The following is a 56507-nucleotide window of genomic DNA, read 5'->3' on the forward strand; positions in this document are numbered from 1 at the left end:
GGCAAGGAACGCGTCGAGTCAGGAAACCACCCTATCTGTAATTGAGGTAGATGTGTCGTCCGCCAGCAAAGGCACACCTGGATATAAAGTTCTGAATGACCCACCACCCAGCAGCCAAATCAAACTAAGTAATGGCACAGAATTTAAGACAAACTCAAACGGCTTCGTAGAAGAGCTTACGTTCAATCCTATTTTAGAGAAGGGCACACGTGATGCACGCCAAACGGCAGTTGGTAAGGAAGGGTTGCCAACAGATGTTGGAGGACACATCCAAGCTTGCCAGTATGGCGGAACCTGTGATCGCTTTAATCTTTTCCCGCAGGATAAGAATTTCAATAACTCAGCATACAAACGATGGGAAAACGGAATAAAGGGCGCATTGAATCGCGGCGAGCAGGTGGGTCCCGTGACAGTACGCTTCTCAAGGACCGACTCTACATCTGTACGCCCAAACTCACTAACAATTGATTACTCTATCAATGGCGAGAAAATTCGCAAAACATTCAAAAACGAGGCAGGTCAATGAGTATTGATAAACAGGTAGAAATTTTGAACTTGCTCTCCCAAATTATGCATAACTCCGCGCTTGGACAGTATGAAGAAGTACGATGTGAGTTTGAGCACGAAATTTATGACGATGGATGGTCGGTGTCGTCCAAGTACTCAATCGTTAGAGATGGCTCACTCCTGAGTGAATTATTGAGCGACCCTGAAGACAGGGCTTCCGAACTAGTGCACGAACTGCATATTCTTATGAAGTCTCACACGGGAGGGAATTGGAAAAAGTTTTTACTTTCCATTGACTCTTGCGGCAAAGCGAGTACTAGCTTTAAATATTAAAATCTGTAACGTTTTTCAAAAATTCTCCGATCAGGTCAGCACAACTTAAGCTGCCTGCGCTGACCTGATCGGATTTTCCCTCAAGCAATACTGATCAGTTAGGCCGGATAGGAGCGGCTTCAATCGCGAAGCGACCGCACGCTCACAACAGATGCAGTGAGTTTCCTGGCGCTTTCGCGAGCAAGCTCGCTCCAACAAGAGCCGAAGAGCTCTTAACTAACCAGTATTGCCCCTAAAGCCAATACTGATCTTTTAGACCAGAGCAATCTGATTTGGCGTCGCTTTTGCTTTTCAAACACAAAACTTACAGATACCGCTGAATGAGACTTCGGTGCAGGCCGAGGGAGGTGTCATGGAAGGGGGTAAGCCGGCAGGGAAGCCGGCTTAGGCGCACTGGGCCAGGGACGGCCCATTGCGCCGACCCCCTGGAATGGCGCCGGAAGGAGGGAAGTCTGCCCGCAGGGCAGACCCAAGCCAGGAGCAATGGCTTTTGGTTACTTTTGGTCGAAACCAAAAGTAACCCGCCGTAAAGGCGGAAAGGTGACTCAAGGGCACTGATGCTGCGGCGGGTATACCCGGTCCAGATAGCCTTCCATTCGCGAGCAAGCTCCAATGGTCTAACTGACCAGTATTGGCTTTAGCCGCGAAAGCGCCAGGAAACTCACTGCATTTGCTGCGAACAGGCGGTCGCTTCGCGGCTGAAGCCGCCTACCCGGCCTAACTGACCAGTATTGCGGCTAACGCCGCTCCCACCGGCCACATGGCTCAGCCGAACAGCCTTTCCAGGCAGGCGATGCGTTTGTGGCGGGAGCGGCGCGCCTCCAGCGCCTGCTCCAGGGTCACCTTGACGAAGCGCGCCTGCTGGTTGGGCTGCATCTGCCCGACCAGGTCGAGGTCGGCGCTGATCACCGTGCCGATCATCGCGTAGCCGCCACCGGACACCGCGTCGCGGTGCAGGATGATCGGTTCCAGCCCGGCCGGTACCTGGATCGAGCCGATGGGGTAGCAGCTGTCGACGATGTTCGACGGATCGGAACCGGCGCCGAACGGTTGCTCGCGCGGCTCGAAGCCCAGCGCGTTGGCGCCCCTGAAGCGATAGCCGATACGGTCGGCCTCGGAACCCACGGTCCAGGGGTCGGCAAAGAAGTCGCGCGCTGCCTCGGGCGTCAGGCGGTGGTAGTAAAGCCCCGGTACCACGCGCAGGGTCACTTCGCCGCCCAGGCTCTGGCGCAAAGCCATGGGCAGGCTGTTGCCCGCCCGGCCCCGGCCAGGGTCTTCACCCAGCGGCAGGCGATCGCCAGCGGCCAGGCGCCGGCCCTCGAAGCCACCCAGCGAACCGAGGGTATAGGTCGAGCGGCTGCCGAGCATCGGCGGTACAGCAATGCCGCCGGCCACGGCCAGATAGGCGCGGGCGCCGGCACGCGGGAAATCGAAGCTCAACACCTGGCCGGCCTTGACCGCGAAGGCGGTGTCCGGGTGCATGTCCTGACCGTCGAGCCGCGGGGTCATCTGCGCGCCGCACACCGCGACCAGCGCGTCGCGCTCGAACTGCAGCTCCGGGCCGAGCAGGGTGCACTCCAGGGCGGCGCAGTTGGCCGGGTTGCCGACCAGTTGGTTGGCGGCACGCAAGGCGTACTGGTCCAGTGCACCGGAGGGCGGAATGCCGAGGTGGTAGTAGCCTTCGCGGCCCAGGTCCTGCACCGAGGTGGCCAGGCCGGGTTTGAGTACCTTGATCATGGCTGTTGCTCCAGCAACGAGGTCGGGTAGCCGGCCGGGTCGGCCAGGAAGGCGTCCAGGGAGAATTCCACCGGACGGATGCGCAGGTCGAAGCGTCCCGCCTCGACCTCGGCCAGCGCCTGATCGTAGGCCGCACGGTCGATGGGCTTGAACTGCACGATGTCGCCGGGGCGGAAGAACACCATGTGCTCCTTGAGGTAGGCGAGCTTCTGTTCGGGGTCGTAGATGGGCGCCGGGGTTACGCCGAACATCTGGTAGCCGCCAGCGCCGCGCACCGAATAAATGCAGCCGAAGCAGCCACCATGGCCCAGGGTCTGCCTGGGCGTGTCGGTACGCGGGCGCAGGTACTTGGGCACTTGCAGCTGGCGTTCGCGTTCGACCATCTGGAACATGAACGGCAGCCCGGCGACGAAGCCGACCATCGACACGAACCACGGCGCGCCGCTGTGCGCGTCGATGAAGGCCTGTACGTCGGCCAGGCCGTTGATACGGGCGGCGTACTCCAGGTCGGTGGAGTCCGGGTCCTGGTGACGGTCGCGAAAGCGCATCAGCGTCTCGTGGGTCCAGGGGTCGTTATAGAGCACCGGAATCTCGATGATCCGCGTCTGCAGGGTACGCTGCGCCACGGCGCCGGCCTCGGCGCCTTTCACAGCTTCGAGCAGCGCCTGCGGGGCGATGCGGTCCGGGTCGAAACGGATCTGGAACGAGGCGTTGGCCAGGCACACGTCCAGCACGCCGTCGAGTTCCAGGCGCTCCACGGCGCGGGTGATCGCCATGCCCTTGAAGAAGGCTTGCAGCGACATGCTTTCGCTGACTTCGGCGAACAGATGCTCGTCGGCACCGAAGCTGTAGCGGATCGGTTGGTGCGTGCTCATGGGCGTGGGTCCTTGTGGCGTCCAGGGGCGCCGTACGAGGCGGTGATGATGGGGGAGGCGGCCATCTCTGTTCCTCTTCGAAGGCGGATGTAAAGGCAGGCAAGGACTGCATCCGGTCCCGGCATCGAGTGTGCCGGGTGCCGGCCGGTTTCAGTGCGGCGTGCGCACCTGGATGCCGGCGTCGTCGAGGATCTGGCGGATCGCCTCGGCAAGGTCCAGGGCCCCTGGTGTATCGCTGTGCAGGCAGATCGAGTCGAAGGTCACCGCCAGGTCTTCGCCTTCGACGGTACGCACCAGGCCTTCCTGGCAGGCCCGCAGTACCCGCGCGGCGACCACCGATGGGTCATAGGCACGCACGTTGCGGGTGAAGACGATGGAACCGCTGAGGTCGTATTCGCGGTCGGCGTAGAACTCGCGCACCACCGGCTGACCGAGTTCCTCGGCAACGTGGCAGATCACTGAGTCGGGCAGGCAGTACAGCAACAATTGCGGGGCCAGCTGGCGCAGGGTCTGCACCAGCAGGCGCGCCGCCTCTTCGTCGCGGGCCAGGTGCATGAACAGCGCGCCATGGGGTTTGATGTGCTGCAGCTCGACGCCCTGCACACGCGCCATTTCGCGCAGGGCCCCAAGCTGATAGATGATGTCGTCGACCAGCTCCTGGGCCGGTGCGTTGATGTGCCGGCGGCCGAAGCCGACCAGGTCGCGGAAACCAGGGTGGGCACCGATGCCGACGCCCAGGGCCTTGGCCCGTTCCACGGTGCGGCGCATGGTACCGGGGTCTCCCGCATGGAACCCGGTGGCGATGTTCGCCGAGCTGATCAGCGCCATCAGCTCATGATCGACGCCATCGCCGATGGTCCAGGGGCCGAAGCTTTCGCCCATGTCCGAATTGAAATCCACTTCCTTCATGAGCCTGCTCCTGCTGCTTGTGAGTGCACGCCCAGCACGTTAGATTCCGCGTTGCCCCCTTGGGAAGATTTATTAATCGAGGGGTTGTCATCTAAAAAACAGAAGGGGTGGTGCCATGTCACTGACCTTGCGCCAGGTGCGCTACTTCGTGGCCACGGCAGAAATAGGCCAGATTTCCCAGGCTGCCCTGCATTTGAATATTTCGCAGTCGGCGGTGACTACGGCGATCAAGGAGCTGGAGGGCCTGCTCGGCGTGCAATTGTTCCAGCGCTCGGCACAAGGCATGAGCCTGACCGACGCCGGTCGGCATTTTCTCAACCGCGCCTACGTGATCCTGCGCAGTGTCGACGACGCACTCAACAGCCCGTTGCCGGCGGCACGGGCCGCCGGGACCCTGCGCCTGGCGGCCAGCTACACGGTGATCGGTTACTTCCTGCCGCATCATCTGCAGCGCCTGGCGCAATGGCACCCGCAGATCGATATCCATGTCTTCGAGCAGGAGCGCGAAGCCATCGAGCGCGGCTTGCTGGAGGGGCACTTCGACATGGCCGTGGTGCTGACCGCCAACCTGACCCACCCGGATATCGTCTCCGAAACGCTGTTCAACTCCGAGCGTCGCCTGTGGCTGCCGGCCCATCACCGCTTGTATGAGCGCCCGGCCGTCAGCCTGGCCGATATTGCTGCAGAACCCTACATCCTGCTGACGGTCGATGAGGCCGCGCAAACGGCCATGCGCTACTGGAACCAGGCCGGGCAACAGCCCAACGTGCGGGTGCGTACCAGTTCGGTGGAGGCGGTGCGCAGCATGGTCGCCAACGGCAGTGGCGTGGCAATTCTCTCTGACCTGGTGCACCGCCCCTGGTCACTGGAGGGCAAGCGCATCGAAACCATGACCGTCAGCGACGGTGTGCCACCGATGAGTGTCGGGCTGGCCTGGCACCGCGAGCGCGAGCCCAGCCCGGCGATGCAGGCCCTGCGTCATTACTTCCGCGACGTGCTGCAGTCGGCGGCGTCGGTCGGGCCGCGCCGCTGATCGTAACGAACTCAGCGCTGGCCGCCGTCCGGGCGGGTGCCGGGACGCGGCTGTTCGCCCTGGCGGTTGAGGTCCTTGTTGCGCTCGCCGACTTTGCCGGCCTGGTCCGGCTTGTGCTCGAGGTCGCCGCGCTGCGACTGGTCCTGCCGGGGTTGCTGCTGCTTGCTCATGATCGTTCTCCGCAAAGGCTTGCACCTGACTTTGGGCAGCAGGGCAGGGGCAAGATTCCCGCGAATCTACTCGCCGCCGTTGCCGCTCGGCGCGCCGAACATGGCGGTCCAGTAGATGCCCGCATCGCTCTTCGGGTCGGCGGCGTAGGCGGCGCCCAGTTCACGGTAGGCCGGCGACATCAGCGTCGCGCAGTGCCCGGGGCTGGCCAGCCAGCCATCGACCACCTTGCGCGCGTTGTCCTGCCCGGCGGCGATGTTCTCGCCGATCTGCTGGGCCAGGTAGCCGGCCAGTTCGGCGCGGTCGCCCGGGGTGTCGCCATTGCGCCCCTTGTGATCGAAGAAATTGTTGTTGGCCATCGCCCGGCTGTGACTTTCGGCGGCGCCGGCCAGGCTGGTGTTCCAGGTCAGCGGCTGGGCGGCTTCGAACGACTGCGTGCCACACTGGCGGGCCTGGCCACGCGCGGTGTTGATGAAGCTCAGCAGTGCCTGGCCTTCGCTTTGCCAGTCGCGCAGACGCGAGGTCAGCAGCGGGCGGGCCAGGACGATGCGCCAGTCGCGGTTCTCGCGGCTGATGCCGATGTCGACGAACTGCGGGTCGAGCACCACCTGGCAGAAGCTCTCCTGAATGGCCTGCATCGCGGCGGCGGCATCCCGGGGCCCGGACAAGGTGATGGCCTGTACGGTGACCATCGGGTAGGACGCGCGGGTCATGGCCTGCTGCAGGTCGGTGGTGTTGCTCACTGGCATCAGCAGACGCGGATCGCTGGCCAGCGGCGGCAGCTCGGCCGAGGCCTGCCCGCCGCACGGCTGGGCCTGGCTGCGGTAGCTGTTGATCGACTCCAGTAGGCGGGTTTCTTCACTGGCCATGGCCAGCGCGCTGAACGACAGGCCCAGGTACAACGCCGCAAGCGGCACTACTTTGGATATCAAGCGCATGACTGTCTCCATTCAGCGGAATGCACATGATGCGCGATTTGCGTGGTCGCGGCGACCACTACACGACGGCTCCGGCCGGCCCGGGCCGCTGTGCATGGCAAGAGGATGCTGTCTGTCGCCGCCGCGCTTCGCGTTATCATCGTGGCCTCTGACAACGGATGACGCCATGCAACTCCCGGACCTCAATCTTTTGATCGCCCTCGACGCCTTGCTCGACGAAGGCAGCGTGGTCGGCGCCGCGCGGCGCATGCACCTGAGCCCGGCAGCCATGAGCCGCACGCTGAGCCGTATTCGCGAGGCGCTGGGCGACCCCGTCCTGGTGCGCGCCGGCCGCAATCTGGTGCCTACACCGCGGGCGCTGGCGGTGCAGGCCCAGGTGCGCGAGCTGGTCGAGCAGGCGGCGCAGGTGTTCCAGGCCCGCGATACGGTGGACATGAGCACCCTGGAGCGCTGCTTCAACATACGCTCCAACGACGTGTTCTTCGGCTCGTTCGGTGCCCGGCTGATGGATGCCCTGCGCGAAGGCGCGCCCGGTTGCACGCTGCGCTTCGTGCCCGAGGGCGTGGATGACGACGATGCCTTGCGCGAAGGACGCATCGACCTGTACATCGCCTCGCGGCGCAACTTCGGCCCGGAGACCAAGGTGCAGAAGCTGTTCACTTCGCGCTTCTGTGGGCTGGCGCGTGAGGATCATCCGATCTTTGCCGGACCCATCACGCCTGAGCGGCTGGCGGCCTATGACCATGTCAGCGTGTCGCGCGCGGCCCGATCGACACGGCCCTCGGCGCCCTGGGCCTGCAACGGCGGGTAGCGCTGATCACCCCGCACTTTCATTCGGCGATCTTTGGCGTGGCCGACTCCGACCTGCTGCTGCCCTTGCCAGAGCCGGTGATCTGGGGCTTGCAGGCTATGGGCTTGCGCATGCGCGCCTTCGACCTGCCGCTGGAACTGGAACCGGTGGAGGTGATACAGGCCTGGCACCCGCGCTTCGACAACGACCCGGCGCATCGCTGGCTGCGCCAGACCCTCAAGCGCATCTGCTCGCAGCACCAGCGCACCGCCTAGACGGCGAGGGGGTCGCGGGTAGGCGCAGCTTCAGCCGCGCAAGGCTCACCAGGGCTTTCCCGGCTGAAGCCGGTCCTACCGGTTGAACTCTTTACCGGCTAGGCGCGGCTTCAGCGAGGCTTAGGCGGCTGTTGCCCATGGCCTGAGCCAAAGCCCCAGGGCCATCAGCAGGCCCGATCCGTAGAGCGTGCTCAGGCCCAGTTGCCAGGGCACCGATTGCAGCGGGTGCAGCAGCAACGCTGCCAGGGCCATGGCCAGTGCCGCCAGCGGCCAGTGGCTGCGCCACGGCGCGACCTGGAGTAACCCCTGGCGGCGCAGCAGCAGCACGCCGGTCAGCAGTGCGCCACCCAGCGCCGCCAGAGCGATGCCGTTGACTCCCAGCCACCACGGCAACACCGCGAGCAGCACGGCATTGCCCAGGCTACCCAGCAGCTCGCAGTGAAGAGGCAGGCGCGTATCGCCATCGGCATAGGCATAGCGGGCCAGCAAGGCGTTCCAGGCATTGAACAGCAAGGGCGTGGCGAACCACGCCAGCAGGGCTGGCAACGGTCCCTGGTGGGTCTGTTGCGGCAGCAGCAGGACCACCAGCGCTCCGGCGGCGCCGATCAGCCCGGCCACTGCCGGCAGGGTCAGCAGGGTGGCGCTGGCCAGCCCGCGACGCAGCAGCGCCAGACGCGCCTGGCCGGCGCTGCCGCTCATCAGGCCCAGCAACACCTGGTTGAGGCTCATCAGCGCGATCAGCGGCAGGTTGATCAGCTTGCGCGCCAGGTTGATCCAGGTCACCGCGCCTTCACCCAGCAGCGAGGCGATCATGCGTTCCAGCAGCGCCAGGCCCTGGCTGGCCAGGTTGCTGCCCAGCAGCGGGCCGATACGCTGCAGCAGTTCCCTGACGGCACCCGCTTCGGTGTCCCGGCGCCACGGTCGCCAGCCCAGGCGATACAGGCTGGGCAGCAACACCGCCGGCATCAACAGGCTGCCCAGCAGGCAGGCCCCGGCGAGCATGTCCGGCGTGGCGGCCTGGCGCATCAGCGCCAGGTACAGCACCGGCGGCAGATTGAACAGCAGCGAACCCAGACCGGCGAGCACGAAGCGTGCATGGGCCTGCAATGGCACGCAGAGCAGTGCGTGCAGGACGAAGCCGGGTGCACACCAGGCCAGCCAGTGCAGGCTGCCGGCTGCCTGGGCGTAGCCTGCGGCGTCCAGGCCAGGGCCGACCAGGCGCACCCAGACGCTGGCGCCCAGCGCCAGCAGCAGGCTGAGCAGTAGCGCACCGAACAGCAGGCGTGGAGTCAGCGCCGCCAGCCAGCGGCGTCGCTGCAGGTCGTCGCGCTGCTGATAGAGCGGCAGGGCGGCGGCACTTAGCAGGCCGCCGGCCAGCGACATGCGCAACGCCTCGGGCAGGAACATCGACACCAGAAAGGCATCGCTCTGCGCCCCGGCGCCCCAGGCGGCGACCAGCAGCCATTCGCGGGCAAAGCCTGCTGCCAGGCCGGTGAGGGTGGCCAGGGTCAGCCACAACGTCGAACCGAGCATGGGCTGGGGTCAGTGGAACAAGGTGAACAGGCCCTTGCCGCCCACCTTGTAGTTCAGGTTGCGCGCGCGCTCGCCTTTGACCTCGGCATTCGGGCCGCTGACGATGCTGTAGGGCGCCACCGGCTTGGACACCACGCTGCCGCCACCGACCACGGCGCCTTCGCCGATGTCGGCGCCGAACGACAGCAGTGCCCGGCTGCAGATCCAGGCGTAGTCACCGATGAACACCGGCCCGCCCACCGCCCAGAACTCCGGGGCCTGCAGGTCGTGGCCGCCGGCGATGATCAGCACATGCGAGGCGATGGTCACGTGGTCACCGATGATCAGGCCGCCGCGGGCATCGAGTTGGCAGTGCCAGCCCACCGTGGTGTCGTCACCGATGCGCAGGCTGTCGACGCCCAGCACCTCGGTATTGCGCCACACCGTAGAGCCCTTGCCGATCTTCGCGCCGCCCAGGCGCAGCCAGGCCAGGCGCAGGTGGTGGCTGGGAATCTTGCAGATCAGCATGTTGTACAGCTGCTCCCAGACCCGCAGCATGCGGTCGCGCAGGGTTGGCCAGTTGATGCCGTAGAGCGGGATCAGCGCACCGCGGATCTCGCTGGCCAGCAGGCGGTAGAAGCGCCGCGCCAGTGGATGCTCGATGCGTGGCTCGATGTTCAGATAGCTGATGAACGACAGCGTCTTGTCCTTGATACGGGTTTCGAAGCACACATCGTTGGCCAGCATCCATTCATAGGCCTGCTCCAGCTCCTCCAGGCTGACGCCCATTTTCTCGGCGTATTCGGGCAGGGCCTGTCGCAGGTTGTGCGAGTGCATCAGGCGATGTTTCATGGCTGTTTTTCCTGTGCGGGTCTGGCAATGCCGGACTTGAATGACTGAATGGCCTGGATGTGCAGGCGCCGGTTCTCATGCAGGCTGATGCCGACGAACAGCCAGAACAGCGCGGTCAGAACCGGGGTGAAGCTGAAGTAGTGGTCGAACAGGCCGCTGAACAGCGCGGTCAGCACGCCACAGGTGCTGCCCAGGGCGATGGCGTTTTCGGCGGTGAGCACGATGCTGCCCTTGGGCGGGCGTACCTGTTTCCACCAGCTCAGGGTCACCGCGATGAACAGCAGCATGCCCGGCAGGCCCATCTTGTAGACGAAGTTCAGCCACAGGTTGGAGATGCCGAATTCGGTGTAGTTGGGCACCGGTGGGTCGACCTTGAAGCCGATACCGAACGGAAAGCTGGCCACTGCCTCGGGAAAGTGACTGTATTCCAGGAAGCGGATCGCGGTACTGACGTCGTCATCGGAGAACAGGCTCATGATCCGCTCCTGCAGGGGCGGATAGAGCAGCAGCAGGCCCACCCCGGCGAAGGCGCCGGCCAGCAGCAGGCGACCCAGATGCGGTATGCGCCGCCGGGCCATCCACAGCATGATCGCCATCAGGCTGAGCAGCGCGCCGCGCGAGCCGGTCAGCAGCAGGCCGACGGTGCCCAGGCCGGCGACCGCCAGTGCTAGGCTGCGCGGCCCGCCGCTGCGGGTCATGCCGAAGCAGAATGCCAGTGGCAGGATCATCGCCAGGGCGCCGCCAGCCACGTTGGGGTGCATCCAGGGTGAACCCATGCGGTCGGCCAGGGCCAGCAGGCTGCTGTTGAGCACGTCCACGCCGCTGTAGCCGAGCACGCCGAGGATCGGGATCATCGCCGTGGCCGAGCGCTCGACGAGGAACACCGGGATCGACAGCAGCAACAGGCCCAGGGTGCCGAGCATGATGGCGGTGACCGCCTGTTCCAGGGTCTTGCGCTCGTTCAGCAGACGCGGCACCAGAAACAGGATTGACAGGTTGAACAGCCAGCGCACCCAGTTGATCGGCCCGTTGCCTTCGGCCACCACCGAGACCTGCCCCACGATGAACGGAAAGGCGCTGAACAGCATCAAGGCCAGCAGCAGGCGCTCGGTGCGCATCATCGGTGGGCGTTTCGGCTGGTCGAAGAACATCGCCTGGAACAGGTAGCTGGCCCAGGTCAGCATGATCATCGCCTCGGACACCGTGGTCCGCACGCCGATCTGGATGGTCGAGTAAGGAATGAAGGTGCCCAGCACGCAGAACAGCAGCAAGCCCAGCACCGGGCGACGTACCACGGTGACGATCGACGCCATGCCTGCCAGTACCAGCAGGACCATCGACACCGGTGTCAGCCAGATCAACAGGCCGAACAGCAGGGCACAGAACAGTCCGATGGGCAGGACGAAAGGCATCAGCGCAGCTCCTCCAGAGCGGCGTGCACGCGTCGTTCGAACTCGGGGCGGTCATAGCGCAGCGACCATTCCCGCAAGTGTTGCGGGTCTTCGGCGCTGGCCGTGGACAGCACACCCATCAGGCGGATCAGCGCGTCGCCATCGTAGGGCGAGAAGCGCGGGCTGTCCGGTGGGGTGATTTCGTCCAGCGAGCTGCCAGTGGCCACGGCCACCGGCGTGCCGACGCGCAGGGCTTCGATCACCGGCAGGCCGAAGCCCTCGGCGCGCGAGGGCTGCCACAGGCGCTCGGCCTGGCGATACACCGCATGCAGTTCGGGGTCGCTCAGGCCACGCCGCACATGCAGGCCATCGAGCTGGCGCTGGTTAGGGTGCAGCACCTCGTCACCGCCGACCAGTACCAGGGCAGGGATGTGCGGGTAGCGTCGGCGTGCGGTCTGCCAGGCGTCGACGAACCAGACCATGTTCTTGCGCGGTTCGCGGGTGCCTACGCACAACCAGTAGCGCTCCGGCAGGGCCAGAGCACTGATGTCGGCCGGCTCGCCGGCAAAGCTGTCGACCCGGACCGGCACCACGCGCAGCTTCGGCGCCACCCAGGGAAACACCCGAGTCGTTTCGTCGGCACTGTACTGCGAAGGCAGCCAGACCCGGTCGGCGACCTTCAGCGAATGCTCGATGGACAACCGGTCGGTGTAGCGGTACAGGCGTGCCTTCAGGCGCGAGCCGTGGTGGTTTTCCTGGGTCAGCTGGAACAGGTCATGCAGCTGCAGCACGTACTTGAGCCCTGCGGGCTTGCGCCCCAGCGGCAGGCCCATGTTGATGTTGGCGACGTACAGTTCGATACCGGCATCGCGCAGCGCACCGGGCAGGAACAGTCCTTCGAACTTCAGGCGCTCGGGCAGGCGGTGCACCGAGGCCAGCGGTGCCGACCAGCGCGGAGCATGAATGCGCCGACGTATCGGATGGCCTTCGGGGGCGACGCCGAACAGCTGCAGGCTGGCGCCGGGAAAGCTGCGCAGCGCATCTTCCAGGGCGAAATTCTGGCGGCCAATGCCGGTGAACGGATAACCGACGGCGGCACGGTAGTCGAGTCCTATGCGCATGGGCGCGCTCCTGGGGTGGGGGGCGTGAGGCGGATGTAGGTGGCTTCCAGCTGCGCGGCCGAAACCGCCCAGTCGTGACGCGTGCGGGCATAGGCGCGAGCGGCTTCGCCGAGCTCGGCCAGGCGCAGCGGGGCGTCGATGTGGTCGGTGATCAGCCTGGCCAGCTCGGCGGCGTCTTCACTGCCCAGATAATGAACCTCGTGCTCTACGGCCAGGCCGGAAACGCCCTGCGCGGTGGTCACCACCGGCAGGCCGGCGGCCATGGCTTCGAGAATCTTCAGTTTCGAGCCGCCGCCCTGGCGCAGCGGGGCGAAGAACATCGTCGAGCGTCGCTGCAGGGCGCGCAGGTCGGGCACGTAGCCGAGCCACTCGATGCGCGGGTCGGGCCAGCGTTCGCGCCAGGATTCGGGCATGGCGTAGCCGGCGATGGTCAGGCGCACCTGCGGCTTTGCGGCCCAGACCTTGGGCATGATTTCGTCCAGCGCCCAGACCACGGCATCGACGTTGGGGGCGTACTCATAGTTGCCGATGAACAGCAACTGCTGGCCTTCGCGGTCTGGCTGCACGCTGGCGTAGTAGTCGCAATCGACGCTATTGACCACGATCGACACCGGCTTGCCACTCAGGCGCGAGAGGGCCTTGGCGTCGCTTTCGGTGACCGAGATCAGCTCACCGGCCTGACGAAACACCCGGGCCTCCCAGCGCCGATAGCGCCAGCGGTCGTACAGGGTGAAGGGCGCGAGCAAGGCGGGCAGCTTGTCGTAGCTGGCAGCGCCGAGTGCCGATTCGACGTTGTGCTCGGTGAGGATGAACGGTTTGTCGCTGGTGGCCAGGGCGCGTTCGAACGGCTGAAAGGCGTAGGTGTGCTGGATCTGGATGATGTCCCAGTGTTCCTTGAGCAGCTCGGCGAAGGTGCGCTCCAGCTCCGGGGCGTAGCCATTCACGCTGGCCAGCATCGGCGCCGGTGCGAAGGCCACGGCCAGCAGGGTGCGCAGGCTGCGCAGCGGCCGCCGGGGCAGGACGATCAGGCGCTCCAGCCAGGGCTCCAGGGCCTGGCGGCCCTTTTCATCGAGTTCGGTCTTGGACTGCACCAGCAGGGTGATGCGATGACCGCGCGCGGCCAGGTTACGCAAAAGGTGGTATTCGCGGGTCTTGCCGCCACTGGTGGTGGGCCAGGGCAGATAGGGGAGGGTCCAGAGAATGCGCATGCTCAGGGCTTCCATTCCAGAATCTGCAGGGTCGGCTTGAGCGCCAGGGTCACGCCCGCGGCGTTGGACAGGGTCGAGCGCGTGCCGTCCAGCGGGTCATGCAGCACCGCGTCGCTGATGCGTGGAAAGGTCAGCGAGCGGCCTGCCGCGCTCCAGAACATCAGCAGGTTGCTGCCGTCCGGGCGCTTCCACGACACCGCGTACAGGTCCCCGGGCACGCTGCTCACCGCAGGCGGCTCGCTCGGCAGCAGGCGCGGGCCGGTGATGTTCAGGAAATTCTGCAGGGCCAGGTACACCGGCTTGGCGTTGCCCTTCAGGTCCACCAGCCCGTAGCCCTGGTCCCTGGGGGTGGCGCGCTCGTCCAGGTCGTTGAGGTTGAACAGGAAGATGCGTTGATAGTCCATGGTGCTCATCAGGGCCAGGCGCCGCAGGGTGTAGTCGGCCTGCCCGCGCTGGCCGATGATTTCCTGCATTTCCTTGGGCCCGGCATAGCTCGACCAGCCCCATTCGGTGGCCCATACCTGCCTGACCCCGGCGTCGTGGAGCATCTTGTTCATGGCATTGCCGCGTACCAGGAAGTCGCGGTCGGCTGGCGAGTCGCCTTCCGGGTATTCGGAGTAAGGATGGTAGGCAGCGACGATGTCCTGCTGGCCGAGGCCGCTGTCGACCAGGGTCTGCAGCATATAGCCAGGCTTGTCATGCAACTGGCTGTAATAGGCCATGCCGGCGGTGGCCACCGGCTTGCCGGGCACGGCCGCACGGATGGCGTCGGTAGTGACCTTGAGCAGCCGTCCGTAGCCTTGCGGGTCGGCCTCGGGTCGCCAGACGATGTTGGGTTCGTTCCACACCTGCCAGGTGTTCACCTGAGGGTAGCGTTTGGCCAGGTCGGCCATGCGCGCCGCGAACTGCTCGAAGTCCTTGGGCGGGTATTGGTCGCGCCCCTCGTCATTGGCCGCAGCGCTGCTGGCAAAAGGCGCCGAACCGACCAGATAGGCCAGTACCTGGTAGCCGCGACGGTTCATTTCCGCCATCGCCGCGTCCACGGGCTCGAGCTTCAGCTTGTCCTTTTCCGGTTCGATGAGCGGCCAGTGCAGGGTCAGTCGTATCCACGACAGGCCCAGTTGGTCGAGGGCATCCATCTGCCGCTGGTAGACCTCGGGGCTGAAGTAGGCAAACTGTGCGTTGACTCCGAGAAAGTCCTTCCATACCACCTCGTGCGTGCCCTTGAGCACGGTCTCGGCGGCGGCCGGCGTGGCGCTGGCCAGCCCCAGGGTCAGCCAGGCGGCGCCCAGCCATGCGCTGTAACGGTGGTTTTTCATCGCATCACCTCGTCTGGCAAGCCTGGGTGAACATATCGCGGAAACGTTCTGCGGTACGGCTCCACTGTCTGGCCTGGCCCAACTGCGCGGCACAGGCTGCCCACTGTTCGGCCTGTTGCGGCTCGCTGCAGATACGTGCCAGGGTCTGGGTCAACGCCGCGACGTCACCCTGTGGGTAGAGCGTGCCGTTGCCGTGGGAGACTTCCTCGGCAAACGAGCGGGCGTCGGAGGTGATCACCCCGCGCCCGCAGGCCACCGCCCAGGACAGCGCGCCGCTGGTGCCGCGCAGCTGGCCGAGAATCTTCAGCTTGCTCGACTCACGGTAGGGCAGGACCATCACGTGGTGTGCCTGGATGACCTGGGCGATCCGGTCGGCGGGCAGGTCGAGCTGCCAGTCGATCAGGTCGGTCAGGCCCAACTGGCGCATGCGCTGGCGCAGTTCATCGAGGTAGCTGCCCTTGGCGCCGAAGGCCATTTCCGGTTCGCTGCCGCCGGCCAGGGTCAGGCGTACCCGCGAACGCAGTTGCGGATGACTGACGAACAGCGCCGCCAGGGCGTCGAGCAGGTCTTCGATGCCCTTGCCCCGGTAGATGAACCCGAAATACAGCAGGCGCAACGGTTGTAGCGGCGGCAGCGGCGCTGGCGGGATTTCCAGGTTGCCATGGTTGATCACCACCATCTGCTCCTCGCGCAGGCCCATGCGCTGGCGCAGGCTCTGGCTGCCGGCCCGGGTCAGGGTCACCAGGCACGTCATGCCACGTGCCAGTTGGCGCTCCTCGCGCAGGCACAGTGGGTCGGCCAGCACCGTCGCGGCTTCCGGTGCAGGCGAGGGTAGACGGCTGGCCAGCGAGAGCGGCCAGGGCAGTTTCTCCAGGCGCCAGACCAGCCGCTCGGGATCGTGCACTGTGGCGGTCAGCGGCAGTTGCGGACACCGCTCGCGCAGGGCCTGCAGGGCTCGAAACTCGGCAAGCCGCCCGCCACCCAGCTCGGCATGCACCAGGTCGATGCCGCTCCAGTCGTGGCTGGCCACCCGCTGCCGGGCCAGCGCCGGGTCGTTGCCGACGCCCTGTAGCGGCGTGAGCACCTCTACATCCAGCGCCTGCAGGGCATTGCGCAGATGCCCGGCGTAGTCGGCGATGCCGTTCTGCTCCGGCGGCAGCGGGGCAATCAGGACGATACGCATCAGCCGTGTCTCCGGATGCGCTTGAAGAACTTCAGCACTTTTTCAGGCACTTCGAAGCGGCGGCGGTTGATGATGATGCCGTCGACATGCTTGAAGGCGGTGGTCAGGGTGGTGAGGGCATCCTCGAACATCGGTACGGTGGTCTGTTCGGCGCGCACCACCAGCACGATCAGGTCGGCTTCGCGCAGCAGCACGAAAGCCTTGTCGTTGGCATATAAACCTGAGGCGTCGATCATGGCGATTTCGCCAGGCAGCGCCGGGCCGGGGCCCTCGGTGCGCACGGTGTGGCCATGCTCGCGGAGCATGTCGGCCAGCCGTTCGATCACGAAGGTCACGCCCTCACCCTTGTGCGCCGAGGTGAAGCCCAGCGCCAGGCCTTCCTGTGCCACCTGTTCCAGCGGCAGGATGCCGTAGAGTCGGTGCAGATTGGAGGTAAAGGCTGCTTGCCGCTCCTGGGCGTGCTCCAGGTCGGGAAGGCTGGTCCATACCGGTACGCCGAAACGGCTTTCGATCTTGTCGCCGTCATGGATGCGCTGGTCCAGCAGGTAGAAGAAGTACAGTGCCAGCAGACCCACCAGCAGGCTCAATGGCACGGCCAGGATGATCATGAGCACGCTTTTCGGAAAGACCCGGCTGGGGTTGAAGGTGGCTTCTTCGATCAACGCGATGTTGCTGATCTGGCTGTTGTCCAGCTCACGGTCGATACGCGCCTTCTCCAGGCTGTCGGTGTACAGCGCATAGCTCTTCTCGGCGGCATCCAGTTCGTTTTGCAGGCGCGACAACTCGGGCTCCAGGCTCAAGGCCAGTTGCCGGTCGCGTTCCAGTTGCGCCAGCTGTGCGTCCTGTTCGGCCAGTTGCGTCTGCAAGCGGGCGAAGCTGGCCTGCTGGTCGGCATACACGTTCTGCATGCGGTTGTAGATCGGGTTGGGGGTAATGCTTTCAGAACGCTGGATGGTCGCGTCCTGCTCCTTGAGCAGGCGCTTGAGGTTGTCGATTTCTTCGCTGATCGCACGCACCGGCGGCGCACTGTCCTTGAACGAACGACGCATTTCCTGGCGCTCGACTTCCTTGCCGTTGATGCGGTTCTGCAGGTCCTGGCGGTTGGGGTTCAAGGCCAGTTCCCGACCTGCCGACACTGTCTTGGGCTGGGTGGCCAACTGTTTCTTGAGGGTTTCCAGGCCCGCCTTGGTCGAGGCGATGGCGCGTACGGTATTGTTGCGCTCGGTCCGCAGGTCGTTGAGGCCCTGCGAGGTATCGGCCAGGCGCTGGGCGATGCTCACCGCGCCCAACTGGTTGAGGTAGGCCTGGATCTGCTTCTTGTAGGACAGGATGTTGCCTGCGGTTTCCTTCACCTCGTTATCGAAGAAGGTGTACAGGCTGATGCGTCCCAGGGTCTTGGTACGCTGCAGTTGGTATTCCTCGATCCAGTGGCGCAGCACGTCCTGGGCCACCGCCGGGTCGTCCCAGGTGAAGGTCAGCTCCATCACAGAAGAACCCGGGTCGTGCCGGACCTTGAAGCCTTTTTCCAGGTTTTCGGCCAGGCGATCGACCTGCGAACGGCGTTCTACCAGGCCAATGATCTCCAGAAAGCGGTGCCCGGTGTCGAGCACTGCATACACCGAGCTCTTGAGCAGGTTCTTCACCGTGTTGATGAAGCCGCCCTCCTGCTGGGCTTCGGACATTTTCGCCAGGTAGCGTTCGGCGACCGTGCGGGTGATCGGCCGGCCGGTAAGCATGCGCTCTTCATCCAGCAGTGGGTCGCGCAGGGCGCTGGGCACCACGATGGCCTGGCGGTTGGACAGTTCGATCGGCACGGTGCTGCTGTCACGACCGGGCTTGACCAGCAGCAGGGCGGTGGACTCGTAGCGGTTGGGCAACAGGAACGCGCCGAGGACGACGATGACGAAGGTCACCATCACCGTGACCTGCACTTCGCGCTTGAAGATGAAGAACAGGCGCAGCAGGTCGCGAAAGGAACGGATGTTGATCATGTCTGATTCCCTGACGGTTAGTTGTTGTTGCGCAACTCGTAGTTCAAGCCCAGGCCGATCGACTTCGCGAAGGGGATCAGCTGGTTGAAGTACAGGTTGACACCGTCGACCTTGTTACCGACCGAGGATTTGGGAACGAAGACCACATCGCCGCGCTGCAGCCACACCGGGCCGCGCGGAGCTTCGGCGGAGGCCCACAGGAACTTGCTGTAGTCGAACAGGTAGGTCTTGTACAGACCGTTGTCTTCCAGGCGCAGCAGGGCAACCTGGCGTGCATCGGCATCCGGGGCTACGCCGCCAGCGCCGACGATGGCCTGGTCCAGGGTGGTGGCCACGCTCACCGGCAGTGACGCCGAATTGCGCACCGCACCACCGACGAACACGGTGTTGCCCGGTGCCTGGGAGATGTTGATGGTCAGGGCGGTCTCGCGGTACACGTCCTCCAGGCGGGTCTGCAACTGTCGGGTCAGCTCCGGCACGGTCAGGCCGGCGGCCTGCACAGTGCCAATGTACGGATACGAGAAGGTCCCGTCGTTGAGCACCTGGAACAGCGTCAGCTCGTAGATCGAGTTGGCCGTAAACGCTGAGATGCTCGGTGATTCGCCGGTATTGCGTACGATGCGCAAGGTGTCGCCCGCGCGGATCTTTTGCGCCGGCAGCGGTTTGCCTTCCAGCTGCCGCCCGGCGGAGCGAGCGGCGTCGACCACTGCCTGGTCGTCAGGAAGGCCGACACGGGCGGGGGTGTTACACGCGCCCAGCAGCAAGACACCGGCTACCAGCAGCATGCTCTTGATGAGCCCTGAACTTCTCTGTTGCATGAGTACAGCTCCCTGACGGGGAAAAACGATCATGCCGGCCTGAAGGGCCGATTCCATTTCTGCAACCCGGCTCCCGTGCCATGTGGCGCGGGAGCCGCTATCCAACCGCCAGGGTCAGGCCTTGCTGGCCTGGGCCGGCACTCGTCCGTAAATATCGGTGAAGCGCACGATGTCGTCCTCACCCAGGTACTCGCCGCTCTGTACCTCGATCATCACCAGGTCGATGACCCCCGGGTTGACCAGGCGGTGGGTATGCCCAGGCTTGATGAAGGTCGACTCGTTGGTGTCGAGCATGAACTCACGGTCACCGTTGGTGACCTGCGCCATACCGCTGACCACGATCCAGTGTTCGCTGCGGTGGTGGTGCATCTGCAACGACAGCGAAGCCTGGGGATGCACGACGATGCGCTTGATCTTGAAGCGCTTGCCTTCCTCCAGCACCGTGTAGGTGCCCCATGGGCGGGTCACGGTACGGTGCAGCCGGTAGGCTTCGTGGTCCTGGCGCTTGAGCTCCTGGGCGATCAGCTTGACCTCCTGGCTGCGCTCGCCGTCGGCGACCAGCAGGGCGTCGGGGGTGTCGATGATGATCAGGTTGTCCAGGCCCACCGCACCGACCAGACGCTTGGGCGAGTCGATGTAGCAGTTGTGCACATCGTGCAGCACGGTCTGGCCGTTGCACTGGTTGCCGTTGCTGTCGGCGGGCGTCAGCTCGCGCAGGGCCTGCCACGAGCCGATATCGCTCCAGCCCAGCTGGCAGGGCACGACGGCGACCTTGGCCGAGCGCTCCATGAGGGCATAGTCGATGGAGATGTCTGGCACCTGGGCGAACAGTTCGTTGTCCATTTCCACCTGCAGTTCGTTGTTGCCCTCCTTGCTGGTGCTCTTGTCCAGGCAAGCGCTGACCGCTTCCAGCACATCCGGAGCGTGCGCCTGCAGCTCGGCCAGTACCACATCGGCGCGCAGGCAGAACATGCCGGCATTCCACAGGTGCAGGCCGCCATCCACATAGGTCTGGGCGGTGGCCGCATCGGGTTTTTCGACGAAGCGCGCCACCTGGTAACCGTCGCCGTTCAACGCCTGGCCCTTCTCGATGTAGCCAAAACCGGTTTCAGCCTTGTGCGGCAGGATGCCGAAGGTCACCAGCCAGCCCTGTTCGGCGAGCTGGCGGGCGCTGGCGACTGCGTTCTTGAACGCTTCTGTGTCGACGATCAGGTGATCGGCCGGAAGGATCAGCAGCTGGGTGTCGGCGCCATACAGCCGCGATACATGCAGGGCTGCAGCGGCAATCGCCGGCGCCGTGTTGCGCCCCATCGGTTCGAGGATGAAATCCAGCTTCGTACGATTCTTGTTCAGGGTGCGGTAGTCATCCACCGTGCGGAAGTACACTTCGCGGTTGGTGACCGTGAGCAGGCGACCTACGCCAGGCAGGCCGTTGGCGCGGTTGAAGGTCTTCTGGAGCAGGCTTTCACCGTCGGGAAGGCGCATGAACGGCTTGGGCATGGCTTCGCGAGAGACTGGCCAGAGTCGGGTGCCTGAACCACCGGCGACGATGCAGGGGATGAGGGTGCTCATCAATAGACCTCTCGGTTGAGTAGCACTGCCGGAACAGTGCGGATGAGGATGTAGAGATCGAACCAGACGGACCAGTTTTCTATGTATTCGAGATCGAGTTCGACGCGCTTCTCGATTTTTTCCACGGTGTCTGTCTCACCCCGGTAGCCCTTGATCTGCGCCAGCCCGGTGATACCTGGCTTGACGCGATGGCGTGAGGTGTACTCCTTTACCGCTTGTTCGAAGAGAATGCCGGCCGCTTTGGTCGCCGTGGCATGCGGGCGCGGGCCCACCATCGACATGGTGCCGGCCGCCACGTTGAACAACTGTGGCAGCTCGTCCAGGCTGGTCTTGCGGATGAAGCGCCCGACCCGCGTGACCCTGGCGTCGTGGCGGGTGGTCTGTTTTTCCGCCGTGGCATCGGCCTGGTGCTGGTGCATGGAGCGGAACTTGAACACTTCGATGAGGCGATTGTTGTAGCCGTAGCGCTTCTGTCGGAACAGCACCGGCCCCTTGGAGTCGAGTTTGATGGCCAGGGCGATCAGCAGCATCAGGGGCGACAGGGCCAGGATCGCCAGTGACGACAGGACGATGTCTTCGGCGCGCTTGATGAACGGCGACCAGCCGTTGAGCGGTACGTCCGAGGCGTTGAACATCGGCAGTTTGGCGACTTCGGTGATGCGGTTATGGGTGTGCCGGAAGGCGATCATGTCTGGCACCAGCAGCACTGTGACCGGCAGGCGGCGCAATTCGCGGATGATGTAATCCATGCGATTTTCCGCCGTCCAGGGCAGGGCGACCAGCACTTGGGTGATCTTGTCCTCGCGGATCAGTCGCTCCAGGTCGCCGGTGTTGCCCAGCAGCGGCAGGTTGGCGACCGTCTTGGGCATGCGGCCAATCCGGTCGTCGATGAAACCGATCACCCCGGAGCGGATATCCTGATGCTCGACCAGATACTCGGCCAGGCGCAGACCGTTCTCGGTGGCACCGAGAATCACCGCCGTCTGCAGGAACACGCCCTTTTTCATCTGGCGCTTGAACATCAGCAGCATCGCAAGGCGCAGCACACACAGCAGACCCAGGGTGGCGAAGAACCAGATCAGTAGCTGTTCCGGTGTGAAGAATCTCAGGACGCCCATGAAGTACTGCAGCATCATCAGCAGGCCGAAGGCGGCGATCCAGGCGAAGAGGATCATGCGCAGGCGCAGGGCATTGCTGAACAGGGCTTCCGAGTACACACCCAGGGCCTGGAAGATCAATACGCTGAGCCCGCCGTAGACCAGCAGGATACCCACCTGACTTTTGTCGACGGCATCGTTGCCAGTCATGGGTTCGAATGCCAGCCACAACAATCCGGGCAGGATACAAGCCAGGCCATGAGCCAGGCGGATGCCCAGCAGGAAATACTCGACCAGACTGGTACGGGTCAGGGAAAGGCTGTCAACGGGCTGCAACCGCATGCTGTTCACTCACTGCTTCAGATCCATGTTTCACGTGTCGCTCCATGCTCGCCTGGCGACTCTGCCTTTACGGGTCAGAAAAATACCGTTGTGTTTTTCTATCGCCGTGGTGCCGATTCGTTGACGCTGCGTGGGATTTTTGACGTCTTGTTGTCGCAGCACTCTGCGCATTCGTCTTATCGGCGTATCGAGTGAGTCCTTGATTCTATTCAGAAACAGTCATGACAAGATTTTTTGTCAGTAAAGCGCATGCCACAGCAAAGCGGGAGTGTCGTGGCCAGCTTTTTTCACGGCGTAGAGCGCTCCAGCTGCTCGTAATGGCCGTTTGCCCAGTGTTTACGGGCTTTACCTCCCATGACCTTCAACGAAAAAAATCTGCAGGCAGCGAGTGATTTCCTTTCTGTCGGGGTCATAGCCTGAACCGGGCCACCTGCGACAAGGGATGGCGGGCGAATGACGATAGGGGAGTGTCATGGCAAAACGCAGGGCGATTCTGATTCTTCACGGCAAGCAGTCGCTCAACGAGCAGGTGCGCGAAGCGGTGCAGCGCAAACGCGACCAGGGTTGGGAACTGGATGTGCGTCTGACCTGGGAGGCGGGCGACGCACAGCGGCTGGTGGGCGAGGCGCTGGCCGCCGGACATCGGCAGATCGTCGCCGGTGGCGGTGATGGAACCTTGCGCGACATCGCCGAGGCCCTGGCGTTGAGCGAGTACGGGGCCGAGCCGCCGAGCCTGGCTATTCTGCCGCTGGGCACGGCCAATGACTTTGCCCGGGCCGCCGGTGTGCCTCTGGAGGTCGACGACGCGCTGGACCTGCTCGATGTGCCACCGCGTGCGGTGGATCTCGGCGCTGCCGATGGCCGCTTGTTCCTGAACATGGCCACGGGCGGATTTGGTAGCCAGGTGACCGCCAACACGTCGGAAGACCTCAAGAAAGTCCTGGGTGGTGCGGCGTATCTGTTTACCGGTCTGTCGCGTTTCAGTGAGCTGCACTCGGCGTATGGGGAATTGAGCGGGCCGGATTTCCACTGGAGCGGTGAGCTGCTGGCGTTGGGCATCGGCAACGGTCGACAGGCCGGTGGTGGGCATGTTTTGTGTCCTGGCGCGCTGGCCGATGACGGCTTGCTGGACGTCAGTATCCTGCCTGCGCCCCAAGAACTGGTGGGAACCTTGAAGGGACTGCTGGCCGGCGGGCTGGGCATCGAGAACATGTTCATACGTGCCCGCCTGCCTTGGGTCGAGCTGAAGTCTGCACAGGGGCTGGATATCAACCTCGATGGCGAACCGCTGTCTTGTCAGCAGTTGCGCTTCGAGGCCAGGCCGGCGGCGCTGCGCGTGCACCTGCCGGCCAGTTCGCCGTTGCTGGGTGGCAGCGAAACGCCCTGGCTCAGTCGTCCAGACTGATGATCCGCTCGCGCACGCAGTACAGCACCAGCCCGGCGATGTCGTAGATCTGCAGGCGTTTCATGATCTGCGCACGGTGGGTTTCCACGGTCTTGATCGACAGGTCCAGGCCGTTGGCGATTTCCCGGGTCGACTTGCCGCGCACGATCAGGCGCAGGATTTCCAACTGGCGGGCGGTCAGGTTGTGTTGCCGCTGCGTCGTCACGTTGGCGGGTAGAGTGCCGCCCAGGGCTTGGTTGATCACCGTGTGGGCGATGGCCGGGCTGATGTAGCGCTCACCATGAAGCAGGGCGCGCAGGGCCTGTTCCAGCTCGATGATCGAAGTGTCCTTGAGCAGGTAACCGTGCGCACCGCCCTTCAGGGCACGCATGATCAGCTCCGGGTCGGTGTGCATCGACAGGATCAGCACCTTGCTTTGCGGGCGCATCAGCAGCAGCTGGCGCAGGGCATCCAGGCCGTTGGTGTGCTTCATGGAGATGTCCAGCAGGATGATGTCCGGCTGCAGTTGCAGGGCAAGTTCGCTAAGGGCGGCGCCATCGTCGGCTTCGCCGATCACGCTGAAGCCTGGTATGTCATTGATCATGGCGCGAATGCCGGCGCGGATCAGTGAGTGGTCATCGATCAGAAGTAATGTGCAGGTCATGTTCAGGTCTTGTCAGAGCAGGCACGTTTCTGGCTGCGTGGCGGCCAGGGCAGCAGCACGCTGATGCGCGTGCCACGCCCCGGTGTCGTTTCCAGGTTCCAGGTGCCGCCTTGCAGGGTGGCGCGTTCGTGCATGCCGGCCAGGCCGCGCAGGCCCAGGTCAACGGGGTTGCCGGGCAGCTCGAAGCCTTTGCCATCATCGTGGATTTCCAGGCTCAGTCCCTCTGCCAGGCGCTTGAGACGCACCACCAGGTTGCTGGCCTGGGCGTGGCGCAACATGTTGGTCACGGCTTCCTGGGCGATGCGGAATGCGGCCATGGCCATGTCATTGGGGAGACCGTTGAGCGACTGGTTGCACTCCAGGGTCCAGCGCACCGGGTTATCGGCGAGATTGCGCACCAGATGCATGCGCAGGCTGGCTTCCAGGCCAAGACTGTGCAGCTGTCGTGGATTGAGAATGGCCGACAGGTCACGGACCTTGTCGAGGGTTTCTTCCAGGGTTTCTCCCAGTCGTCGACAGGGTTCGTGGCAGTCGACCGGTAGGCGGCGTTGCAGGTGGTCGAACTGCAGGCGCGCGGCGGTGAGCATCTGGCCGATGTCGTCATGCAGCTCGCGGCTCAGGCGTTGGCGTTCGCTTTCCTGAACCTGCAGCATGCATTCGGCCAGTTCCCGAGGTGCCAGGCGGATCACGCGTCGGCTCCGTTCGTGAATCAGCCAGACGCTGCCGATGCTCAGCAGGTTGACGGCCACGAAAGCCCATGCCGCTGCCTGGGCGCTGATGAACAACGCCAGGTTGCAAAGGATCGAGACAAGACAGATTGCACCGAAAAAACGGCCTGTGTTGTCGTTCGACGACTGGAGTGCAAGGCTGCGCAGTGATGCGGTGGATGGGTTCATCGACGTGCCATGGCTGATCATCAGGTGACTTCGACGGGTCGGTCGTCTATGGCCGGCACGCTCGTCGGTTCAATGCGCTGCTCATGAATTTCTACGGTCGCCAATCTTACCTGACGCCTTGCCTAAAGGAAGGTCACCCTGGGCGTTGGCCCGGCAGACCGGGCCACAGGCCGGGTATGGCCGGTGCCGCCCAGCGCATTCCGACCGGCGAGGGAATCAGGGGTCGGTGGCGTGCTGGCTGATCGCTGGAGCCAGGCGCTCGAGCAGCTCCTGCTGTTCGCCGTCATCCATCGGCAGCTCGCCGGTGCCTGGGTCGATCAGCTCCAGTTGCCAGGCCAGCAGGGCGAGACAGGACCTGATGATCGAGCGAGCCTCGCCACCCAGGCAGCCGCCGTGTGCGGCGTCGAGGCAGCCATGCAGTTGTTCGGCAAGCGCTGCCATGGCCGGGGCCGACGCTTGTCGAGCGTGGTTTCCCAGACGCTGCAGGCTGTTCTGCAGGCCCAAGACGGCGTCTTCGTCGTCGCCGATCATTTCCAGGTGGGCGAGGCATTCCTCGCAACGGTTCAGCAGGGTCTGGGACTCGAACATGAACGAGTCGTATTGCAGTGGCCAGTCTTGACTGTTCAGCATCCTTGATCTCCGTGCCTCATGGTTTGCGCAGGCAGAGTGCTCTCGGCGAATGCCAGACAGTTAATGTCGATTTCATGGGGAAGTCTGTAGGGCGCTTCCGAATATTTTCGGTAAGACGTGATTGCTCTGACGGCAATGCCGTTCAGTAGCCCACAAAGCTTGGAAACTCGACAGGAGGTCGGAGATAGACGGTCCGCCCTGGCGACATCTTGCCACCCGTGCGTGAACGAAGGCCGCATGGCCTGGAAGAGATTCAACCGCCTGACTCCATTCATGAAACGCGAATGGTGTCACAATAATAGCTATTGAATAGTGCGAATATCAGGTTCGCCCTGATACGGGCTCAGGGCTACCCCTAATACCGGTTTTGCCGATACCTGCTGAGGAGCGCGGTCCGTGCGCGTCATATCTCGCCTGAACAGTTGGAAAGATGTTTTCAGTAAAGCATGATGTTAGTGTGATATCAACGGCGGCGGACGTGCACGCGGATTAAGGTCCTGCCCTTTGCGGCCGATATAACAATAGGCAGACATCTCGTCATCACGCTTCAGGAGTTCTACTTAAATGGCCGGCATTCTCGACACAGTTGATCAGCGTACCCAGTTGGTGGGCGAGAACCGCCTGGAAATCCTCATGTTCCGCCTGGCCGGTCGTCAGTTGTTCGCGATCAACGTGTTCAAGGTTCAGGAAGTCCTGCAACTGCCCAAGCTGACGCTCATGCCGCAGCGGCACTCGTTCGTGTGTGGTGTGGTCAACCTGCGGGGCCAGACCCTGCCGGTGATCGACCTGTCCCAGGCCATCGGCATGCGCCCACTGGTGCCGGGGCCGAACAGCACCATCATCGTCACCGAGTACAACCGTTCGGTGCAGGCGTTCCTGGTGGGCGGTGTGGACCGCATCATCAACATGAACTGGGATGCCATCATGCCGCCGCCGACCAGCGCCGGTCGCCAGCATTATCTGACCGCGATCAGCAAGGTCGATGACCAGTTGGTGGAAATCATCGACGTCGAGAAGGTGCTTGCCGAGATCGTGCCTTACAACGCGCGGGTTTCCACGGAAAAGCTCAAGGATCCGATACTGGAGCATGCCAAGGGCCTGGAAATCCTGCTGGTCGACGACTCCAAGGTGGCGCTCAGTCAGCTGCGCGATACCCTGTCGCAGCTTGGGATCAAGCTGCACACCGCCAGCGACGGCCTCAAGGGCCTGAACATGCTCAAGGCTTGGGCCGACACCGGCGTGGACATGAACGAGAAGTTGCTGATGGTCTTCACCGACGCGGAAATGCCCGAGATGGATGGCTACCGCCTGACCACCGAGATTCGCAACGATCCGCGCCTGAAGGGCCTCTACGTGGTGCTGCATACGTCGTTGTCGGGCAGCTTCAACGAGTCGATGGTAAAGAAGGTCGGTTGCGACAATTTCCTCTCCAAGTTCCAGCCCGACAAGCTTGTGGATGTCGTCCGCGAGCGCCTGCAGATGGTGTTCGGCTGAGTCCTGTGTAAGCTGTGGCCTGACTTTCTGTGGCACTCAAGGAAAACAGGCCATGTTGCAGCTCAGCGCGCTTTACCGTTACCCACTCAAATCCTGCAAGCCGGAAGTGCTGCAAAGCGCCTCGCTCGATGCGCTGGGGCTGTCCGGCGACCGCCGCTGGATGCTGGTGGATGCAACCACCGGCCGCTTCCTCACTCAACGTGCGCTGCCGCACATGTCACAGCTTTCCGTGCTGTGGAACGCCAGCGGCGGTGTCACGCTGGCCGCTCCGGGTTTCCAGCCCCTCGACGTGGCCCTGCCCGAAGACCTGCCTGCCAACCTGCGCGGCGTGACCGTATGGCGCGACACCCTGATGGTGCCGGATGCCGGCGACGCAGCAGCGGAGTGGGCGAGTGCCTTCATCGGTAAACCGACCCGTGTGGTGCATGTACCCGAGGCGCGGGCGCGCTGGTTGCCCGACGGCTACGGCACGGTGCAGGACAAGGTCGGTTTCGCCGATGGCTTTCCGCTGTTGCTGATTGGCCAGGGCTCGCTGGACGATCTTTCTGCGCGTATCGGCCGGCCTCAGGAGATGCTGCGTTTTCGCCCCAATCTGGTGGTCAGCGGCGCTGAGCCCTACGCCGAAGACGGCTGGAAGCGCCTTCGCATCGGCAGTGTGGAACTGCGCGTGCTCAAGGCCTGTTCGCGCTGCATCCTCACCACCATCGATCCAGCCACCGGCCAGCGCAGTGCCGACCGCGAGCCGCTCAATACGCTCAAGGGCTACCGCCTGAAAGACAACGAAATCCTGTTTGGCCAGAACCTGGTCAATGATGGGGAAGGGCGACTGGAAGTCGGGATGCCGGTCGAAGTGCTCGAGTAGCAGGTCCGGGCCAGCCGGGCGGGTGCGCAATGCGTCCGCCCGGATGAAACTCAGAGGTCGTCGAAGAAGCGCTCGTGCCAATCCACCAGCGGCTGGGGATTGTTGAGCTTCTGGCCGTAGATCACCGCGTAGGACAGCACGTTCTGCACGTATTGGCGGGTTTCGTCGAACGGAATGCTCTCGACCCAGACATCGAAGCCCAGGTGGTTGGCGCCCTTGAGCCATTGGCGCACGCGGCCGGCGCCAGCGTTGTAGGCCGCCGAGGCCAGGACGCGGTTGCCGTTGAACTGGCCGTGGACCTGGCTGAGGTAGGCCGCACCGAGCTGGATGTTGGTTTCCGGGTTGAATACCTGCTGTGGCGAGGCCAGTGGAATGCTGAACTTGCGCGCGGTTTCCTTGGCGGTCGCCGGCATCAGCTGCATCAGGCCACTGGCGCCCACGCCAGAGCGGGCGTCATCCATGAAGGCGCTTTCCTGCCGGGTAATGGCGAATACCCAACTCGAATGCAGGCCGCGGACCTTGGCTTCACGGACCAGGGTGTCGCGATAGGCCATGGGGAACCGGATGTCCAGGTCGTCCCAGTACTGTGCCTGGCTGATGGTACGGATTGCCGGGAAGTACCATTTCATGTCGTAGGCCAGCTTGGCCTGGGCGACCATCTCGTCGCGGTTGAAGTGACGGCTGACGTGATACCACTCGCGGCGGCCGTCGACGATTTCGCCACGGGCGTGGAATTCCAGGGCGCGGCGGATGCCCGGCGTGTTGCGTACCTTGTTGATGACCGCCTGGCTCAGCACCAGCGGCTTGTTGTTGAGTTGGTAGGGGCTCTGGGTACGGTCGGCGGCCAGGAAGCCGTAGAAGTCGCGCTCCTTGGCCACGTCCTTGTACAGGCTGGGGATCAGCGGGTTGCCCGGCTGCGCCAGTTCCAGGGCGCGTGCTTCCCAGTAGCGCCAGCGGTTGGTCTTGGCCAGGTCCGGTGGCAGGCGGCGCGCCAGGTCGTAGGCCTCCTGCCAGCGGCCCAGGCGCAGCAGCAGGCGCATGCGCCATTCACTGACCGTGTCGTCGCGCAGCTGCGGGTCATAGCGGGTCATGATTTCCAGCGCGCGGTCGTCGTAGCGACGTGCGAGGGTCAAGCCGATTTCCTTGGCGATCTCGACCTTTTCTTCATTGGAAAAGTGCAGGGTCGCGGCGTAGCCGTCGAGCATCGACAGCGCCTTTTGCGGATCCTGGCGGGCCAGACGCCGCAGGCCCAGGCCGACCACATCTGACATCGCTTCGTCGACCGGGCGGAATTGCGCCGGGTTGTTGAGCATTTCCGGCTTCTGAGCCACCTGTAGCAGCAGTTTGCCTTGGGGCGCCATGGAGTTGAGGCTGTTGACCAGGCTGGTGGCCAGGCTGTAGTTGCGCGCCTGGGCGGCCAGCTTGGCGCGCTGCCAGCGCTTCTGCTCGGTGAGCTGCCCGGCGGCGGCCCACTGGGCGAAAAAGGCGTCGCAGGAGTCGGGCAGGCTCTTGCTGGTCATCCACAGTTTTTCGGCGCTGGCGTAGGCTTCGGCACGCTGGCCGTTGTTGATCTGGTACTGGCCGTACAGGCAGTCCAGTTCGGTGAAGTTCATCTTCGGATCGTAGTAGCGGACGAAGGTCGCCCAGTCGCCGCGTTCGGCCAGCCAGCGCAGCCAGCGCAGCTTCATCCAGTTGGCCTGGGGCAGGTCGCCGTGCTCGGCGAGAAATTTCTCGATCTCGACGTTGCTGGCGCTCTTGAGGCGGGCGGTCAGTTCGTCGTATTCGAGGTAGGGCTGCAGGGGATAGTCGGCCAGTGCCGCGCTGTTGCGCAGGTACGGACCGGTATCCCCCTTGGCCAGGGCGCTCTTGGCTTCGTCGTAGAGTTTGCGCTGTTGGGTGATGTCCACCGCCTGGACCTGCGTGGCGGCGGTGACGGAGAGGAGCAGGCAGGATACAAGGCTGAGCAAACGACCGCGCATGAGACTTCCGGGCTGTTGAGTCGTGAAAATGCCGTTAGCTTAGCCTTTTGCCACCTTGGGTTGAAAGCGTTGCGGCGCTCTGCGACTCACCTGGAAATAATTGATCCCCGCCTGCCAGACCGTTTCACCGCCATGCCGGACAGCGCCGCCTCATCTCGGGTAGAATGCGCGCCCGGTTTTTGGAGAAGCTCATGACCCTGCTCAAATTCAGCGATGTGTCCCTCGCCTTCGGCGCCATGCCGTTGCTGGACAAGGTGTCCTGGCAGATCGCCCGCGGCGAACGCGTCTGCATCATCGGCCGTAACGGCACAGGCAAGTCCAGCATGTTGAAGCTCGTCAGGGGCGTGCAGAAGCCCGACGACGGCAGCATCTGGCGTGCGCCGGGGCTGAAGATCGGCGAACTGCCGCAAGAGTTGCCGCTGGCCGACGAACGCACGGTGTTCGATGTCGTGGCCGAGGGCCTGGACGGTGTCGGATCGCTGCTCGCCGAATATCACCACCTGGCGCAGAACTGCGTCACCGAGGACGACCTCACCCAACTGATGAATGTCCAGCAAGCGCTGGAAGCCCGTGATGGCTGGCGCCTGCAGCAGGTGGTGGAGAGCACCCTGAGCCGCCTGCAACTGCCGGCCGACAAGACCCTGGCCGAGCTGTCCGGTGGCTGGCGCCGCCGCGTGCTGCTGGCCCAGGCGCTGGTCTGCGAGCCTGACCTGCTGCTGCTCGACGAGCCGACCAACCACCTGGACATCGGCGCCATCGCCTGGCTTGAAGAAGCGCTCAAGGATTTCCAGGGCGCGGTGCTGTTCATCACCCACGACCGGGCATTCCTGCAGAGCCTGGCGACGCGCATTCTGGAACTGGATCGCGGCGGCCTGATCGACTGGAACGGCGACTACGCCAGCTTCCTGGTGCACAAGGAAGCCATGCTGGCCGCCGAAGAAACCGCCAACGCACTGTTCGACAAGCGCCTGGCCCAGGAAGAGGTGTGGATTCGCCAGGGCATCAAGGCCCGCCGGACCCGTAACGAAGGCCGGGTGCGGGCGCTCAAGGCGTTGCGCGTGGAGCGCAGCGAGCGCCGCGAGCGCACCGGCAAGGCGAACATCCAGATCGAAGCGGCCGACAAGTCCGGCAAGCAGGTCATCGTCCTGGAAAACGTGAGTTTCGCCCACCCTGGTGGCCCGCAGCTGGTCAAGGATTTCTCCATGGTCCTGCAGCGCGAGGACCGCATTGGCCTGCTGGGCGCCAACGGCACCGGCAAGACCACCCTGCTCAAGCTGATGCTGGGCGACCTGGAGCCCACCGAGGGCAAGGTGCAGACCGGTACGCGCCTGGAAGTGGCCTATTTCGACCAGCTGCGTCATCAGCTGGATGTAGAAAAGACCGTCATCGACAATATTTCCGAGGGCCGGGATTTCATCGAGATCGATGGTCAGAACCGCCACGTGTTGAGCTACCTGGGCGATTTCCTGTTCAGCCCGCAGCGTGCCCGGACACCGGTCAAGGCGCTGTCTGGCGGCGAGCGGGCACGTCTGTTGCTGGCCAAGTTGTTCAGTAAGCCGGCCAACCTGCTGGTGCTCGACGAGCCAACCAACGACCTGGACGTGGAAACCCTCGAGCTGCTCGAAGAGGTGCTGTCGAACTACAAGGGTACGGTGCTGATGGTCAGCCACGACCGGGCCTTCCTGGACAACGTGGTGACCAGCACCCTGGTGTTCGAGGGCGAGGGCCGGGTTCGCGAATACGTCGGTGGCTATCAGGACTGGCTGCGTCAGGGCGGCTCGCCCCGCCTGCTTGGTGTTACCGACAGTAAATCGGGTAAGGCCGAGCTCAATAGCGCGGTGGTGGAAAAGCCGGCGCAGGCACCTGCGCCGGCGCCTGCCGCAGCATCGGCGAAGAAAAAGCTCAGTTACAAGGAACAACGTGAGCTGGAAGCCTTGCCTGGGCAGATCGAAGAGGCAGAGACCCGCCTGGCGGCGCTGAGCGAGGAAATTGCCCAGCCAGCCTTCTACCAGCGACCCTCCACGGAGGTCACGGCGGTGCTGGCGCAGGTCGAGAAAATGCAGGCCGAGCTGGACGCGCTGCTGGAGCGCTGGGCGGAACTGGACGACTGATGGGCAAGCCCGCAGCGGCAAGTGTCGCTGCGGGCTTGTGAGTTACTCAGGTTTCTTCAGGCGTACCGCCAGCACGTCGCAGGGGGCGCCGTGCAGGACGTCGTTGGCGGTGGAGCCGAGCAGCAGCGCCAGGCCATGGCGGCCATGGCTGCCGACCACGATCAGGTCGCATTGCTTGTCCTTGGCCAGCTGGTGAATCTCCTGGCGCGGCTGACCGTAGACCAAGTGGCTTTCGCCGGCCTTGATGTCCGGGTACTTCTCCTTGAGGCGCTGGAGCTTTTCCTTGGCCTGGTCGATCTGTTGCTGTTGCAGTTGTGACAGGTCCATGGGGACATCGCCGCCAAAGGCCATGGCCATGGGTTCGACGATGTGCACCATCGACAAGGTCGCGCCGCTGCTCTCGGCCAGCAGGCGGGCACGCTTGATGACCGGATCGCATTCATCGGTCAGGTCTATGGCGACCAGAATGTGTTGATACGGCATGAGAGTATCCTCCGGAACAATGCGTCGTAGCCAGTATGGCCCTTTCGTGCCCGTCTGGGCAGGTCCTGTTGACGGCCGTTCATTAATGATTGTTGTAGGGCGGGGCAAGGAATATGACGGGCTGGATCATTCTGTCAATCATTTGTGTGATGCTCAGCCCGCTGGTGTGGATGCTGCCATCGCGCAAGCAGAGCGGAAGGATGGCCTTGCGCCTTGAGGCGCGGCGCCTGGGAATGGGCATGCAGCTGGCGCGGGCGCAGTGGCCGCACTGGCTGGACCCGCAGCCCTCGGCCAGTTGTGCGCAGTACCACCGGCAGCGCAGCTCCGGCCTTACGGCGGGCTGGGAATACTGGCAGAACGGTGCGGGCAACTGGGTCAATCGCTGGCGCGAGCCTTGTGGCGACGAGTCGATGCTGGCCGTGCTGCGCAACCTGCCTGCCGATGTGTACAAGGTCGAGGCTGACGGGCGGATGGTTTCGCTGTATTGGGGGGAGCGCGGTGACGCGCAAGTGTTGCAGCATATTAATGAAGCGCTTCAGGCGCTGGCGGCCCGCTGAACGGTGCCCATAAAAAAGCCCGATAGCGATATCGGGCCGGGGGTGGCCAGGCAGGCCGGTAATGCAGGGCGGGCGGCGCAACGCCGCCTGGCTATCGAGCGAAGTGCTCGAAGACGATGAGCAGGACTCTAGCTGCTTTGCTCTGTTTTGTCGCTTTTTTTCCGACTGATTGTTCTGGTGAACCACGATGGTGCGCACGCAGGGTGTGAAGTTTCGCCCATACTTCGCCCTGTTGTGCGTGGGCGTACGCCAATCAGACGCTCTGCAACGGGTTCAGGCGGTCCAGGCTGACCTATGGCCGAAGCACCCTATTCAACGGAGGGGGTGGTCAATTGACAATTGCCTGCTTTTCCATGAATGTGTGCGTACCCAAGTCAAACGGTCGTATGAATTGAGCGTTTGGTGTCAGATCAGTCTGACAGAATTCTGACTGCCACGTCGGCGGCGGGCCTGTGATTTGGCGTATTCAATGACGGCGACGTCGTAGTCTCGTCGGATGTTGGTAATGTCCGATGTGTATTGTTCAGCTTCCATATCGTGGAGATCAGTTGATGATTTACGAAGGTAAAGCCATCACGGTTAAGGCTCTTGAAGGTGGCATCGTCGAATTGAATTTCGATCTCAAGGGTGAGTCCGTCAACAAGTTCAACCGCCTCACCCTCGAGGAACTGCGTCAGGTGGTCGACACCCTCAAGGCCGACAGCTCGGTCAAGGGCGTGATCGTCACCAGTGGCAAGGACGTCTTCATCGTCGGCGCCGATATCACCGAGTTCGTCGACAATTTCAAACTGCCCGATGCCGAACTGGTAGCGGGCAACCTGCAGGCCAACCGCATTTTCAGTGATTTCGAAGACCTTGGCGTGCCCACCGTGGCGGCGATCAACGGCATCGCGCTTGGCGGTGGCCTGGAGATGTGCCTGGCGGCAGATTACCGCGTCATGGCCGCAGGCGCGAAGATCGGCCTGCCCGAAGTTAAGCTGGGCATCTACCCCGGCTTCGGCGGTACCGTCCGCCTGCCGCGCCTGATTGGCGCCGACAACGCCATCGAGTGGATCGCCTCCGGCAAGGAGAATGCGGCCGAGGACGCGTTGAAGGTCGGTGCTGTGGATGCCGTGGTCGCCCCCGACAAGCTGCAGGCCGCTGCACTGGACCTGGTGAAGCGGGCTATCTCTGGAGAGTTCGACTTCAAGGCAAAGCGCCAGCCAAAGCTGGAGAAGCTCAAGCTCAACGCCATCGAACAGATGATGGCCTTCGAGACTGCCAAGGGCTTCGTCGCCGGTCAGGCCGGCCCCAACTATCCGGCTCCTGTCGAGGCCATCAAGACCATCCAGAAAGCTGCCAGCTTCGGTCGCGACAAGGCGCTGGAGGTCGAGGCCGCCGGCTTCGTCAAGATGGCCAAGACCTCTGCGGCGCAGAGCCTCATCGGCCTGTTTCTCAACGACCAGGAACTCAAGCGCAAGGCCAAGGCCTATGACGCACAGGCTCGTGATGTGCACCAGGCCGCAGTGCTGGGTGCCGGCATCATGGGCGGCGGCATCGCCTACCAGTCCGCCGTCAAGGGCACTCCGATCCTGATGAAGGACATCCGCGAGGAGGCCGTGCAACTGGGCCTGAACGAGGCGTCCAAACTGCTGGGCAACCGTGTCGAGAAGGGGCGCCTGACCCCGGCGAAGATGGCCGAGGCGCTGAATGCCATCCGTCCGACCCTGTCCTATGGTGATTTCGGCCATGTCGACCTGGTGGTCGAGGCCGTAGTCGAAAATCCCAAGGTCAAGCAGGCGGTGCTTGCCGAGGTCGAGGAGCAGGTGGGCGAGAACACCATCCTGGCGTCCAACACCTCGACAATCTCCATCAGCCTGCTGGCCAAGGCCCTCAAGCGCCCGGAAAACTTCGTTGGCATGCACTTCTTCAACCCGGTGCACATGATGCCGCTGGTGGAAGTGATCCGTGGCGAGAAGTCCAGTGAAGAGGCCGTGGCAACGACCGTCGCCTACGCCAAGAAAATGGGCAAGAACCCGATCGTGGTCAACGATTGCCCGGGCTTTCTGGTCAACCGCGTACTGTTCCCTTACTTCGGCGGTTTCGCCAAGCTGGTCAGCGCCGGTGTGGACTTCGTGCGCATCGACAAGGTCATGGAGAAGTTCGGTTGGCCCATGGGCCCGGCCTATCTGATGGACGTGGTCGGTATCGACACCGGTCATCATGGTCGCGACGTCATGGCCGAAGGCTTTCCCGATCGCATGAAGGACGAGCGCCGCTCGGCCATCGATGCCCTGTATGAGGCCAAGCGTCTGGGCCAGAAGAACGGCAAGGGTTTCTACGCCTACGAGACCGACAAGAAGGGCAAGCCGAAGAAGGTTTTCGACCCGCAGGTCCTCGATGTGCTCAAGCCGATCATCTTCGAACAGCGCGAGCTGAGCGACGAAGACATCATCAACTGGATGATGGTCCCGCTGTGCCTGGAGACCGTGCGCTGCCTGGAAGATGGCATCGTCGAGACGGCGGCCGAAGCCGACATGGGTCTGATCTACGGCATCGGTTTCCCTCCGTTCCGGGGTGGTGCGCTGCGCTACATCGACTCCATTGGTGTAGCCGAATTCGTCGCCCTGGCCGATCGTTATGCCGAACTGGGTGCCCTGTATGAACCGACCGCGAAACTGCGTGAAATGGCCCGCAACGGCCAGAGTTTCTTCGGTCAAGCGCCAGTCAAGGAGTAAGCATCCATGAGTCTGAATCCAAGAGATGTCGTCATCGTCGACTTCGCTCGCACACCCATGGGGCGTTCCAAGGGTGGCATGCATCGCAACACTCGTGCCGAGGATCTCTCGGCGCATCTGATCAGCAAACTGCTGGAACGCAATGCCAAGGTCGATCCGGCCGAAGTCGAGGACGTCATCTGGGGCTGCGTGAACCAGACCCTGGAGCAGGGCTGGAACATCGCCCGCATGGCCTCGCTGATGACCCAGATCCCGCATACCTCGGCCGGGCAGACTGTCAGCCGCCTGTGCGGCTCGTCGATGAGTGCCCTGCATATCGCCGCCCAGGCGATCATGACCGGCAACGGCGATGTGTTCGTGGTCGGGGGCGTCGAGCACATGGGGCACGTGGGTATGATGCACGGCGTCGATCCCAACCCGCACATGTCGCTGTATGCGGCCAAGGCCTCGGGCATGATGGGCCTGACCGCCGAATTGCTGGGCAAGATGCACGGCATCAGCCGCGAGCAGCAGGATGCTTTCGGCCTGCGTTCCCACCAGCTGGCCCACAAGGCCACCGAGGAAGGACGCTTCAAGGACGAGATCATCCCGATGCAGGGCTATGACGAGGACGGCTTCCTCAAGGTCTTCGCCCATGACGAGACCATCCGTCCGGAAACCACGCTGGAGGGCTTGGCTGCCCTGAAGCCGGCGTTCAATCCGAAGGGTGGTACCGTGACCGCCGGTACCAGCTCGCAGATCACCGACGGTGCGTCGTGCATGATCGTCATGTCGGCACAACGCGCCAAGGACCTCGGGCTCGAGCCGCTGGCGGTGATCCGTTCGATGGCGGTGGCAGGCGTAGACCCGGCCATCATGGGCTATGGACCGGTCCCGGCCACTCAGAAGGCACTCAAGCGTGCCGGCCTGTCGATCGCCGACATCGATTACTTCGAACTCAACGAAGCCTTTGCTGCACAGGCGCTGCCCGTGCTCAAGGATCTGAAAGTGCTCGACAAGATGGACGAGAAGGTTAACCTGCACGGCGGCGCCATCGCCCTGGGTCACCCTTTTGGCTGCTCGGGAGCACGTATCTCGGGTACCCTGCTCAACGTCATGAAGCAGCGTGGCGGGCGGCTGGGTGTGGCGACCATGTGCATTGGCCTGGGCCAGGGTATCGCCACCGTCTTCGAACGCGTCTGATCGACTGCGCAGACAACGGCCGGGGCCTGATGCCCCGGCTTTTGCGTTTTTCGGCTACGGTTTTTTCGGTTAGGGTTCACCTGGCCTGACTTTTTTGAGGATTGCACTGTGGATTTGCAGCCAGGGCTTTATCGCCATTACAAGGGGCCGGAGTACCGGGTTTTCAGTATCGCTCGTCACTCGGAAACCGAGGAGTGGGTGGTCTTCTACCAGGCGTTGTATGGCGATTACGGCATGTGGGTAAGGCCTCTGACAATGTTCCAGGAAACTGTCGAGGTTGACGGCGAGCGTGTGCCGCGCTTTGCTTTGGTCCGTGCCGAAGAAAGTCTTTTTTCCCGGCCATGAGGCGGGTCGCTGCCGTTGGCACTGCTTGACCTCACCTTTTAGCCACTATATATAGCGGTGCCTTTACAGGTTCGCGTCTGTCTTTCATTTATCGTTTTCAGGAATTTTCTGATCCATGGGCAAATCGCTGGTCATCGTGGAATCCCCGGCTAAGGCCAAGACCATCAACAAGTATTTGGGCAACCAGTACGTGGTGAAGTCGAGTATCGGCCATATCCGTGACCTGCCCACCAGCGGTTCGGCCAGCGCCAGCAAGGAGCCCGCGGCCAAGCGCGGCAAGGCTACCGCCAGCGAGGCGCCGGCCCTGAGCCCCAAGGAAAAGGCCCGTCGCCAGCTGGTAGCGCGCATGGGCGTGGACCCGGAGCACGGCTGGAAAGCCAAGTACGAGATCCTGCCGGGCAAGGAAAAGGTCATCGAAGAGCTGCGCAAGCTGGCCAAGGATGCCGACACCATCTACCTGGCAACGGACTTGGACCGCGAGGGGGAGGCGATCGCCTGGCACCTGCGCGAGGCCATTGGCGGTGAAGACGAGCGCTTCAAGCGCGTGGTGTTCAACGAAATCACCAAGAAGGCCATCCAGGACGCGTTCTCCAAACCCGGCGAGTTGGATATCGCCCGGGTCAATGCCCAGCAGGCGCGCCGATTCCTCGATCGCGTGGTGGGCTACATGGTGTCCCCATTGCTGTGGCAGAAGGTCGCACGGGGCCTGTCTGCCGGCCGTGTGCAATCGGTGGCGGTGAAACTGGTGGTCGAGCGTGAGCGCGAGATCCGCGCGTTCATCCCCGAGGAGTACTGGGAGGTCAACGCCGACCTGGGCACCGCCAAGGGCGCACAGGTACGTTTCGAGGTGGCGCGGGAGAAGGGCGAGGCCTTCAAGCCGCTCAACGAAGCCCAGGCCATGGCCGCGCTGAACAAGCTGAAGGCTTCCAGCTTCAGCATCGTGCGTCGTGAAGACAAGCCGACCAGCAGCAAGCCCTCGGCCCCCTTCATTACCTCGACCCTGCAGCAGGCTGCCAGCAACCGTCTGGGCTTCGGGGTGAAGAAGACCATGATGATGGCCCAGCGTCTGTATGAGGCCGGTTACATCACCTACATGCGTACCGACTCGACCAACCTCTCTGCCGACGCCCTGGCGATGGCACGCAGCTACATCGAGAGCGAGTTCGGCAAGAAGTATCTGCCGGACAGCCCGAACCTCTACAGCAGCAAGGAAGGCGCCCAGGAGGCTCACGAAGCGATTCGCCCGTCGGATGTCAACACCCATCCAAGCAAGCTTTCCGGCATGGAGCGGGACGCCGAGCGTCTTTACGAGTTGATCTGGCGCCAGTTCGTGGCCTGCCAGATGCCGCCGGCCCAGTACCTGTCGACCACCGTCGCGGTGGCCGCTGGCGATTTCGAGCTGCGTGCCAAGGGCCGTATTCTGAAGTTCGATGGTTACACCAAGGTGCTGCCGCAGATCGCCAAGCCCGGTGATGATGGTGTGCTGCCAGACATGGCCGAAGGCGAAAAGCTCGATCTGCTCGCCCTCGACCCGAGCCAGCATTTCACCAAGCCCCCGGCGCGCTATTCCGAAGCCAGCCTGGTCAAGGAGATGGAAAAGCGTGGTATCGGCCGACCTTCCACCTACGCGGCGATCATCTCGACGATTCAGGATCGCGGTTACGTGACATTACACAACCGCCGTTTCTACTCCGAGAAGATGGGTGACATCGTCACCGAGCGCCTGGCTGAAAGCTTCTCCAACCTGATGGACTACGGCTTCACTGCCGGCATGGAAGAAAACCTCGACGACGTGGCCCAGGGCGAGCGTGACTGGAAGAACGTGCTGGACGAGTTCTATGACGATTTCCGCACCAAGCTGCAGATCGCCGAGGCGCCGGAAGGCGGCATGCGCGCCAACCAGCCGGTGATGACCGACATCCCATGCAAGGTCTGCGGTCGCCCGATGCAGATCCGTACCGCCTCCACCGGCGTGTTCCTCGGCTGCTCGGGCTACAGCCTGCCACCCAAGGAGCGTTGCAAGGCCACCGTCAACCTCACGCCGGGTGACGAGATCGCCGAAGACGACGAGGGCGAGTCCGAATCCCGGGTGCTGCGCGGCAAGCATCGCTGCCCGATCTGCAGCACGGCGATGGATGCCTACCTGCTGGACGAGAAACACAAGCTGCACATCTGCGGCAACAACCCCGACTGCTCGGGATATGAGATCGAAGAGGGCAGCTACCGCATCAAGGGCTATGAGGGCCCGAGCCTGGAGTGTGACAAGTGCGGCAGCGAGATGCAGCTCAAGACCGGTCGATTCGGCAAGTTCTTCGGTTGCACCAACCCTGAATGCAAGAACACCCGCAAGCTGCTGAAGAACGGCGATGCGGCGCCGCCGAAGATGGATCCGGTGAAGATGCCGGAGCTCAAGTGCGAGAAGGTCGACGACACCTACGTGTTGCGTGACGGTGCTTCAGGGCTGTTCCTGGCCGCCAGCCAGTTCCCCAAGAACCGCGAGACCCGAGCGCCGCTGGTGCTCGAGCTGCTGCCGCACAAGCAGGAAATCGACCCCAAGTATCACTTCCTGTGCGATGCGCCTGCCCAGGATCCAGATGGCCGTCCGTCGGTGGTGCGCTACAGCCGCAAGACCAAGGAGCAGTATGTGCAGACCGAGGTCGACGGCAAGCCGACCGGCTGGCGCGCGTTCTACGATGGTGGAACCTGGAAGGTCGAAGACAAGCGCTGAGGGCGACGCCCCTGCGTCGGCAGGGGCCAAGGCCGGTAATCGGTTTCATCGTTTCAGGGAGGCGCCAGCATGGCCCACGAGTTGTATACCCGAACCAACCAGAAGATTTTCTTCGCCGGTTTGGCCCTCGAAGCCTTGAGCAAGGCAGAGCAGGGTCAGGCACTGAATGCCCAGGCCCAGGTGCAGGCCGGTCGCGAAACCGTCCTGTTCCACCTCTATGGTGCGCTGCTGGGCTTGTGCCATGAAATCGCCGGTTACTACCGCCTGCCTCAGGCCGGGGCGCCTCGTGCCGAGACGCTGCTGGCGCCCGAGGTACTGGACAGCGTAGCGATTCCTGAACTGGCCGAACTGATCGAGCTGGCGCAGAACCGCCATACCTGGCTGGGCCAACTGCTCGATGCCCATGCCGACCTGTTCCGACCGCCACGTGCACCCAGCAAGCCCAAGGGCGATGTGACCCAGCCGATGATCCAGGCGGTGAATCTGGATGACGAGGAGCCTGAGCAAGGCCTGAGCCATGCGGAACTGGAAGGCTGGCGGCAATCGATCAAGTCACTGGCGGTGCGTTTTCGTCAGGGCATGAACGAGTTCTGAAAAGCGTGGGTGTATGCGGAGGGCCAGACTGTTACAATGTCCGCCTTTCGCGGAGAATTTGTACTGATGTCTACTTCTTTTCTTGAAATTGTCGAGCTTCCTGACGGGCGTATCGAACTGCGACGCGCCGAGGATGAAGGCTCGTTGGTCACGCTCAACTTTTCTGAAGATGCCAAGGTGTTTCTGCAAGGTCAGCACGTGGAAGTGGCCAAGGCCATGCTGAGCGTGGGCGTGCAGATGGCGGGTCGCCTTGCCGAAGGCGTGCTGGAAAAGGAAGAAGAAGGTCCACGCGTCCTGCATTGAACCCAGCGCGCTGGTTCAGGCAGTTTCTCGACAGGTGCTTGTCCCCTCAATTAGGGTGAGTTGCCTGTGTCTTGCAATCAGAACGGTAACGCCTGCTGGTTACCGCTGATCGGTTTCGCTTTCACCTTTCGCTGTCCATCTACCCCCGCGCGCAGGGTTCGATGGCGTTCAACCCAGCCTGACGTTGAGGCTTTGTGCTTCGCCGTCTCGTGCGGCCGCAGTCAGCTGCTGGCGTGCCGATGCGCTGAGTGGGCTGAGCCAGCTGACGACCGTATGGCTGCGCCCCAGGCGCAAGGCTTCCCGAGTCAGGTCCAGCGCGGTCTGGTTGCTGCGTGGCCGCAGGATCAGGATGCGTTCCCGGTTCAGCCCGGCATCACGCAGCCAGGTCTGTGTCACATTGGCCGGTGGTGCAATGAGTGTCAGCCAGCGCGCGTCCTGCTCCTGGCTCAGTTCCCGGAGGATGGGCGCCAGCAGACCAAGGCAGTTTCCGGCCGCACCACGCAATGACAGCTCGCTGAACACCTCCGGCAACGGCTCGCGCATGGCCGGCGGCAGCTCCTGAAGGGGCGTGATCATGGGTTGGGCCAAGAACGCCTCGAACAACGGTAATTGGGTATTGGGGGCCGGATGGAACTGCATGACTGTCTCCTTAACGGCGGATGACGCCGACGCTCAAGCCTTCGATGACCAGCTCCTGTTCCTTGAGGTCGACCTCGATGGGGGCGAACTCAGGGTTTTCAGCAATCAGCCAGACCTTGCTGCCTTCACGTTTGAAGCGCTTGACCGTGACTTCGTCACCGATTCGGGCTACGACGATCTGGCCATTGCGTGCTTCACGCGTGGTGTGTACGGCCAGCAGGTCGCCGTCGAGAATGCCGACATCCTTCATGCTCATGCCATGCACGCGCAGCAGGTAGTCGGCGCTGGGATGGAAGAAGGTTGGATTGATGTTGCAGGACTCCTCGATATGCTGCTGGGCGAGGATGGGGGCGCCGGCGGCAACACGACCGATGATTGGCAGGCTGCTGTCGTCGGGCTTGGCTTCGAAGCCAGGGATGCGAATGCCGCGCGAGGCGCCGGGGGTCATCTCGATGGCGCCCTTGCGGGCCAGGGCCTTGAGGTGTTCCTCGGCGGCGTTCGGAGACTTGAAGCCCAGTTCCTGGGCGATTTCCGCACGGGTAGGAGGATAGCCATTGTCTTCGAGGCAGCGTTTGATGAAGCCAAGGATTTCGGCCTGGCGTGGCGTCAGTTTGATCATTTCGTGCGCTCTGTCTTTTTATACAGTGACTGGGATTATATACAGTGGCTGCGTCTTGGCAATCGCCGATTTGATGCAGGTGCCGAACGGGCGCTGGTCGGGACAGCTTGAACGCGTGACTGTTCAGCCACAAAATGAACCCCCGCTTGACAAATGACAGGGCTGAAACGTATGTTTCAAACGATTGTTTTGTCAGGCAGAGAGCCATGGCCCAGTCGGAAACCGTAGAACGTATCCTTGATGCTGCCGAGCAGCTGTTCGCCGAAAAAGGCTTCGCCGAGACTTCCCTGCGGCTGATCACCAGCAAGGCGTCGGTGAACCTCGCAGCGGTCAACTACCATTTCGGTTCCAAGAAAGCCCTCATCCAGGCGGTCTTTTCCCGCTTCCTGGGGCCGTTCTGCGCCAGTCTTGAGCGCGAGCTGGAGCGTCGCCAGGGTCTTCCCGAGCACAAGCCGAGCCTTGAGGAACTGCTGGGTATCCTGGTCGAGCAGGCCATGGCCGTGCAGCCGCGCAGCGGCAACGACCTGTCCATCTTCATGCGCCTGTTGGGCCTGGCGTTCAGCCAGAGCCAGGGGCACCTGCGTCGTTACCTGGAAGACATGTACGGCAAGGTGTTCCGCCGCTACATGCAACTGGTCAACGAGGCCGCGCCGCAAATCCCCCCCATCGAGCTGTTCTGGCGCGTGCACTTCATGCTGGGCGCCGCCGCGTTCAGCATGTCCGGTATCAAGGCCCTGCGGGCGATTTCCGAGAATGATTTCGGGGTGAACACCTCCATCGAGCAGGTCATGCGCCTGATGGTGCCGTTCCTGGCCGCCGGCATGCGTGCCGAGAGTGGTGTGACCGAGCCTTCCATGGTGTCCGCGCAACTCAGACCCCGCAACAAGACGCCCGCCGCGCTCGCCGCCAAGGCCTGAAGCCACATTGCACCGGGCCGCAGGATCAAGCACCATGCCGGCTCGATCCAAGGCAAGGTGTTTTCTATGAGTTCTGGCCTGCAAGGCTCCCTGATGGTCGATGTCGCCGGTACCTGGCTGACCGCTGAAGACCGTCATCTACTGCGCCAGCCCGAAGTGGGCGGCCTGATTATCTTTGCCCGCAATATCGAGCATCCGCGTCAGGTCCGCGAGCTGAGCGCATCGATCCGCGCCATTCGCCCGGACCTGCTGCTGGCGGTGGACCAGGAAGGTGGGCGGGTGCAGCGCCTGCGCCAAGGCTTCGTGCGTCTGCCTGCCATGCGCTCGATCGCTGATCGCCCTGATGCCGAAGCCCTGGCTCGTCACTGCGGCTGGCTGATGGCGACCGAGGTACTGGCCGTAGGTCTCGACTTGAGTTTCGCGCCGGTGCTGGACCTGGACCACGGGCGCAGTGCCGTGGTCGGTACCCGTGCCTTCGAAGGTGATCCCGAATATGCCGCACGCCTGGCTGGCGCGTTCATCTGCGGCATGAACGAAGCGGGCATGGCCGCCACCGGCAAGCACTTCCCGGGGCACGGCTGGGCCGAAGCCGATTCGCACGTGGCCATTCCCACCGACGAGCGCAGCCTGGAGAGCATCCGTGCCCATGACCTGGTGCCTTTCGCGCGCCTGAGTCGTCAGCTGGCGGCGGTGATGCCGGCGCATGTCATCTACCCGCAGGTCGATGCCCAGCCTGCCGGTTTCTCACGGCGCTGGCTGCAGGAAATCCTGCGCGGCGAGCTGGGTTTTGACGGGATGATTTTCAGTGACGACCTGTCGATGGCGGGTGCGCACGTGGCAGGCGACGCGGCCAGCCGCATCGAGGCGGCCCTGGGAGCCGGTTGTGACATGGGCCTGGTTTGCAACGACCGCGCCAGCGCCGAACTGGCCTTGAGTGCTGCGCAGCGCCTGAACGTCAGCCCTTCGCCACGGCTGGCGCGCATGCGTGGCCAGGCGCATGCCAGCACCGAATACCGCAGCCAGCCGCGCTGGCTGGCGGCCGTTCAGGCATTGCGCGCCGCACAACTGATCGACTGAGTCAGCCGTTCGCTACGGGCAGCCTGCGCTGCCCGTTGTGTGGAACCGCCGCGTGGCTTAGAGAATCCGGTACAGCAGGCGCTCGATCTTCACCCGGCTGACCCGACGCAGAAACTTGTGCACCCCTTCCGGGTAGTCCGCCAGCGTCTGCAGCTCTTCGTAGTGCCCCACGCGCCGGGTGTGCTGCATCAGGCTGGCCAGCTCTCGGGCTCTGGGCTCCAGCCACTCTCCCTTGGGGTCATCGATCAGCAGGCCGTTCTCCAGGTCCAGGTTGAAGGCTCGCGGGTTGAGGTTGTTACCGGTCAGCAGGGTATGGCGCTGATCGATCCACATGCCCTTGAGGTGGTAGGTATTGTCGCCGTGCTTCCACAAGTGCAGGTTCAGTCGTTGGCGGTCGATGGCCGCCTGATGCTTGCGGGCGAAGCGGCGCAGGCTGATTTCGTACAGGTATGGCAGCGCAGAAATGACCTTGAACGGTTCCTGGGGGGGAATGAAGAAGTCGTTGGCGGTCTTGTCGCCGACGATGATGTCGACCACCACGCCGCGCTTGATCGCACGATTGATTTCCCGGGTCACCGCCATCGGCAGGTTGAAGTATGGCGTACAGATGCTCAGGTGACTCTGACTGCTGGCGATCAGCTCACAGATGGTGCGGTTCAGTGCATTGCGCGGGCCGACGCCCAGCAGGGGAATGATGCGCAGCTCGCCATTCTCGGCAACCCCCTGGGCGGTGTCGTAGGTGGCGCGTTTCAGTTGGCTGCGAAAGGCACGAATTTCACCCCGCAGGTTGCGTGAGCTGGGCGGTTGCGGCAGGTCGAGACGATGCACGGCTGGCGAGCCGATGATGTCGCGCTGCACCAACCCGACGAAGCTGTCGGCCAGCTCCGCGCTGTGGATCAGGTGATAGCGGTCGAGCCGGTATTTGTCGAGCTTGTGCAGGTACACGTTGTTGAGACTGGCGCCGGTGTACAGCACCTTGTCGTCGATCACGCTGCCCTTGAGGTGCAGCACGCCGAACAGTTCGCGAGTCTGTACCGGTACACCGTGGATCGGCACTTCGACGTCATGCTCCAGGTGCTGGCTCTGATACCACGCGCTGTTGCCTGGTTGCCGCCCGGCGCCGATCAGCCCGCGCTGGGCGCGGAACCAGTCCACCAGTACCTGCACGTCGAGTTCCGGACGCGCGGCCTTTGCGGCGTACAGGGCGTCGAGGATTTCCTGTCCGGCTTCGTCTTCCTGCAGGTAGAGGGCGATGATGTAGATGCGCCGGGTCGCCTGGGCGATCTGCTCCAGCAGGCAGCGCCGATAGTCGGCTGCCGAAGGGAGCAGGTTGATCGCGGTGTCGGGCAGGTTGAAACCGCGCAGCGTGGCAAGGGTCGAGCGTCGGAAGGGGGACTGCATAAGCCTCTCGATCGTTGAGCGATGACTGGCGAGCTTACACCAGATCGGACACGCCGGTAGGCCGACGTGTCCGGGCGCGGTCAGTAACCGTTGCTCTTGAGCAGGCTATCGATGTCCTGGCGGGCCGGGCGCTGATAGAACTTCAGCAGTTCGGCGGTACGGTTGGTGAAGAAGCCGTCGGCCCCGGCGGCACTGATGCTCTTGAAGTCCACGGCTTCATCGACAGTGTAGGGGTGGACGATCAGCCCCTTGGCATGGGTCAGCTCGTTCATCCAGGGCTTGACCAGATCCATGTAGCTCTGGTCACCGCCATTGGCCAATCGCGATGAAGGTCCGGTGCCGATGGCGCCGTTGGCCTTGGCCCAGTCGATCCAGGCCTCGAACTCGGCCTTGGAACTGACCTCCTGGGCCGCGTAGTAGCTGGCCTTGTCCTTGAAGCCCGAGTCTTTGAACGGCACCGCCGACTTCGGCTTGATCGAACCTTCACCGACCCACAGCAACAGCACCTTGGGCACCTGCGGCATCTCCTTGTGCAGCAGTCGCAGGCTGGACTTGTCGAAGGTCTGCAGCACCACGCGGCCTGGCATGTGCGCGACGTTGACCTGTCCAGGCGCCGCCGCCGGGCGTTCACGCAGCCAGCCGCGACGCTGCAGAACCTCTTTCAGGTCTGCCTCGATGCCGGGAAACTGCTCAGGAACCTTGGTCTCGATATACAGGCCGGGCTTGTTGGCGCCGCCCTCGGCGATGTCCATCACTTCTTCGAGGGTCAGGATCTTCAACCCGGCGTAACGGTCACGGGCACGGCCCGGGTAAGCCTTGTTGAACCACGAACCGGCGTCCAGCTGCTTGAGTTCGGCGAGGCTGAAGCTGCTCACCGGGTCGTGGGCGCGGGCCGGAAAGACCTCGTCGATGTTGGTGGTACGCTGCAGGTTGTCATCGTGCAGGGCGATCAGTACGCCGTCCTGGGTGCGTTGCAGGTCCAGTTCCAGATAGTCGGCACCCAGTTCCCGAGCAAGGATGAACGCCGGCAGTGTCTCCTCCGGGGCATCGAATGAGGCACCCCGGTGGGCGATGACCGCCGGCCAGGGAATGCCAGCCTTGGCAGCGAGGGCCTGGCCGGGCGCTTCACTGGCCAGTGTCGGAGCGGCGGTCAGCGTCGCGGCGATGGCGGCCAGGGCCAGACGACCGAAGAGTGGAGTGAGGCGGGGGGCGAATGCGGGCATGCTCGTAATTCCTTGTGCGAAAGTCGCCGCATGGTTTGCCGGATGGGCATGCAGCGGGTAATGGCGAAAAGCAATCCGTTTGGGCACTATTGGACCCGTTGCTGAACGATATGTGCGGCCAGTCTGGCCGGCAACTGCGTCGAGCGTGTGAACGTCCCCCTTTTCCAGGTACTGGCTGATGGAAAAAATCGCCTGCACGAATCTGGAGGGCTTCGTCGATATGCTCATGGATGCGATCTGCGTGGTGGACTCAGAGGGACGCTTTGTCTACGTCAACGCTGCATTCGAGAGAATCTTCGGCTATAGCCCCCAGGAACTGATCGGTATCCCCATGCTGCAGCTGGTCCACCCCGATGACCGCGCCAGAACCCTGGAGGCCGCGGCGCAAATCATGGGCGGTGAGCCCAAGCTGCATTTCGAGAATCGTTACCTGCACAAGCAGGGCAATGTCGTGGATGTCATGTGGTCGGCGCGCTGGTCCGAAGAGGATCGCCTGCGCATCGCCGTGGCCCGTGACATCACAGCCCTCAAGCGCGCCAACGCGGTGCGCGCGACGCTGCTGGAGATCTCGGCAGCGGCCAGTATGGGCGATGACCTGCACGGGCTGTTCACGCGCATTCACCAACTGCTGAGCCAGCTGCTGAGTGTCCGCTGGCTGTCCATCGCCTTGCAGGACGTCGAAAGTGGCACCCTGTCGTTCGCCTACCGCAGCGATGAATTGCAGTGTGCTGCGACCCAGTCGCTGGTCGATGAGGTGCTGAGCAGCGCCCAGCCGCGAGCGGGCAGTGACTGCCTGGCCGTACCCTTGCAGACCTCCAGCGGCATCATTGGCGCGCTGTTGATTTCCAGCGGTCGTGACGAGCCTGCCCAGGTCGCCCAGGACCTGGAGCTGCTGCAAATTGTCTCCAGCCATGTGGCGGCGGCCATCGACCGCAAGCAACTTTATGAGCGCCTGCAGGTCATGGCTCGCTACGACCAGCTCACCGGGCTGGCCAATCGGGTGCTGCTGCAGGAGCGTCTGAACCTGGCGGTTCGCCAGGCCGAGCGCTATGGCGACAAGCTGGCAGCCTTGTATCTGGATCTGGATCACTTCAAGCAGGTCAACGACACCCTGGGACATGCGGCGGGCGATGCCTTGCTGCAGGAAGTCGCACGGCGCCTGAGTGGCTGCGTGCGCGACAGCGATACCGTAGCGCGCATCGGCGGTGATGAGTTCGTGGTGCTGCTGGAGCGGGTACAGGGCGAGGCGGATGCCAGCCGCACGGCGCGGGCCATCGCTCGCGCGTTGCAGGCACCGGTGCGCCTTGGCGAGCACGACTGGACCATCTCGGCCAGCATCGGTATCGCCTGCTATCCCGACGACGCTGGCGATCTGGCGCAGCTGTTCCGGCACGCTGACCAGGCCATGTACCAGGTCAAAAAGCAGCGTCATACGCACTCCTGAGCTCGACAAGGCATGCAGCGAGGCGATCACTCGGGTTAAGGTCGGGGTTTTCCGGGCAAGAGCTGACAATCATGACAACCCTGCTGGTGCTGGTCGAAAACCTCAATGACTACCTGCCGATCCTCGAGGACGGCGGGTTCAGCCTGATCCGTGCGCAGACCCCCGAGCGCCGTGCGCAGGTCATCGCCGAACAGGGTGGGCAGATCGACGCGGTGGTCACCCGTGGCCCGCTGGGGCTGTTCGCCGAGGAAATGGATGCCATGCCGAACCTGCGGCTCATCTGCGTCAGCGGCGCCGGTTATGAAAAGGTCGATGTCGCCGCCGCCCAGGCGCGCGGCATCCTGGTCAGCAATGGCGCCGGAGTCAACGCGCCGACAGTCGCCGACCATGCCATGGCCCTGTTGCTGGCGATGGTGCGCGACATTCCGCAGGCCGATGCTTCGGTGCGCCGTAGCGAGTGGCGCAAGGTCATGTGCCCATCGTTTGCCGGCAAGCGCCTGGGCATCCTCGGGCTGGGCGCCGTGGGCCTGGAGATTGCCCGGCGCGCCGAAGCCTTCGGCATGCATATCGACTACCACAATCGTCGCCCGCGCCAGGACCTGGCGTATCGTTGGCAGCCGTCGGTGCGTGAACTGGCCGAGGCGGCGGACTTTCTGGTGCTCGCCACGCCCGGCGGCGCGGCTACCCATCATCTGGTGGATGCCGAGGTGTTGCAGGCGCTCGGTACGCAGGGCTACCTGGTCAACGTCGCCCGTGCTTCGGTGGTCGACACCCAGGCGCTGCTGGCCGCCTTGCAGGCTGGGCAGATCGCCGGTGCCGCGCTGGACGTCTTCGATGACGAACCCCAGGTGCCTGACGCCTTCAAGGCCCTCGCCAATGTGGTGCTGACACCCCATGTAGCCGGGCTTTCGCCCGAGGCGTCCGGAGACTCCGTACGCCTGGTGCGCGACAACCTGCTGGCGTTTTTCGCTGGCCGACCGCTGCTGACCCCCGTGGCGGCCGAATGACAAGCCGCCCCGGGGCTACGGCATCACCGGCGGCGTATAGCTGAGGGTGGTGCCCAGGGCCCAGAGCAGCAACAGTACGATGGGCGCATGCACCAGCAGCTGCACGAAGGAAAACCCGATCAGGTCGCGAGCCTTGAGGCCCAGCACGCCAAGCAACGGCAGCATGTAGAAGGGGTTGATCAGGTTCGGCAGCGCCTCGGCGGCGTTGTAGATCTGTACCGCCCAGCCCAGGTGGTACTGCAGCTCGTTGGCCACTTGCATCACATAGGGTGCCTCGATGATCCACTTGCCGCCGCCGGAGGGGATGAAGAAGCCTAGGACGGCGGAATAGATGCCCATCAGCACGGCATAGGTATCGTGGGTGGCGATGCTGGTGAAGAACAGTGAGATGTGATGCGCCAGGGTCTGTGCGTCACTGCCCTTGACCGTGGTCAGCAGTGCGGCGATCGAACCGTACAGCGGGAACTGGATCAGCACCCCAGTGGTGGTCGGCACGGCCCGCGCCACGGCGTCGAGGAAGCTGCGCGGCCGCCAGTGCAGCAGCGCGCCGAGCATGATGAACAGGAAGTTGTAGGTGTTCAGCCCGGAGATCGCGGTGATCGCCGGCTTGCTGCTGAACTCGTTGAGCAGCCAGCCGGCGCCCAGCACCACCAGCACGATGATCAGCAACGGGCTGTATTCCAGCCATTCGCCGGGGCGGGTGCGTGGCGCCAGTGGCGGCAGGTTGAAGGCCGGGTCGACGCCGCAGTCCTCGGCGCTGCGGGCACTGGACGGGCCCGGAGCCGTGGCGTAGGCGACGATCACCGACACCACCAGCAGCACCAGCAGAATGGCGCCGGACTGCCAGAGGAAAATGGTTTCGGTGAACGGAATCACCCCGGTGATGGCCAGGATCGACGGCGGCAGGCTGGCCGGGTTGGCCTGCAGCTGCGCCGCCGAGGAAGAAATGCCCAGTGCCCATACCGCCCCCAGCCCCAGGTAGGCTGCCGCACCGGCGGCGCGGTAATCCATCTTCAGGTCACTGCGCCGCGCCAGGGCGCGTACCAGCAGGCCCCCGAACACCAGCGACAGGCCCCAGTTGAGCAGCGAGGCGAGCATCGAGATGATCGCTACCCAGGCCACCGCCGAGCGGCCATTGGCGGGGATACGTGCCAGGCGGTCGATCAGGCGCACGGCAGGCGGTGAACTGGCCACCACGTAGCCGCTGATGACCACGAAGGCCATCTGCAGGGTGAAGGGAATCAGGCTCCAGAAGCCATCGCCGAAGGCTTTGGCGGTATCGGCCGGCCTGGCACCCATGCCCAGCACGGCGAGGGTGACGATCAGTACCGCCAAGGCGGCGAACACCCAGGCGTCGGGGAACCAGCGCTCGGCCCAGGCCGAGCAGCGCAGGGCGAAACGGGCGGAACGGCTTTCCTGAAGGGAAGCGGACATGAGGGAACCTCGTTATTGTTTTTATAGGTGTGAAAAGGCCCCTGGTGAGGGGCCTTCGAGTTTCAGAAGGTCATCTCGATGACGTCGTCGGGCACCACCAGGCGCCCGGCAGTCTTGGCGACGATTTCCTCGATGCTGATACCGGGGGCGCGTTCGCGCAGGATGAACGCGCCGTCGGCGATCTCCAGATAGGCCAGGTCGGTCAGCACGCGGCGGATGCAACCGGCACCGGTGAGCGGTAGCTCACAGCGCTCCAGCAGCTTGGATTCGCCGTCCTTGGAAGCGTGGGTCATGGTGACGATGATGTTTTCCGCACCGGCCACCAGATCCATGGCGCCGCCCATGCCCTTGACTAGCTTGCCCGGAATCATCCAGGAGGCAATGTTGCCCTGCACGTCCACCTCGAAGGCACCCAGCACGGTGAGGTCGACGTGCCCGCCGCGGATCATCGCGAAGGAGTCGGCGGAGTGGAAGATCGACGCGCCTTTCACGGCCGTGACGGTCTGCTTGCCAGCATTGATCATGTCGGCATCGAGGGTCGCTTCAGTGGGGAATTCACCCATGCCCAGCAAGCCGTTTTCCGATTGCAGCATCACCTGCATGCCGGCAGGGACATAGTTGGCGACCAGGGTCGGAATGCCGATGCCCAGGTTCACGTAGTAGCCGTCCTTGAGTTCGCGGGCGACCCGTTGAGCCATTTGTTCGCGGGAAAGTGCCATGCTCAGGCTCCTTTGAGGGTGCGCTTTTCGATGCGCTTCTCGAAACGGCCCTGGATCAGCCGGTCGACGTAGATGCCGGGGGTGTGGATGTGTGCCGGGTCCAGCTCGCCAGGGGCGACGATTTCCTCGACTTCGACCACCGTGATGCGTCCGGCCATGGCGACCAGCGGGTTGAAGTTCTGCGCGGTATGGCGGTAGATGACGTTGCCGTAATAGTCCGCCTTCCAGCCCTTGACCAGGGCGAAGTCGCCGCTGATGGCCTCTTCGAGGATGTAGTCGCGGCCATTGAATTGTCGGCTTTCCTTGCCCTCGGCCACTGGCGTACCGAAGCCGGTGGCGGTGTAGAAGGCTGGAATGCCGGCACCGCCTGCGCGGAGTTTTTCCGCCAGGGTGCCTTGTGGGGTGAGGTCGACTTCCAGCTCGCCACTGAGCAGTTGCTGCTCGAACAGCGCGTTCTCGCCCACGTAGGAGGAGATCATCTTGCGGATCTGCCGGTCTTCCAGAAGGATCCCCAGGCCGAAACCGTCGACTCCGCAGTTGTTGGAAACCACGGTCAGGCCACGGGTGCCCATGCGGCGGATCTGTGCGATGAGGTTCTCGGGGATGCCGCACAGGCCGAAGCCGCCGCACAGCACGGTCATGTCGTCGCTCAGCCCGGTGAGGGCCTCCTCGTAGCTCGCTACTCGCTTGTCGAGTCCAGCCATGGTCAATGCCTCTTGTTGTTCTTGTGTTACAGACAGCCTAGCCGTCTGTTGCCATGCAAGACATCTTCAGTGTCGGCAGCTGATTTGTTAATTTTGTTTTTCTGATCTTTTCATAAGAAATCCAAATCAATGAATGTCAAGCAGCTTCGTGCCTTCGTCGCCGTGGCCGAGTGCCTGAGCTTCGCCCAGGCCGGTGAACGTCTGCACCTGTCCCAGCCGGCGCTGAGCCTGACCATCAAGTCGCTGGAGGAGTCGCTGGGTGGGCAGTTGCTGATGCGCAGCACTCGCAGCGTCAGCCTGACCCCGGAAGGCGAGGTGCTGTTGCCCAAGGCCCGGCAACTGCTGGCCGACTGGGACAACACCGAGGAACTGCTGCACCAGCATTTCACCCTGCAACTGGGCAAGGTGTCGCTGGCCGCCATGCCATCGTTCGCCAGCAGCCGCCTGCCGGCGGCGCTCCAGGTGTTTCGCCGACTGCATCCGCGGGTCAACGTGGCGGTGCACGACGTGATCAACGAAGAGGTGCTGGAGATGGTTCGCCAGCGCCGCGTCGAGCTGGGAATCGGTTTCGAACCCGAGCCGGGCCACTCGCTGCACTTCACGCCGTTCTGTGTCGACCGCTTCGTCGCCGTGGTGCCCGCCGATTCACCATTGGCCGGGCGCCAGGTGCTGCAGTGGAGCGAACTGCTGGGCGAGGACTTCATTGCCCTGCAGCGTCCATCGGCGGTGCGCCTGCTGCTGGAGCAGTCGATCGCCGCGCAGCACGGCCGCCTGGCGGTGGCGTTCGAGAGCCATCAGCTGGCGACGGTGGGGCGCATGGTCGCCAGCGGCCTGGGCGTCAGTGCGGTGCCGGCGCTGTGCATTCAGCAGATGCAAGAGCTGGGCGCGTGCTGCATCGCCCTGGAAGGGCCGCGCATCGAGCGGCGCATCGGCCTGATGACCCTGGCCGGGCAGCAACTCTCGGTGGCCGCACAGGCGCTGCGCGAGGTGCTCATTACCCATGCATCGATGGGCCGATAGTCACTATCGACTGGGGTGATTTTTTGGCGACCGGGGGGCGGGATTAACCTTTGTTCATTCCCGAATCGAACCTTCCAAGGAGGTCGCCATGAACCGTTTTACCGCGCTTGCCCTGTTGTTCAGCGTCGCCGTGCTCAGCGGCTGCTCCACTCATCACGCCGTCGAGCAACGCCCTTACTCCGCCGAGGAAAGCCGCCAGTTGGCCCTGGAAGACCTCAACCGTCGTGGTCTGTCATTCGATGAGTACCAGGCCCGCAAGGCGCAGCTGCTCGCCGATCCGCAGATCCAACAGGTGCGTGCCTTCGACCGGAATGCCGAAGTGCGTGTCGATGCCAACGCCGTTGCCGATGACCGTCAGGGCTGAAACGCCCTGACAGTTTTCTGATCTGGCCCTTCATTAGAAACTGTACTGCTCGAACTTTCCTGTAACTGTCCGTGTGTTTGCGCCCGCCGGCTCGGTAACGTGAGTGGCTTATCTCACTGCCTGTCTGGACCGTCGCATGTCTTTGTCGCTCGATCTGCTCCTGGCTTTCGCCTTGTTCGCCCTGGTCACTTCCATCACGCCGGGTCCCAATAACATGATGCTGCTGGCTTCGGGCGTGAACTTCGGTTTTCGTCGCACGCTACCGCACATGCTGGGGATCAGTAGCGGCTTCATGGTGCTGGTGCTGGCGGTGGGCTTCGGACTGGGTCAACTGTTCCAGAGCTGGCCGTTGCTCTACACCCTGCTGCGTTACGCAGGCGGCGCGTATTTGCTGTACCTGGCCTGGAAGATCGCGACCTCGGGGCCTGCCGGCGACAGCGGCGAGTCGCGCGGAGAACCCTTGGGGTTCTTTGCCGCCGCGCTGTTTCAGTGGGTCAACCCCAAGGCCTGGGTGATGGCCATCGGCGCGATCACCACCTATACCCCGATGCAGGGTTACTTCACCAATGTGCTGGTGATCGCGGCGGTATTCGCCCTGATCAACCTGCCGGGTGTGGGGATCTGGGCGGGGTTTGGCAGCCTGCTGCGCAATGTGTTGCGCGACCCGCAGCGGGTGAGGCTATTCAATGCCGTGATGGCGCTGCTGCTGGTGCTGTCGCTGTATCCACTGGTGGTCCAGCACTGATTCCGTTGGAGCAAGCTTGCTCGCGAAGGCGGCGTCATGTTCACAGCAAACTCAGCGACCGGCACGCAACATGCCACGAAGAATTACGGTTTGCTGTACCTGGCGCAGGGGATCGGTTCGCTATTCGACGGCCCTGCAGCGGCGTGGCTGCACCCGTACACCGACAGCAGATACCCGGTGTTCGGGATCGCGATTACCTTCGACGTGTTGACCGCGTTCCTGGCGGACTTCGTGCTCAAGCGCGCGGCATGCCTGGCTGCATCGTCATGCGCTGAAAACGGCATGAGTGTTCACGCCCGTCAGCCGATCAGTTGCGGAACGCCGCGCCGGTCTGTACCACGCTGGCCGAGCCCAGCAGCTGACTGATGAAGCGGCTCCAGCGGGTGATGTTGGCGGGACCGACGAACACCACATCCTGGGCCTTGAGTTCGAACTGTCGGGCCAGCAGGTAGGCAGTGGGCTTCTTGGCATTGAGGTGGTAGACCGTGGACGGTGCGTTGGCCTGGTTGTCCGCGCCACGGATCACATACACCGCATCGCCATCGGCGCTGTCGGGGCTCAGGCCCCCGGAATTGCCCAAGGCCTCAAGCAGCGTGACCTGGGTGGTGCCGAACGACAGTACCTGCGGGTTGCGCACCTCGCCGAGCACATAGATGCGGTTCTTCGAATTGCTGTTCAGGTGCAGGTGATCGCCATCCTTGAGGAAGATCCGCCCCAACTGCGAGTCCTTGCGGTTCAGCCCGTCGATGTCGATCAGGTAATCCCGGCCATCGCGGCGCAGGGTCAGGCTGGCCAGGTCGGCATCGGTGAGGTCGACGCCGGCGGTACTCACCGCCTGCACCAGGCTCAGGGGAATGTTGCTGATGGCCTGTTGGCCGGGGGTGCGGAACGAGCCGGAAAGCAGCACACGCTGACTGTTGTAGCGCAGCACCTTCACGTCCACCTTGACCTCGGTGTACTGCGGCGCCAGGCCCATGCGCAGTTGTTCACGAATCTGCCGCACGGTGCGGCCGCCGGCCTGGATACGGCCGACGTAGGGAAAATACAGCGTGCCGTCGCTCTGCACTTCACGGGTGTTGGCGTCGAGCTGGTCCTGGGAGCCCGGCGCGGTCAGCTCGGGGTGTTCGAACACCGTCACCAGCAGCGTGTCGCCAGGCCCGACCCGGTACTCCGGGGTCTGGTAGTTCAACAGCTCGGGCGGCAGCGCCTTGCCATTGGCCTGGGCGACCTGCTGCTGTTGCTGCAGGGTCTGGGGGGTGATGTTCACCAGCCTGGCCTTGGGGCCGTCAGGGTCATTGGCCTCGACGTCTTCGAGGTCCATGTGTTGGCCAGGGGCGAAGGCACAGCCTTGCAGGAACAGCACGAACAGCAGTAAGGCGACGGGATTTCGATACATGGGGTGGTTTCCTTTCTGAGAGTACGCAGGGATGAGGCGGTGCGGGGTCAGAAGGCGTTCTTGTTGAGAAAGCCCTTGAACAGGGTCAGCAGGATGATTTTCAGGTCCAGCCACAGCGACCAGTGCTGGATGTATTGCAGGTCGAACTCGACCCGCTTGCGCATCTTGTCCAGGGTGTCGGTCTCGCCGCGCCAGCCGTTGACCTGGGCCCAGCCGGTGATGCCCGGCTTGACCTTGTGGCGCAGCATGTAGCCGCTCACCTGGCGGCGGTATTGCTCGTTGTGGGCGACGGCGTGCGGGCGTGGGCCGACGATGGACATGTCGCCGCGCAGCACGTTGAAGAACTGCGGCAGCTCGTCCAGCGAGGTGCGCCGCAGGAAACGCCCCAGCGGCGTGACGCGCGGATCCTGGCGCGTGGCCTGGCGCACCTGCGCACCGTTTTCCTGCACGGTCATGCTGCGGAATTTCCACACCATGATCGGCCGGCCATCCAGGCCGTAGCGGCGCTGGCGAAACAGCACCGGACCGGGCGAAGTCAGCTTGATGGCCAGGCCGATGAGCAGCATCGGCACGGCGATCAGTAGCAGGATCAGGCTTGCCAGCAGCACGTCCTCGACGCGCTTGACCAGGCTCCAGGCACCGTCCATGGGCGAGTCGAAGATGCTGATGGTCGGCAGCCCGTTGATGCTTTCGCTGCGTGCGTGCAGCAGCTCGAAGGTGAACACGTCGGGAATCAGGTACACCGAGGCAGTGGTGTCCGACAGCCCGGTGATCAGTTCCCGCAGGTGCGGCTCGGCTTGGGTGATGTAGACCTTGTCGATGCGTCCCTGACGAGCATCCTCGATAAGCTGCTCCAGGCCGCCGAGCACCTGCGGGCGCAAGCTGCGGGCGCCGAGGT

The 56507-nt window shown here is 63.5% G+C and carries 51 protein-coding genes and 1 pseudogene (1 of these 52 running past the window's edge); 22 read left to right on the plus strand and 30 right to left on the minus strand.

Going from position 1 to position 56507, the window contains the following annotated elements; genetic code table 11:
- Positions 1–52 precede the first annotated feature (52 nt).
- Positions 53–526, plus strand: coding sequence for a DNA/RNA non-specific endonuclease (locus RRX38_RS00005; protein WP_315959658.1), 474 nt, complete (start codon positions 53–55; stop codon positions 524–526).
- 1079 nt (positions 527–1605) lie between these two features.
- On the opposite strand, the gene RRX38_RS00010 is transcribed toward RRX38_RS00005, so the two are convergent.
- The 3 genes from RRX38_RS00010 to RRX38_RS00020 form a co-directional block, all read right to left on the minus strand.
- Positions 1606–2577: a biotin-dependent carboxyltransferase family protein gene (locus tag RRX38_RS00010; protein WP_315961008.1), complete on the minus strand. Its 972-nt coding sequence runs from the start codon at positions 2575–2577 to the stop codon at positions 1606–1608.
- Positions 2574–3452 (minus strand): allophanate hydrolase subunit 1, encoded by an 879-nt coding sequence (locus RRX38_RS00015; RefSeq protein WP_315961009.1) that lies wholly within the window; start codon positions 3450–3452, stop codon positions 2574–2576. Before RRX38_RS00015 ends, RRX38_RS00010 begins: the two co-directional genes overlap by 4 nt.
- Positions 3453–3602: 150 nt before the next feature.
- Positions 3603–4361, minus strand: a complete 759-nt coding sequence (locus RRX38_RS00020; protein WP_315961010.1) for a 5-oxoprolinase subunit PxpA — start codon at positions 4359–4361, stop codon at positions 3603–3605.
- A 115-nt stretch (positions 4362–4476) separates the two neighbouring features.
- Here RRX38_RS00020 and RRX38_RS00025 point away from each other — a divergent pair, with 115 nt between their 5' ends.
- Positions 4477–5394, plus strand: coding sequence for a LysR family transcriptional regulator (locus RRX38_RS00025; RefSeq protein WP_295477424.1), 918 nt, complete (start codon positions 4477–4479; stop codon positions 5392–5394).
- Between the two features lie 11 nt (positions 5395–5405).
- On the opposite strand, the gene RRX38_RS00030 is transcribed toward RRX38_RS00025, so the two are convergent.
- Both RRX38_RS00030 and RRX38_RS00035 read right to left on the minus strand, forming a co-directional pair.
- Positions 5406–5564, minus strand: a complete 159-nt coding sequence (locus RRX38_RS00030; RefSeq protein WP_315961011.1) for a hypothetical protein — start codon at positions 5562–5564, stop codon at positions 5406–5408.
- Between the two features lie 66 nt (positions 5565–5630).
- Complete coding sequence (locus tag RRX38_RS00035; RefSeq protein WP_295477420.1) at positions 5631–6500, minus strand: CAP domain-containing protein; 870 nt, start codon at positions 6498–6500, stop codon at positions 5631–5633.
- Between the two features lie 166 nt (positions 6501–6666).
- On the opposite strand from RRX38_RS00035, the pseudogene RRX38_RS00040 reads away from it, so the two are divergent.
- Positions 6667–7565, plus strand: a pseudogene (locus RRX38_RS00040) (LysR family transcriptional regulator).
- Between the two features lie 120 nt (positions 7566–7685).
- Here RRX38_RS00040 and RRX38_RS00045 read toward each other — a convergent pair.
- From RRX38_RS00045 to RRX38_RS00095, 11 genes are all read right to left on the minus strand, one after another.
- Complete coding sequence (locus RRX38_RS00045) at positions 7686–9098, minus strand: lipid II flippase MurJ (RefSeq protein ID WP_315961012.1); 1413 nt, start codon at positions 9096–9098, stop codon at positions 7686–7688.
- A 9-nt stretch (positions 9099–9107) separates the two neighbouring features.
- The gene (locus RRX38_RS00050) at positions 9108–9929 is read right to left on the minus strand and encodes an acyltransferase (RefSeq protein WP_315961013.1); all 822 of its coding nucleotides are present in this window, start codon (positions 9927–9929) and stop codon (positions 9108–9110) included.
- The gene (locus tag RRX38_RS00055; RefSeq protein WP_315961014.1) at positions 9926–11341 is read right to left on the minus strand and encodes an O-antigen ligase family protein; all 1416 of its coding nucleotides are present in this window, start codon (positions 11339–11341) and stop codon (positions 9926–9928) included. Before RRX38_RS00055 ends, RRX38_RS00050 begins: the two co-directional genes overlap by 4 nt.
- Positions 11341–12441 carry a glycosyltransferase family 1 protein gene (locus tag RRX38_RS00060; protein WP_315961015.1) on the minus strand — a complete coding sequence of 367 codons (1101 nt, stop codon included), beginning with the start codon at positions 12439–12441 and terminating at the stop codon, positions 11341–11343. Before RRX38_RS00060 ends, RRX38_RS00055 begins: the two co-directional genes overlap by 1 nt.
- Positions 12432–13649: a glycosyltransferase family 4 protein gene (locus RRX38_RS00065; protein ID WP_315961016.1), complete on the minus strand. Its 1218-nt coding sequence runs from the start codon at positions 13647–13649 to the stop codon at positions 12432–12434. The genes RRX38_RS00060 and RRX38_RS00065 overlap by 10 nt, the downstream gene beginning before the upstream one ends.
- A gap of 2 nt (positions 13650–13651) precedes the next feature.
- Positions 13652–14968: a cellulase family glycosylhydrolase gene (locus RRX38_RS00070; protein ID WP_315961017.1), complete on the minus strand. Its 1317-nt coding sequence runs from the start codon at positions 14966–14968 to the stop codon at positions 13652–13654.
- A gap of 4 nt (positions 14969–14972) precedes the next feature.
- On the minus strand, positions 14973–16151 hold the full coding sequence (locus RRX38_RS00075) for a glycosyltransferase (protein WP_315961018.1): 1179 nt from the start codon (positions 16149–16151) through the stop codon (positions 14973–14975).
- Positions 16151–18142 carry an exopolysaccharide transport family protein gene (locus tag RRX38_RS00080; protein WP_315961019.1) on the minus strand — a complete coding sequence of 664 codons (1992 nt, stop codon included), beginning with the start codon at positions 18140–18142 and terminating at the stop codon, positions 16151–16153. The genes RRX38_RS00075 and RRX38_RS00080 overlap by 1 nt, the downstream gene beginning before the upstream one ends.
- 17 nt (positions 18143–18159) lie before the next feature.
- Positions 18160–18936: a polysaccharide biosynthesis/export family protein gene (locus tag RRX38_RS00085; RefSeq protein WP_315962741.1), complete on the minus strand. Its 777-nt coding sequence runs from the start codon at positions 18934–18936 to the stop codon at positions 18160–18162.
- A 138-nt stretch (positions 18937–19074) separates the two neighbouring features.
- A complete protein-coding gene (locus RRX38_RS00090; protein ID WP_315961020.1) occupies positions 19075–20532 on the minus strand; it encodes a mannose-1-phosphate guanylyltransferase/mannose-6-phosphate isomerase in 1458 nt (485 codons plus the stop codon).
- Positions 20532–21971, minus strand: a complete 1440-nt coding sequence (locus RRX38_RS00095; protein ID WP_315961021.1) for an undecaprenyl-phosphate glucose phosphotransferase — start codon at positions 21969–21971, stop codon at positions 20532–20534. The genes RRX38_RS00090 and RRX38_RS00095 overlap by 1 nt, the downstream gene beginning before the upstream one ends.
- A gap of 472 nt (positions 21972–22443) precedes the next feature.
- Between RRX38_RS00095 and yegS the strand changes: the two genes are divergently transcribed.
- On the plus strand, positions 22444–23376 hold the full coding sequence (gene yegS / locus RRX38_RS00100; RefSeq protein WP_315961022.1) for a lipid kinase YegS: 933 nt from the start codon (positions 22444–22446) through the stop codon (positions 23374–23376).
- On the opposite strand, the gene RRX38_RS00105 is transcribed toward yegS, so the two are convergent.
- The 3 genes from RRX38_RS00105 to RRX38_RS00115 all read right to left on the minus strand — a co-directional run bounded on the left by RRX38_RS00105 (position 23360) and on the right by RRX38_RS00115 (position 25545).
- On the minus strand, positions 23360–24019 hold the full coding sequence (locus RRX38_RS00105; RefSeq protein ID WP_315961023.1) for a response regulator transcription factor: 660 nt from the start codon (positions 24017–24019) through the stop codon (positions 23360–23362). The genes yegS and RRX38_RS00105 overlap by 17 nt on opposite strands.
- Positions 24020–24021: 2 nt before the next feature.
- Positions 24022–24915 (minus strand): sensor histidine kinase, encoded by an 894-nt coding sequence (locus RRX38_RS00110; protein WP_315961024.1) that lies wholly within the window; start codon positions 24913–24915, stop codon positions 24022–24024.
- 216 nt (positions 24916–25131) lie between these two features.
- Positions 25132–25545: a hypothetical protein gene (locus RRX38_RS00115; RefSeq protein ID WP_295477391.1), complete on the minus strand. Its 414-nt coding sequence runs from the start codon at positions 25543–25545 to the stop codon at positions 25132–25134.
- A 564-nt stretch (positions 25546–26109) separates the two neighbouring features.
- Here RRX38_RS00115 and RRX38_RS00120 point away from each other — a divergent pair.
- Together RRX38_RS00120 and RRX38_RS00125 are read left to right on the plus strand one after the other, a co-directional pair.
- Positions 26110–27039, plus strand: a complete 930-nt coding sequence (locus RRX38_RS00120; RefSeq protein ID WP_295477389.1) for a chemotaxis protein CheV — start codon at positions 26110–26112, stop codon at positions 27037–27039.
- Between the two features lie 52 nt (positions 27040–27091).
- A complete protein-coding gene (locus RRX38_RS00125) occupies positions 27092–27901 on the plus strand; it encodes an MOSC domain-containing protein (protein WP_315961025.1) in 810 nt (269 codons plus the stop codon).
- Positions 27902–27951: 50 nt separating this feature from the next.
- Here the strand turns inward: RRX38_RS00125 and RRX38_RS00130 are convergent, their stop codons facing one another.
- Entirely contained in the window at positions 27952–29880 is a 1929-nt protein-coding gene (locus RRX38_RS00130) for a transglycosylase SLT domain-containing protein (protein ID WP_315961026.1), read from the minus strand.
- Between the two features lie 191 nt (positions 29881–30071).
- On the opposite strand from RRX38_RS00130, the gene RRX38_RS00135 reads away from it, so the two are divergent.
- Positions 30072–31991: an ATP-binding cassette domain-containing protein gene (locus RRX38_RS00135; protein ID WP_315961027.1), complete on the plus strand. Its 1920-nt coding sequence runs from the start codon at positions 30072–30074 to the stop codon at positions 31989–31991.
- Between the two features lie 42 nt (positions 31992–32033).
- On the opposite strand, the gene RRX38_RS00140 is transcribed toward RRX38_RS00135, so the two are convergent.
- Positions 32034–32474, minus strand: coding sequence for a universal stress protein (locus RRX38_RS00140; RefSeq protein ID WP_295477382.1), 441 nt, complete (start codon positions 32472–32474; stop codon positions 32034–32036).
- Between the two features lie 113 nt (positions 32475–32587).
- Between RRX38_RS00140 and RRX38_RS00145 the strand changes: the two genes are divergently transcribed.
- The 7 genes from RRX38_RS00145 (at position 32588) to RRX38_RS00175 (ending at position 40900) form a co-directional block, all read left to right on the plus strand.
- Positions 32588–33031, plus strand: a complete 444-nt coding sequence (locus RRX38_RS00145) for a hypothetical protein (protein WP_315961028.1) — start codon at positions 32588–32590, stop codon at positions 33029–33031.
- Positions 33032–33582: 551 nt separating this feature from the next.
- Entirely contained in the window at positions 33583–35748 is a 2166-nt protein-coding gene (gene fadB, locus RRX38_RS00150) for a fatty acid oxidation complex subunit alpha FadB (RefSeq protein ID WP_315961029.1), read from the plus strand.
- Between the two features lie 6 nt (positions 35749–35754).
- The gene (fadA, locus tag RRX38_RS00155; RefSeq protein WP_315961030.1) at positions 35755–36930 is read left to right on the plus strand and encodes an acetyl-CoA C-acyltransferase FadA; all 1176 of its coding nucleotides are present in this window, start codon (positions 35755–35757) and stop codon (positions 36928–36930) included.
- Positions 36931–37038: 108 nt separating this feature from the next.
- Positions 37039–37275: a DUF1653 domain-containing protein gene (locus RRX38_RS00160; protein ID WP_315961031.1), complete on the plus strand. Its 237-nt coding sequence runs from the start codon at positions 37039–37041 to the stop codon at positions 37273–37275.
- 115 nt (positions 37276–37390) lie between these two features.
- Complete coding sequence (topA, locus tag RRX38_RS00165; protein WP_315961032.1) at positions 37391–40003, plus strand: type I DNA topoisomerase; 2613 nt, start codon at positions 37391–37393, stop codon at positions 40001–40003.
- A gap of 69 nt (positions 40004–40072) precedes the next feature.
- A complete protein-coding gene (locus tag RRX38_RS00170) occupies positions 40073–40597 on the plus strand; it encodes a DUF6586 family protein (protein WP_315961033.1) in 525 nt (174 codons plus the stop codon).
- A 66-nt stretch (positions 40598–40663) separates the two neighbouring features.
- Positions 40664–40900 (plus strand): hypothetical protein, encoded by a 237-nt coding sequence (locus tag RRX38_RS00175; protein ID WP_295477368.1) that lies wholly within the window; start codon positions 40664–40666, stop codon positions 40898–40900.
- Positions 40901–41068: 168 nt separating this feature from the next.
- Here RRX38_RS00175 and sulA read toward each other — a convergent pair whose 3' ends face one another.
- Both sulA and lexA read right to left on the minus strand, forming a co-directional pair.
- The gene (sulA, locus tag RRX38_RS00180) at positions 41069–41539 is read right to left on the minus strand and encodes an SOS-induced cell division inhibitor SulA (protein WP_315961034.1); all 471 of its coding nucleotides are present in this window, start codon (positions 41537–41539) and stop codon (positions 41069–41071) included.
- Positions 41540–41549: 10 nt separating this feature from the next.
- Entirely contained in the window at positions 41550–42158 is a 609-nt protein-coding gene (gene lexA, locus RRX38_RS00185) for a transcriptional repressor LexA (protein WP_295477364.1), read from the minus strand.
- 206 nt (positions 42159–42364) lie between these two features.
- On the opposite strand from lexA, the gene RRX38_RS00190 reads away from it, so the two are divergent.
- Positions 42365–43075 (plus strand): TetR/AcrR family transcriptional regulator, encoded by a 711-nt coding sequence (locus RRX38_RS00190; RefSeq protein ID WP_295477362.1) that lies wholly within the window; start codon positions 42365–42367, stop codon positions 43073–43075.
- 78 nt (positions 43076–43153) lie between these two features.
- Entirely contained in the window at positions 43154–44152 is a 999-nt protein-coding gene (gene nagZ / locus RRX38_RS00195; RefSeq protein WP_315962742.1) for a beta-N-acetylhexosaminidase, read from the plus strand.
- A gap of 57 nt (positions 44153–44209) precedes the next feature.
- On the opposite strand, the gene pssA is transcribed toward nagZ, so the two are convergent.
- On the minus strand, positions 44210–45553 hold the full coding sequence (gene pssA, locus RRX38_RS00200; RefSeq protein WP_295477361.1) for a CDP-diacylglycerol--serine O-phosphatidyltransferase: 1344 nt from the start codon (positions 45551–45553) through the stop codon (positions 44210–44212).
- Positions 45554–45633: 80 nt separating this feature from the next.
- Positions 45634–46776: a glycerophosphodiester phosphodiesterase gene (locus RRX38_RS00205; RefSeq protein WP_315961035.1), complete on the minus strand. Its 1143-nt coding sequence runs from the start codon at positions 46774–46776 to the stop codon at positions 45634–45636.
- Positions 46777–46954: 178 nt separating this feature from the next.
- Here RRX38_RS00205 and RRX38_RS00210 point away from each other — a divergent pair, with 178 nt between their 5' ends.
- Positions 46955–48220, plus strand: coding sequence for a diguanylate cyclase domain-containing protein (locus tag RRX38_RS00210; protein WP_315961036.1), 1266 nt, complete (start codon positions 46955–46957; stop codon positions 48218–48220).
- Between the two features lie 71 nt (positions 48221–48291).
- Positions 48292–49227 (plus strand): 2-hydroxyacid dehydrogenase, encoded by a 936-nt coding sequence (locus RRX38_RS00215; protein ID WP_295477355.1) that lies wholly within the window; start codon positions 48292–48294, stop codon positions 49225–49227.
- A gap of 15 nt (positions 49228–49242) precedes the next feature.
- Here RRX38_RS00215 and RRX38_RS00220 read toward each other — a convergent pair whose 3' ends face one another.
- From RRX38_RS00220 to RRX38_RS00230, 3 genes are all read right to left on the minus strand, one after another.
- Positions 49243–50661, minus strand: a complete 1419-nt coding sequence (locus RRX38_RS00220; RefSeq protein ID WP_295477353.1) for a short-chain fatty acid transporter — start codon at positions 50659–50661, stop codon at positions 49243–49245.
- A gap of 62 nt (positions 50662–50723) precedes the next feature.
- Positions 50724–51380 (minus strand): CoA transferase subunit B, encoded by a 657-nt coding sequence (locus tag RRX38_RS00225; protein WP_315961037.1) that lies wholly within the window; start codon positions 51378–51380, stop codon positions 50724–50726.
- A 2-nt stretch (positions 51381–51382) separates the two neighbouring features.
- Positions 51383–52084 (minus strand): CoA transferase subunit A, encoded by a 702-nt coding sequence (locus RRX38_RS00230; RefSeq protein ID WP_315961038.1) that lies wholly within the window; start codon positions 52082–52084, stop codon positions 51383–51385.
- Positions 52085–52213: 129 nt separating this feature from the next.
- Between RRX38_RS00230 and RRX38_RS00235 the strand changes: the two genes are divergently transcribed.
- The 4 genes from RRX38_RS00235 (at position 52214) to RRX38_RS00250 (ending at position 54579) form a co-directional block, all read left to right on the plus strand.
- A complete protein-coding gene (locus RRX38_RS00235; protein WP_315961039.1) occupies positions 52214–53104 on the plus strand; it encodes a LysR family transcriptional regulator in 891 nt (296 codons plus the stop codon).
- A gap of 88 nt (positions 53105–53192) precedes the next feature.
- Entirely contained in the window at positions 53193–53468 is a 276-nt protein-coding gene (locus tag RRX38_RS00240; protein ID WP_315961040.1) for a hypothetical protein, read from the plus strand.
- Between the two features lie 136 nt (positions 53469–53604).
- Complete coding sequence (locus tag RRX38_RS00245) at positions 53605–54213, plus strand: LysE family translocator (protein ID WP_315961041.1); 609 nt, start codon at positions 53605–53607, stop codon at positions 54211–54213.
- Between the two features lie 36 nt (positions 54214–54249).
- Entirely contained in the window at positions 54250–54579 is a 330-nt protein-coding gene (locus RRX38_RS00250; RefSeq protein WP_315961042.1) for a hypothetical protein, read from the plus strand.
- Here RRX38_RS00250 and RRX38_RS00255 read toward each other — a convergent pair.
- On the minus strand, positions 54521–55609 hold the full coding sequence (locus RRX38_RS00255; RefSeq protein WP_295477339.1) for a polysaccharide biosynthesis/export family protein: 1089 nt from the start codon (positions 55607–55609) through the stop codon (positions 54521–54523). The two genes, RRX38_RS00250 and RRX38_RS00255, sit on opposite strands and share 59 nt — an antisense overlap.
- Positions 55610–55656: 47 nt before the next feature.
- Positions 55657–56507, minus strand: the 3' portion of a protein-coding gene (locus RRX38_RS00260) for an undecaprenyl-phosphate glucose phosphotransferase (RefSeq protein ID WP_315961043.1). The gene runs 553 nt beyond the window's last position; only the last 851 of its 1404 coding nucleotides appear in the window; its start codon lies beyond the right edge, outside the window; its stop codon occupies positions 55657–55659.

Origin of the sequence: Pseudomonas sp. DTU_2021_1001937_2_SI_NGA_ILE_001 (genome assembly GCF_032463525.1) — a bacterium.
In the GTDB taxonomy this organism is placed as follows: domain Bacteria; phylum Pseudomonadota; class Gammaproteobacteria; order Pseudomonadales; family Pseudomonadaceae; genus Aquipseudomonas.

Coding starts and splice junctions, on each gene's coding strand:
- RRX38_RS00255 (WP_295477339.1), bottom strand. CDS start 55,609: ATGTATCGAAATCCCGTCGCCTTACTGCTGTTCGTGCTGTTCCTGCAA.
- RRX38_RS00250 (WP_315961042.1), top strand. CDS start 54,250: ATGTTCACAGCAAACTCAGCGACCGGCACGCAACATGCCACGAAGAAT.
- RRX38_RS00245 (WP_315961041.1), top strand. CDS start 53,605: ATGTCTTTGTCGCTCGATCTGCTCCTGGCTTTCGCCTTGTTCGCCCTG.
- RRX38_RS00240 (WP_315961040.1), top strand. CDS start 53,193: ATGAACCGTTTTACCGCGCTTGCCCTGTTGTTCAGCGTCGCCGTGCTC.
- RRX38_RS00015 (WP_315961009.1), bottom strand. CDS start 3,452: ATGAGCACGCACCAACCGATCCGCTACAGCTTCGGTGCCGACGAGCAT.
- RRX38_RS00095 (WP_315961021.1), bottom strand. CDS start 21,971: ATGCGGTTGCAGCCCGTTGACAGCCTTTCCCTGACCCGTACCAGTCTG.
- lexA (WP_295477364.1), bottom strand. CDS start 42,158: ATGATCAAACTGACGCCACGCCAGGCCGAAATCCTTGGCTTCATCAAA.
- RRX38_RS00145 (WP_315961028.1), top strand. CDS start 32,588: ATGACGGGCTGGATCATTCTGTCAATCATTTGTGTGATGCTCAGCCCG.
- RRX38_RS00120 (WP_295477389.1), top strand. CDS start 26,110: ATGGCCGGCATTCTCGACACAGTTGATCAGCGTACCCAGTTGGTGGGC.
- RRX38_RS00020 (WP_315961010.1), bottom strand. CDS start 4,361: ATGAAGGAAGTGGATTTCAATTCGGACATGGGCGAAAGCTTCGGCCCC.
- yegS (WP_315961022.1), top strand. CDS start 22,444: ATGGCAAAACGCAGGGCGATTCTGATTCTTCACGGCAAGCAGTCGCTC.
- RRX38_RS00045 (WP_315961012.1), bottom strand. CDS start 9,098: ATGCTCGGTTCGACGTTGTGGCTGACCCTGGCCACCCTCACCGGCCTG.
- RRX38_RS00135 (WP_315961027.1), top strand. CDS start 30,072: ATGACCCTGCTCAAATTCAGCGATGTGTCCCTCGCCTTCGGCGCCATG.
- RRX38_RS00205 (WP_315961035.1), bottom strand. CDS start 46,776: ATGCCCGCATTCGCCCCCCGCCTCACTCCACTCTTCGGTCGTCTGGCC.
- RRX38_RS00115 (WP_295477391.1), bottom strand. CDS start 25,545: ATGCTGAACAGTCAAGACTGGCCACTGCAATACGACTCGTTCATGTTC.
- pssA (WP_295477361.1), bottom strand. CDS start 45,553: ATGCAGTCCCCCTTCCGACGCTCGACCCTTGCCACGCTGCGCGGTTTC.
- RRX38_RS00035 (WP_295477420.1), bottom strand. CDS start 6,500: ATGCGCTTGATATCCAAAGTAGTGCCGCTTGCGGCGTTGTACCTGGGC.
- RRX38_RS00175 (WP_295477368.1), top strand. CDS start 40,664: ATGTCTACTTCTTTTCTTGAAATTGTCGAGCTTCCTGACGGGCGTATC.
- RRX38_RS00230 (WP_315961038.1), bottom strand. CDS start 52,084: ATGGCTGGACTCGACAAGCGAGTAGCGAGCTACGAGGAGGCCCTCACC.
- RRX38_RS00125 (WP_315961025.1), top strand. CDS start 27,092: ATGTTGCAGCTCAGCGCGCTTTACCGTTACCCACTCAAATCCTGCAAG.
- RRX38_RS00110 (WP_315961024.1), bottom strand. CDS start 24,915: ATGAACCCATCCACCGCATCACTGCGCAGCCTTGCACTCCAGTCGTCG.
- RRX38_RS00170 (WP_315961033.1), top strand. CDS start 40,073: ATGGCCCACGAGTTGTATACCCGAACCAACCAGAAGATTTTCTTCGCC.
- RRX38_RS00075 (WP_315961018.1), bottom strand. CDS start 16,151: ATGCGTATCGTCCTGATTGCCCCGCTGCCGCCGGAGCAGAACGGCATC.
- RRX38_RS00140 (WP_295477382.1), bottom strand. CDS start 32,474: ATGCCGTATCAACACATTCTGGTCGCCATAGACCTGACCGATGAATGC.
- RRX38_RS00130 (WP_315961026.1), bottom strand. CDS start 29,880: ATGCGCGGTCGTTTGCTCAGCCTTGTATCCTGCCTGCTCCTCTCCGTC.
- RRX38_RS00070 (WP_315961017.1), bottom strand. CDS start 14,968: ATGAAAAACCACCGTTACAGCGCATGGCTGGGCGCCGCCTGGCTGACC.
- fadB (WP_315961029.1), top strand. CDS start 33,583: ATGATTTACGAAGGTAAAGCCATCACGGTTAAGGCTCTTGAAGGTGGC.
- RRX38_RS00065 (WP_315961016.1), bottom strand. CDS start 13,649: ATGCGCATTCTCTGGACCCTCCCCTATCTGCCCTGGCCCACCACCAGT.
- RRX38_RS00210 (WP_315961036.1), top strand. CDS start 46,955: ATGGAAAAAATCGCCTGCACGAATCTGGAGGGCTTCGTCGATATGCTC.
- RRX38_RS00215 (WP_295477355.1), top strand. CDS start 48,292: ATGACAACCCTGCTGGTGCTGGTCGAAAACCTCAATGACTACCTGCCG.
- fadA (WP_315961030.1), top strand. CDS start 35,755: ATGAGTCTGAATCCAAGAGATGTCGTCATCGTCGACTTCGCTCGCACA.
- RRX38_RS00010 (WP_315961008.1), bottom strand. CDS start 2,577: ATGATCAAGGTACTCAAACCCGGCCTGGCCACCTCGGTGCAGGACCTG.
- RRX38_RS00090 (WP_315961020.1), bottom strand. CDS start 20,532: ATGAGCACCCTCATCCCCTGCATCGTCGCCGGTGGTTCAGGCACCCGA.
- RRX38_RS00050 (WP_315961013.1), bottom strand. CDS start 9,929: ATGAAACATCGCCTGATGCACTCGCACAACCTGCGACAGGCCCTGCCC.
- RRX38_RS00105 (WP_315961023.1), bottom strand. CDS start 24,019: ATGACCTGCACATTACTTCTGATCGATGACCACTCACTGATCCGCGCC.
- RRX38_RS00080 (WP_315961019.1), bottom strand. CDS start 18,142: ATGATCAACATCCGTTCCTTTCGCGACCTGCTGCGCCTGTTCTTCATC.
- RRX38_RS00190 (WP_295477362.1), top strand. CDS start 42,365: ATGGCCCAGTCGGAAACCGTAGAACGTATCCTTGATGCTGCCGAGCAG.
- RRX38_RS00060 (WP_315961015.1), bottom strand. CDS start 12,441: ATGCGCATAGGACTCGACTACCGTGCCGCCGTCGGTTATCCGTTCACC.
- RRX38_RS00055 (WP_315961014.1), bottom strand. CDS start 11,341: ATGCCTTTCGTCCTGCCCATCGGACTGTTCTGTGCCCTGCTGTTCGGC.
- RRX38_RS00220 (WP_295477353.1), bottom strand. CDS start 50,661: ATGTCCGCTTCCCTTCAGGAAAGCCGTTCCGCCCGTTTCGCCCTGCGC.
- RRX38_RS00030 (WP_315961011.1), bottom strand. CDS start 5,564: ATGAGCAAGCAGCAGCAACCCCGGCAGGACCAGTCGCAGCGCGGCGAC.
- RRX38_RS00025 (WP_295477424.1), top strand. CDS start 4,477: ATGTCACTGACCTTGCGCCAGGTGCGCTACTTCGTGGCCACGGCAGAA.
- RRX38_RS00235 (WP_315961039.1), top strand. CDS start 52,214: ATGAATGTCAAGCAGCTTCGTGCCTTCGTCGCCGTGGCCGAGTGCCTG.
- sulA (WP_315961034.1), bottom strand. CDS start 41,539: ATGCAGTTCCATCCGGCCCCCAATACCCAATTACCGTTGTTCGAGGCG.
- topA (WP_315961032.1), top strand. CDS start 37,391: ATGGGCAAATCGCTGGTCATCGTGGAATCCCCGGCTAAGGCCAAGACC.
- RRX38_RS00225 (WP_315961037.1), bottom strand. CDS start 51,380: ATGGCACTTTCCCGCGAACAAATGGCTCAACGGGTCGCCCGCGAACTC.